The 53,940-nt window shown below is 60.4% G+C and carries 53 protein-coding genes and 1 pseudogene (1 of these 54 only partly in view); 24 read left to right on the top strand and 30 right to left on the bottom strand.

Annotation, left to right across the window (positions count from 1 at the left end; all coding sequences use genetic code 11):
- On the bottom strand, window positions 1-98 hold the 5' end (the start) of the coding sequence (locus tag AC07N8_RS19060; RefSeq protein ID WP_493145564.1) for a DNA topoisomerase III. 1,852 nt of this gene lie to the left of the window's left edge; 98 of the gene's 1,950 nt are visible here — the first part of the coding sequence; its start codon is at window positions 96-98; its stop codon lies beyond the left edge, outside the window.
- 279 nt (window positions 99-377) lie between these two features.
- Between AC07N8_RS19060 and AC07N8_RS19065 the strand changes: the two genes are divergently transcribed.
- Window positions 378-746, top strand: a complete 369-nt coding sequence (locus tag AC07N8_RS19065) for a DUF427 domain-containing protein (protein ID WP_483839796.1) — start codon at window positions 378-380, stop codon at window positions 744-746.
- A gap of 53 nt (window positions 747-799) precedes the next feature.
- Here the strand turns inward: AC07N8_RS19065 and AC07N8_RS19070 are convergent, their stop codons facing one another.
- Together AC07N8_RS19070 and AC07N8_RS19075 are read right to left on the bottom strand one after the other, a co-directional pair.
- Entirely contained in the window at window positions 800-2,422 is a 1,623-nt protein-coding gene (locus AC07N8_RS19070; protein WP_493145562.1) for an MFS transporter, read from the bottom strand.
- 128 nt (window positions 2,423-2,550) lie between these two features.
- On the bottom strand, window positions 2,551-4,200 hold the full coding sequence (locus AC07N8_RS19075; protein ID WP_493145560.1) for a GMC family oxidoreductase: 1,650 nt from the start codon (window positions 4,198-4,200) through the stop codon (window positions 2,551-2,553).
- A 121-nt stretch (window positions 4,201-4,321) separates the two neighbouring features.
- Here AC07N8_RS19075 and AC07N8_RS19080 point away from each other — a divergent pair, with 121 nt between their 5' ends.
- The 3 genes from AC07N8_RS19080 (at window position 4,322) to AC07N8_RS19090 (ending at window position 6,094) form a co-directional block, all read left to right on the top strand.
- Window positions 4,322-5,206 carry a LysR family transcriptional regulator gene (locus AC07N8_RS19080; protein ID WP_483839793.1) on the top strand — a complete coding sequence of 295 codons (885 nt, stop codon included), beginning with the start codon at window positions 4,322-4,324 and terminating at the stop codon, window positions 5,204-5,206.
- 76 nt (window positions 5,207-5,282) lie between these two features.
- Window positions 5,283-5,498: a DUF4287 domain-containing protein gene (locus tag AC07N8_RS19085; protein ID WP_483839792.1), complete on the top strand. Its 216-nt coding sequence runs from the start codon at window positions 5,283-5,285 to the stop codon at window positions 5,496-5,498.
- A 218-nt stretch (window positions 5,499-5,716) separates the two neighbouring features.
- Window positions 5,717-6,094, top strand: a complete 378-nt coding sequence (locus tag AC07N8_RS19090; RefSeq protein ID WP_483840305.1) for a c-type cytochrome — start codon at window positions 5,717-5,719, stop codon at window positions 6,092-6,094.
- A gap of 138 nt (window positions 6,095-6,232) precedes the next feature.
- On the opposite strand, the gene AC07N8_RS19095 is transcribed toward AC07N8_RS19090, so the two are convergent.
- From AC07N8_RS19095 to AC07N8_RS19125, 7 genes are read right to left on the bottom strand one after another with little or no spacing between them, the layout of a single operon-like run.
- The gene (locus tag AC07N8_RS19095; RefSeq protein WP_493145557.1) at window positions 6,233-7,651 is read right to left on the bottom strand and encodes a sensor histidine kinase; all 1,419 of its coding nucleotides are present in this window, start codon (window positions 7,649-7,651) and stop codon (window positions 6,233-6,235) included.
- A complete protein-coding gene (locus AC07N8_RS19100; RefSeq protein ID WP_493145555.1) occupies window positions 7,648-8,310 on the bottom strand; it encodes a response regulator in 663 nt (220 codons plus the stop codon). Before AC07N8_RS19100 ends, AC07N8_RS19095 begins: the two co-directional genes overlap by 4 nt.
- Before the next feature lie 11 nt (window positions 8,311-8,321).
- Window positions 8,322-8,966, bottom strand: coding sequence for a tetratricopeptide repeat protein (locus tag AC07N8_RS19105; protein WP_483839790.1), 645 nt, complete (start codon window positions 8,964-8,966; stop codon window positions 8,322-8,324).
- Complete coding sequence (locus AC07N8_RS19110; protein ID WP_493145553.1) at window positions 8,963-9,772, bottom strand: SDR family oxidoreductase; 810 nt, start codon at window positions 9,770-9,772, stop codon at window positions 8,963-8,965. Before AC07N8_RS19110 ends, AC07N8_RS19105 begins: the two co-directional genes overlap by 4 nt.
- Window positions 9,759-10,433, bottom strand: coding sequence for an iron-containing redox enzyme family protein (locus tag AC07N8_RS19115; protein ID WP_483839788.1), 675 nt, complete (start codon window positions 10,431-10,433; stop codon window positions 9,759-9,761). Before AC07N8_RS19115 ends, AC07N8_RS19110 begins: the two co-directional genes overlap by 14 nt.
- Window positions 10,430-11,911 (bottom strand): AMP-binding protein, encoded by a 1,482-nt coding sequence (locus AC07N8_RS19120; protein WP_493145551.1) that lies wholly within the window; start codon window positions 11,909-11,911, stop codon window positions 10,430-10,432. The genes AC07N8_RS19115 and AC07N8_RS19120 overlap by 4 nt, the downstream gene beginning before the upstream one ends.
- On the bottom strand, window positions 11,901-12,578 hold the full coding sequence (locus AC07N8_RS19125) for a thermostable hemolysin (RefSeq protein ID WP_483839786.1): 678 nt from the start codon (window positions 12,576-12,578) through the stop codon (window positions 11,901-11,903). Before AC07N8_RS19125 ends, AC07N8_RS19120 begins: the two co-directional genes overlap by 11 nt.
- A gap of 205 nt (window positions 12,579-12,783) precedes the next feature.
- On the opposite strand from AC07N8_RS19125, the gene AC07N8_RS19130 reads away from it, so the two are divergent.
- Window positions 12,784-13,356 (top strand): cytochrome b, encoded by a 573-nt coding sequence (locus AC07N8_RS19130; protein WP_483839785.1) that lies wholly within the window; start codon window positions 12,784-12,786, stop codon window positions 13,354-13,356.
- 359 nt (window positions 13,357-13,715) lie between these two features.
- Here the strand turns inward: AC07N8_RS19130 and AC07N8_RS19135 are convergent, their stop codons facing one another.
- The 3 genes from AC07N8_RS19135 to AC07N8_RS19145 form a co-directional block, all read right to left on the bottom strand.
- A complete protein-coding gene (locus AC07N8_RS19135) occupies window positions 13,716-14,312 on the bottom strand; it encodes an eCIS core domain-containing protein (protein ID WP_493145548.1) in 597 nt (198 codons plus the stop codon).
- A 325-nt stretch (window positions 14,313-14,637) separates the two neighbouring features.
- On the bottom strand, window positions 14,638-15,741 hold the full coding sequence (locus tag AC07N8_RS19140) for a DNA alkylation repair protein (RefSeq protein WP_493145546.1): 1,104 nt from the start codon (window positions 15,739-15,741) through the stop codon (window positions 14,638-14,640).
- A gap of 25 nt (window positions 15,742-15,766) precedes the next feature.
- Complete coding sequence (locus AC07N8_RS19145; RefSeq protein WP_483839782.1) at window positions 15,767-16,378, bottom strand: glutathione S-transferase; 612 nt, start codon at window positions 16,376-16,378, stop codon at window positions 15,767-15,769.
- Between the two features lie 366 nt (window positions 16,379-16,744).
- Here AC07N8_RS19145 and AC07N8_RS19150 point away from each other — a divergent pair, with 366 nt between their 5' ends.
- The 3 genes from AC07N8_RS19150 (at window position 16,745) to AC07N8_RS19160 (ending at window position 19,277) form a co-directional block, all read left to right on the top strand.
- A complete protein-coding gene (locus tag AC07N8_RS19150; RefSeq protein WP_007907888.1) occupies window positions 16,745-17,149 on the top strand; it encodes a TraR/DksA family transcriptional regulator in 405 nt (134 codons plus the stop codon).
- Between the two features lie 580 nt (window positions 17,150-17,729).
- Window positions 17,730-18,953: a methyl-accepting chemotaxis protein gene (locus AC07N8_RS19155; RefSeq protein ID WP_495065926.1), complete on the top strand. Its 1,224-nt coding sequence runs from the start codon at window positions 17,730-17,732 to the stop codon at window positions 18,951-18,953.
- A 120-nt stretch (window positions 18,954-19,073) separates the two neighbouring features.
- The gene (locus tag AC07N8_RS19160) at window positions 19,074-19,277 is read left to right on the top strand and encodes a hypothetical protein (protein ID WP_046027607.1); all 204 of its coding nucleotides are present in this window, start codon (window positions 19,074-19,076) and stop codon (window positions 19,275-19,277) included.
- A 9-nt stretch (window positions 19,278-19,286) separates the two neighbouring features.
- Here the strand turns inward: AC07N8_RS19160 and AC07N8_RS19165 are convergent, their stop codons facing one another.
- The 3 genes from AC07N8_RS19165 to AC07N8_RS19175 form a co-directional block, all read right to left on the bottom strand.
- Complete coding sequence (locus tag AC07N8_RS19165; RefSeq protein ID WP_493145541.1) at window positions 19,287-19,523, bottom strand: DUF2789 domain-containing protein; 237 nt, start codon at window positions 19,521-19,523, stop codon at window positions 19,287-19,289.
- A gap of 130 nt (window positions 19,524-19,653) precedes the next feature.
- The gene (locus AC07N8_RS19170; RefSeq protein ID WP_483839779.1) at window positions 19,654-19,884 is read right to left on the bottom strand and encodes a hypothetical protein; all 231 of its coding nucleotides are present in this window, start codon (window positions 19,882-19,884) and stop codon (window positions 19,654-19,656) included.
- A gap of 158 nt (window positions 19,885-20,042) precedes the next feature.
- On the bottom strand, window positions 20,043-20,291 hold the full coding sequence (locus tag AC07N8_RS19175; RefSeq protein WP_483839778.1) for a hypothetical protein: 249 nt from the start codon (window positions 20,289-20,291) through the stop codon (window positions 20,043-20,045).
- A gap of 420 nt (window positions 20,292-20,711) precedes the next feature.
- Between AC07N8_RS19175 and AC07N8_RS19180 the strand changes: the two genes are divergently transcribed.
- The 4 genes from AC07N8_RS19180 to AC07N8_RS19195 all read left to right on the top strand — a co-directional run bounded on the left by AC07N8_RS19180 (window position 20,712) and on the right by AC07N8_RS19195 (window position 23,010).
- The gene (locus tag AC07N8_RS19180) at window positions 20,712-21,161 is read left to right on the top strand and encodes a hypothetical protein (RefSeq protein ID WP_172825907.1); all 450 of its coding nucleotides are present in this window, start codon (window positions 20,712-20,714) and stop codon (window positions 21,159-21,161) included.
- Window positions 21,161-21,364: a hypothetical protein gene (locus tag AC07N8_RS19185; protein WP_483839777.1), complete on the top strand. Its 204-nt coding sequence runs from the start codon at window positions 21,161-21,163 to the stop codon at window positions 21,362-21,364. Before AC07N8_RS19180 ends, AC07N8_RS19185 begins: the two co-directional genes overlap by 1 nt.
- A gap of 117 nt (window positions 21,365-21,481) precedes the next feature.
- Window positions 21,482-22,498: an ABC transporter substrate-binding protein gene (locus tag AC07N8_RS19190; RefSeq protein ID WP_483839776.1), complete on the top strand. Its 1,017-nt coding sequence runs from the start codon at window positions 21,482-21,484 to the stop codon at window positions 22,496-22,498.
- 74 nt (window positions 22,499-22,572) lie between these two features.
- Window positions 22,573-23,010, top strand: coding sequence for a DUF3995 domain-containing protein (locus AC07N8_RS19195; protein ID WP_493145537.1), 438 nt, complete (start codon window positions 22,573-22,575; stop codon window positions 23,008-23,010).
- A 155-nt stretch (window positions 23,011-23,165) separates the two neighbouring features.
- Here AC07N8_RS19195 and AC07N8_RS19200 read toward each other — a convergent pair whose 3' ends face one another.
- The 7 genes from AC07N8_RS19200 to AC07N8_RS19230 all read right to left on the bottom strand — a co-directional run bounded on the left by AC07N8_RS19200 (window position 23,166) and on the right by AC07N8_RS19230 (window position 30,520).
- Window positions 23,166-23,528: a Na+/H+ antiporter subunit G gene (locus AC07N8_RS19200; protein WP_123435820.1), complete on the bottom strand. Its 363-nt coding sequence runs from the start codon at window positions 23,526-23,528 to the stop codon at window positions 23,166-23,168.
- On the bottom strand, window positions 23,525-23,803 hold the full coding sequence (locus tag AC07N8_RS19205; RefSeq protein ID WP_027924693.1) for a K+/H+ antiporter subunit F: 279 nt from the start codon (window positions 23,801-23,803) through the stop codon (window positions 23,525-23,527). The genes AC07N8_RS19200 and AC07N8_RS19205 overlap by 4 nt, the downstream gene beginning before the upstream one ends.
- On the bottom strand, window positions 23,800-24,288 hold the full coding sequence (locus AC07N8_RS19210) for a Na+/H+ antiporter subunit E (RefSeq protein WP_493145535.1): 489 nt from the start codon (window positions 24,286-24,288) through the stop codon (window positions 23,800-23,802). The genes AC07N8_RS19205 and AC07N8_RS19210 overlap by 4 nt, the downstream gene beginning before the upstream one ends.
- Window positions 24,285-25,970, bottom strand: a complete 1,686-nt coding sequence (locus AC07N8_RS19215) for a monovalent cation/H+ antiporter subunit D (protein WP_493145533.1) — start codon at window positions 25,968-25,970, stop codon at window positions 24,285-24,287. The genes AC07N8_RS19210 and AC07N8_RS19215 overlap by 4 nt, the downstream gene beginning before the upstream one ends.
- On the bottom strand, window positions 25,967-26,311 hold the full coding sequence (locus tag AC07N8_RS19220; protein ID WP_007944721.1) for a Na+/H+ antiporter subunit C: 345 nt from the start codon (window positions 26,309-26,311) through the stop codon (window positions 25,967-25,969). Before AC07N8_RS19220 ends, AC07N8_RS19215 begins: the two co-directional genes overlap by 4 nt.
- Complete coding sequence (locus AC07N8_RS19225) at window positions 26,311-29,229, bottom strand: monovalent cation/H+ antiporter subunit A (protein WP_493145531.1); 2,919 nt, start codon at window positions 29,227-29,229, stop codon at window positions 26,311-26,313. Before AC07N8_RS19225 ends, AC07N8_RS19220 begins: the two co-directional genes overlap by 1 nt.
- A 265-nt stretch (window positions 29,230-29,494) precedes the next feature.
- A complete protein-coding gene (locus AC07N8_RS19230) occupies window positions 29,495-30,520 on the bottom strand; it encodes a DMT family transporter (RefSeq protein WP_493145529.1) in 1,026 nt (341 codons plus the stop codon).
- Here AC07N8_RS19230 and AC07N8_RS19235 point away from each other — a divergent pair.
- From AC07N8_RS19235 to AC07N8_RS19245, 3 genes are all read left to right on the top strand, one after another.
- Window positions 30,515-31,078: a helix-turn-helix domain-containing protein gene (locus AC07N8_RS19235; protein WP_483839771.1), complete on the top strand. Its 564-nt coding sequence runs from the start codon at window positions 30,515-30,517 to the stop codon at window positions 31,076-31,078. The genes AC07N8_RS19230 and AC07N8_RS19235 overlap by 6 nt on opposite strands.
- A 157-nt stretch (window positions 31,079-31,235) precedes the next feature.
- Window positions 31,236-32,666 (top strand): LLM class flavin-dependent oxidoreductase, encoded by a 1,431-nt coding sequence (locus tag AC07N8_RS19240; protein WP_493145527.1) that lies wholly within the window; start codon window positions 31,236-31,238, stop codon window positions 32,664-32,666.
- 106 nt (window positions 32,667-32,772) lie between these two features.
- Window positions 32,773-34,212 (top strand): FAD/NAD(P)-binding protein, encoded by a 1,440-nt coding sequence (locus AC07N8_RS19245; protein WP_493145525.1) that lies wholly within the window; start codon window positions 32,773-32,775, stop codon window positions 34,210-34,212.
- Between the two features lie 108 nt (window positions 34,213-34,320).
- Here the strand turns inward: AC07N8_RS19245 and AC07N8_RS19250 are convergent, their stop codons facing one another.
- The 4 genes from AC07N8_RS19250 to AC07N8_RS19265 all read right to left on the bottom strand — a co-directional run bounded on the left by AC07N8_RS19250 (window position 34,321) and on the right by AC07N8_RS19265 (window position 39,484).
- Entirely contained in the window at window positions 34,321-34,545 is a 225-nt protein-coding gene (locus tag AC07N8_RS19250; RefSeq protein ID WP_483839768.1) for a hypothetical protein, read from the bottom strand.
- Window positions 34,546-34,893: 348 nt separating this feature from the next.
- Window positions 34,894-37,149 (bottom strand): catalase/peroxidase HPI, encoded by a 2,256-nt coding sequence (gene katG / locus AC07N8_RS19255; RefSeq protein ID WP_493145523.1) that lies wholly within the window; start codon window positions 37,147-37,149, stop codon window positions 34,894-34,896.
- 427 nt (window positions 37,150-37,576) lie between these two features.
- Complete coding sequence (locus AC07N8_RS19260) at window positions 37,577-38,239, bottom strand: hypothetical protein (RefSeq protein WP_493145521.1); 663 nt, start codon at window positions 38,237-38,239, stop codon at window positions 37,577-37,579.
- Between the two features lie 384 nt (window positions 38,240-38,623).
- Window positions 38,624-39,484 (bottom strand): CAP domain-containing protein, encoded by an 861-nt coding sequence (locus AC07N8_RS19265; protein ID WP_493145519.1) that lies wholly within the window; start codon window positions 39,482-39,484, stop codon window positions 38,624-38,626.
- Window positions 39,485-39,703: 219 nt separating this feature from the next.
- Between AC07N8_RS19265 and AC07N8_RS19270 the strand changes: the two are divergent.
- Both AC07N8_RS19270 and AC07N8_RS19275 read left to right on the top strand, forming a co-directional pair.
- A pseudogene (locus AC07N8_RS19270) lies at window positions 39,704-40,459 on the top strand (MCP four helix bundle domain-containing protein); the annotation flags it as partial.
- Window positions 40,460-40,591: 132 nt separating this feature from the next.
- Entirely contained in the window at window positions 40,592-41,317 is a 726-nt protein-coding gene (locus AC07N8_RS19275) for a methyl-accepting chemotaxis protein (protein ID WP_410922736.1), read from the top strand.
- 141 nt (window positions 41,318-41,458) lie between these two features.
- On the opposite strand, the gene ilvD is transcribed toward AC07N8_RS19275, so the two are convergent.
- Window positions 41,459-43,141: a dihydroxy-acid dehydratase gene (ilvD, locus tag AC07N8_RS19280; protein WP_493145517.1), complete on the bottom strand. Its 1,683-nt coding sequence runs from the start codon at window positions 43,139-43,141 to the stop codon at window positions 41,459-41,461.
- A gap of 225 nt (window positions 43,142-43,366) precedes the next feature.
- Between ilvD and AC07N8_RS19285 the strand changes: the two genes are divergently transcribed.
- The 3 genes from AC07N8_RS19285 (at window position 43,367) to AC07N8_RS19295 (ending at window position 47,362) form a co-directional block, all read left to right on the top strand.
- Window positions 43,367-44,704 carry an MFS transporter gene (locus AC07N8_RS19285; RefSeq protein WP_483839763.1) on the top strand — a complete coding sequence of 446 codons (1,338 nt, stop codon included), beginning with the start codon at window positions 43,367-43,369 and terminating at the stop codon, window positions 44,702-44,704.
- A gap of 25 nt (window positions 44,705-44,729) precedes the next feature.
- Window positions 44,730-45,992, top strand: a complete 1,263-nt coding sequence (locus AC07N8_RS19290) for a gallate dioxygenase (protein ID WP_493145515.1) — start codon at window positions 44,730-44,732, stop codon at window positions 45,990-45,992.
- Between the two features lie 122 nt (window positions 45,993-46,114).
- Complete coding sequence (locus AC07N8_RS19295; RefSeq protein WP_493145513.1) at window positions 46,115-47,362, top strand: OprD family porin; 1,248 nt, start codon at window positions 46,115-46,117, stop codon at window positions 47,360-47,362.
- Window positions 47,363-47,502: 140 nt separating this feature from the next.
- Here the strand turns inward: AC07N8_RS19295 and AC07N8_RS19300 are convergent, their stop codons facing one another.
- Entirely contained in the window at window positions 47,503-48,735 is a 1,233-nt protein-coding gene (locus AC07N8_RS19300) for a LysR family transcriptional regulator (RefSeq protein ID WP_493145511.1), read from the bottom strand.
- 155 nt (window positions 48,736-48,890) lie between these two features.
- Here AC07N8_RS19300 and galB point away from each other — a divergent pair, with 155 nt between their 5' ends.
- From galB to AC07N8_RS19315, 3 genes are read left to right on the top strand one after another with little or no spacing between them, the layout of a single operon-like run.
- Window positions 48,891-49,625, top strand: coding sequence for a 4-oxalmesaconate hydratase (galB, locus tag AC07N8_RS19305; RefSeq protein WP_483839759.1), 735 nt, complete (start codon window positions 48,891-48,893; stop codon window positions 49,623-49,625).
- Complete coding sequence (locus AC07N8_RS19310) at window positions 49,622-50,338, top strand: 4-carboxy-4-hydroxy-2-oxoadipate aldolase/oxaloacetate decarboxylase (RefSeq protein ID WP_493145509.1); 717 nt, start codon at window positions 49,622-49,624, stop codon at window positions 50,336-50,338. The genes galB and AC07N8_RS19310 overlap by 4 nt, the downstream gene beginning before the upstream one ends.
- Before the next feature lie 2 nt (window positions 50,339-50,340).
- Complete coding sequence (locus tag AC07N8_RS19315) at window positions 50,341-51,417, top strand: 4-oxalomesaconate tautomerase (RefSeq protein ID WP_493145507.1); 1,077 nt, start codon at window positions 50,341-50,343, stop codon at window positions 51,415-51,417.
- A gap of 3 nt (window positions 51,418-51,420) precedes the next feature.
- Here AC07N8_RS19315 and AC07N8_RS19320 read toward each other — a convergent pair whose 3' ends face one another.
- On the bottom strand, window positions 51,421-52,317 hold the full coding sequence (locus AC07N8_RS19320) for a LysR family transcriptional regulator (RefSeq protein ID WP_493145505.1): 897 nt from the start codon (window positions 52,315-52,317) through the stop codon (window positions 51,421-51,423).
- Between the two features lie 128 nt (window positions 52,318-52,445).
- Between AC07N8_RS19320 and AC07N8_RS19325 the strand changes: the two genes are divergently transcribed.
- The gene (locus tag AC07N8_RS19325) at window positions 52,446-53,777 is read left to right on the top strand and encodes an MFS transporter (protein ID WP_493145503.1); all 1,332 of its coding nucleotides are present in this window, start codon (window positions 52,446-52,448) and stop codon (window positions 53,775-53,777) included.
- Window positions 53,778-53,940 lie beyond the last annotated feature (163 nt).

The raw sequence follows: 53,940 nt of genomic DNA on the forward strand, positions 1-53,940 counted from the left end.
TCTGTTCCCAGCCAGCAGCCATCGCCCCGACGCTTGGCGCCGAGCACTGCTGCAATGTCTTTGGCCTGGGAAGGTTTTTCACAGAGGTACAGCCGCATAACCACCATCATTCATCAAGTGTGCAAGAGGCGCACAGAATGGCCGGTGATGAGCGCCGGATCAATCTTTATCTGTATGGATGTACAGCAAAGCTGTTGCGTTTGGTTGCGGCCGTCAAACGGTCCGTTCGGCTGCGGGGTCGTGGCGATGTCGAATTTTGGGTTATACCTGACAGTTGTGGTCTCAGGTTTCGGGGCAACTGCACGCGCGATCACGGGCATGTCGGATCGCCGCACCGCACGCTCCCAGGTTCATCACCGTCATGAGGAACGTATTCCATGAAAAGCTCTGGTCCCAGTCCTGTCATCACCATCGCCGAGCAGCCGGGCTGCCTGCTGGTGAAGTTTCATGGCATTCAGGTAGCCGCTTCCGCGCGCGCCCTGGTGCTGTTGGAGGCCAATTACCCGCCGGTGTACTACGTGCCGCGAGAGGATATCGACGAAAAGTATTACGCCCGCACCGACCACACCAGCTATTGCCCTTACAAGGGCGATGCTACTTATTTCAGCTTGCAAGTCCCGGGGCATGAAGGCGCCAATGCGGTCTGGAGTTACGAGGACCCTAAAGTATCCGTCGATCAGATTCGCAATTACGTGGCGTTCTACCCGGATCAGGTGAAGTTCGAATTGCTCGATTCCGAGGTCTGAGGATCGTTTTTCCCAAGGTGTGTGGCGAGGGAGGCCCTCGCCACAAGACCTCGTCAGTTCTTATCGAGATCGACGTTCTTGGTCTCGCGCAAACAGATCATCCCCACCACCAGGCTCACCGCGGTAATCACTACCGGGTACCAGAGCCCGTAGAAGATGTCGCCGGTGTAGACCACCAATGCAAACGACACGGTCGGCAGGAAACCGCCAAACCAGCCATTGCCGATGTGATAGGGCAGCGACATCGAGGTGTAGCGGATGCGCGTCGGGAACAGTTCGACCATCAACGCCGCCAGCGGGCCGTAGCACATGGCCGAGATGATGATCAGCGCGACGATCAGCGCCACAATCATCGGCTTGTTGATTTGCTGCATGTCAGCCTGTGACGGATAGCCGGCCAGCGTCACCGCGCCACGCAGGGCCGCTTCGTCGTAACCGTCGATTTTCACGTCACCGACACTGACCTGCACGCCACTGCCGGCGGGTGCGGCGGCGCTGGCGTATGGCAGGCCTTGCTTGACCAGGAAGGTTTTGACCTTGTCGCACGGGCTGTCAAATTTCGCCTTGCCCACCGGGTCGAACTGGAACGTGCACGTCGCCGGGTCGGCCAATACGGTAATCGGCGCCTGACGGCTGGCCTGGTCAATGGCCGGGTTGGCGTAATGCGCCAGGGATTTGAAGATCGGGAAATACAGCGCGGTGGCCAGCAGCAGGCCGATCATCAGCACCGGTTTGCGCCCGACCTTGTCCGACAGCCAGCCAAAGAAAATGAAGAACGGCGCGCCGATGATCACGCTGACAATCAGCAAGCCATTGGCCACGGCCGGGTCCATCTTCAGGAACTGGGTGAGGAAAAACAGCACGTAAAACTGTGCGGCGTAAAACGTCACCGCTTGCCCGGCGTTGATGCTGAACAGGGCAATCAGCACGACCTTGAGGTTTTCCCACTTGCCGAAGGAATCACGCAGCGGCGACTTGCAGAGTTTGCCTTCCTCTTTCATTTTCACGAAGGCCGGCGACTCGTGCAGGCTCAGGCGAATCCAGGTCGAGATGCCCAGCAAAATGATCGAAAACAGAAACGGAATGCGCCAGCCCCAGACTTCAAACTGATCGCCGGTGAAGTACCGGCAACCGAGCACCACCAATAGCGAGAGCAACAAACCGAGGGTCGCCGTGGACTGAATCCAGCTGGTGTGGAAACCGCGTTTGCCGATCGGCGCATGCTCTGCGACATAGGTGGCCGCGCCGCCGTATTCACCGCCCAGGGCCAGGCCCTGAAGCATGCGCAGCACCACGAGGATGATTGGCGCGGCGATGCCGATGCTCGCGTAGGTCGGCAGCAAACCGACGCAGAAGGTCGCCAGGCCCATGAGCACGATGGTCGCGAGGAAGGTGTATTTACGCCCGATCATGTCCCCCAACCGACCGAACACCAACGCGCCGAAAGGCCGCACGATGAAACCTGCGGCGAAGGCCATCAGCGCAAAGATGAACGCCGTGGTGTCGTTGACCCCGGCGAAAAACTGCTTGCTGATCACCGCCGCGAGGGCGCCATAGAGGAAAAAGTCGTACCACTCGAACACCGTCCCCAGTGACGAGGCGAAGATGACTTTGCGGGTGTCGTGGGTTATCGCCGCGACGGGCGCGGCTTCCAGGGGCTGAACATGTTCTGACATATCGGTATCCCTCACAGTGATTGTTTTTGTTGTTCCACTGGTGTTGCGTGTTCCATGTAGCGCAATACCCACTGTAGGAGTGAGCCTGCTCGCGATAGCGGTGTATCAGTCACCATCGATGTTGAATATCAGTCAGTCATCGCGAGCAGGCTCGCTCCCACAGGGGTTGTGTTGGCAGTGGGCTCGAGTATTAGCTGGGCGGCTTTTTCGGCAATCATCAGCGTAGGCGAACAAGTATTACCCGAGGTAATACGCGGCATGATCGACGCATCAGCCACACGCAACCCGGGAATACCATGAACCCGCAACTCGGCATCCACCACCGCATCCGCATCGTTCCCCATCCGGCAAGTGCCCACCGGATGGAAAATGGTCGTGCCGATCTGCGCAGCGGCCTCGTGCAATTCCTCTTCAGTCTGCAAGCGCGCGCCGGGCAAATATTCAACCGGTTTGAACGCACGCAGCGCCGGCGCAGCAACGATGCGCCGGGTCAGGCGAATAGCGTCGGCGGCGACACGCAAATCCTCGGGATGGCTTAAATAGTTGGGTTGAATCACCGGCGCGTCCTGCGGATTGGCAGAACTGATGTCCACCCGGCCACGGCTTTGCGGCCGTAGATCGCAGACCGAAGCGGTAAAAGCCGGGAAGGGGTGCAACGGCTCGCCGAAGCGCTCCAGCGACAGTGGCTGCACGTGGTATTCAAGATTCGCCGAGGCCTGTTCCGGTCCCGAGCGAGCAAAGGCCCCCAGTTGACTCGGCGCCATCGAGAGCGGGCCGCTGCGGTCATACAGGTAGCGCAAACCCATGCCCATCTTGCCCCACACGCTGCCGGCGATCTGGTTCAGCGTCCGCGCATTTTCCAGTTTGTAGATCAACCGCAATTGCAGGTGATCCTGCAGATTGCCGCCCACCCCCGGCAGTTCATGAGCGACGCCAATTCCGAGTTTTTGCAGCAGCGGACGCGGACCGATCCCCGAGCGTTGAAGGATGCCCGGTGAACCGACAGAGCCGGCGCACAAGACGATTTCCTTGCGCGCCTTGAAGCTTTTCGCCTGACCTTGCCAGCGTGTAATCACCGCTGAGGCGCGACCGTTTTCCAGCAGCACGCGGTCCACCTCGACATCGGTCAGCACAGTGAGATTGGCGCGGTGGCGGACCGGTTTGAGAAACGCCTTGGCCGCGTTCCAGCGGATCCCGGCCTTCTGATTGACCTGAAAGTAGCCGCAGCCTTCGTTATCGCCCTGGTTGAAATCATCGATGCTGGCAATGCCGCTTTGCTCGGCGGCGTTGCGAAAGGCATCAAGAATCGGCCAAGACAGCCGCTGCCGCTCGACCCGCCAGTCGCCGCTGGCGCCGTGAAACTCGGAGTCGCCGGCATAATGGTTTTCGCTCTTTTTGAACAACGGCAACACGTCGTTCCAGCTCCAGCCCGGATTGCCATCGGCAGCCCAGCGGTCGTAGTCGCCGGCCTGGCCACGCATGTAGATCATGCCGTTGATGGAAGAACAGCCGCCGAGCACTTTGCCGCGCGGATAACTCAGGGTGCGACCTTGCAGGCCGGGTTGCGCCTGGGTCTTGAAGCACCAATCGGTACGCGGGTTGCCGATGCAGAACAGGTAACCCACGGGAATGTGAATCCAAGCGTAGTTGTCGCGGCCGCCGGCTTCGAGCAGCAGCACCCGGTGTTGCGGGTTGGCCGACAGTCGATTGGCCAGCAAACACCCGGCGGGCCCGGCGCCGACCACGATGTAGTCGAATTCATCCAGGAGAGTCTTCATCCCTGACCTCGTCTTGTTGTTCTTGTTGTCCGTCATCCTAGTTGTTCGCTTTCGTCAAAAGAATGTTAGTTTTTGCGCAGCCGCTGTGCGTTTTTAAACAGCCTTGCCTCAAGGACGGATCATGTTCGACTGGAATGACCTGCGGTTTTTTCTCGAGTTGCAGCGCAGCGGGCGTTTGCTCACCGCTGCCCGGCGTTTAAACACCACCCACGCCACGGTTGCCCGGCACATCGAGGCCATCGAAAAGAGCCTCGGCACCGCGCTGTTCGTGCAGCATGCCCAGGGTTATGAAATGACCCCGGCCGGCGAAGCACTGCTCAAACACGCCGAAGCCATGGAAAACGTCGCGTTGCTGGCCCAGGAAGAAATCACCCAGTCCACCGCACCGCTGGGCAAGATTCGCGTCGGCGTCACGGAAGGGCTGGGCATCATGTTCCTCGCCAGCCGCATGAACGGCCTGTTCGAACGCTATCCGGGGCTGGAAGTGGAACTGGTGGCGGTGCCGCGCTTCGTCAGCATCCTCAACCGCGAAGCCGAAATCAGCATCCACCTCGAACGCCCGGCCGCCGACATGCTGGTCACCCGCAAACTTACCGACTATCGACTGGGGCTTTACGCCAGCCAGGCGTATCTCGACCGTTCCGCGCCATTGCGCAGTCGCGAAGACCTCGGCCGCCATGCCTGGATCGGCTATGTCGACGACTTGCTGTTCAGCCAGGAACTGATGTTCCTGAATAGCTTCTGCCGCAATCCACGGGTGGTGTTTCACAGTACTAGTGTTATTGCCCAGCAACAGGCTGCGCGTTCCGGATTGGGGATTGCCGTGTTGCCTTGTTACATGGCGAGTGCCGATGCGGATCTGGTGGCGTTGTTGCCGGATGAGAATATTGAACGCAGCTACTGGATCAGTACCCGGCGCGAGTTGCACAAGTCGGTGCGGCTGCGGGTGGTCTGGGATTATGTGGTGGGGTTGTGTGAGGCGGAGCAGGGGTTGTTGCTGGGATAGCCAATCGCGGCCACTCTATTGACTGACGACAAGGAGCGTTATCCGACACTCCGTCGTGATAAAGGGAGCTAGCAGCATGACCGAAGAGACAAAAGTAAAAGGACCGGCGTCGTACTTCCCGTCCATTGAGAAAAAGTATGGACAACCGATTAGCCACTGGCTGGAGTTGCTCGGAACAGTGAGCGACAAGAAGCACATGGAAATCGTGGCCTGGCTGAAAGATGCACACGGCATGGGCCATGGCCATGCCAATGCGTTGGTCGCGCACTATCTGGCCGCCAACAAAAAGTGATCGGGCAGGGGGGTATGTTCATGTCCCCCAGTACCCGCCTGACACAACACAATCCTCCTGTGGGAGCGAGCCTGCTCGCGAAGAGGCCAACACATTCAACATGGATATTGGCTGACACACCGCTTTCGTCGGAACGCCGCCCGGAGCCGGCTCGCTCCCACAGGGAATTCCAAATCGCATCCAATCAAACGCTGATCCCGTCAAGGAAGATAAAAACAATGAAAATATTATTCATCGCTTCGCTAGGGGTTTTATCGCTAGTTCAAACATCACTAGCCTTCGCTGAAAATGTTAATGGAAAAAATCTCTATTTACAGCGATGCACCATGTGCCACGGAATAGATCTCAAGGCAACAGGGCCATTGGCTAATAAAAGTAATCCTCCTGCACCTGATCTAACAACCTCCACTTTCAAAAAACGATTGAATGATTATCCGGGCGTGATTGTGTCATCGATAATACTTCGTCCAAATGGAGACTTGATTCCAAAAACGTTGCGAGAGAATGGTGTAAAGCTATCGCCGCACTCATGGAGTATTAAAGATCTGCGCGATTTGAATCAATACATGGGGGGTATTATTTCAAAAAATCGATGATCCGCAGCTTGCGATAGTCCGCTGACAGTTGTTTGTTGCACTTCGAGACAGCCTGCAATCGGCAAAAAATCAGTTACTCAGGAGCTCCTGCTCGCTCCCATATCGACTCCGATCAGCTAGCGCGGCGAGAAGTTTTACTCAACCGCCCGGCGGCAACTCCCGTGCAATGTCCGGTAAAGAAGTACGCGGCGGACTATCCGGAATAGCCAGCGTCGCACGCAGCCCGCCTTCCGGTCGGTTGACCAGCCTGATGTATCCGCCCAACCGGGTCGCGATGGTGTTGACAATGGTCAGCCCCAGTCCCGCGCCCTGGACATTGCCACGACTGTAAAACCGTTCGAACAACCGCTCGCGATCTGCTTCGTCGATGCCAGGGCCCTGATCCTCGACACTCAGTAAATAGAACCCATCCGCCTGACCTAACTGCACGGTGATCACGCCTTTATCAGGGGAAAAGTTTGCCGCGTTGCTGATCAGGTTATTCAGCGCGATGTCGATCACGGGAGCGTCGGCCACCACTTTAAAGGGGCGGTCCTGGACATCGAAGGCCAGCTCAAGGTTTTTACTCAGTATCCACGGCGTAAGCTGAGCCAGGCTGCCGCGCACAATTTCGGCCAGGTCGATGCTGTGCTGCACCGGCGCCATGGCTTTGGGTTCCAGGCGGGCCATGGTCAGCAATTGATTGACCAGGCGGCTGGTGCGGTCGACGCCAGAGATCAGAAACTCCAGCGAGTCACGGCGTTCTTCTTCGGTGCCAGCCTCCAGCAGATTTTGCGCATGCACGCGCAGCACTGCCAAAGGCGTGCGCATTTCGTGAGCGGCATCGGCGATGAAGCGGTGTTCGCGGGCCAGCACTTCCTGAATTTGCGCCAGCATGCGATTGAGCGCTGCTTGCATCGGCTCCAGTTCACTGGGTAGCGGGGTCAGTTGCAACGGTTCCAGCGAGCCGCTGTGCCGTGCCCGTAAGGTTGCCGCCATATTTTCCAGAGGCTTGAGGCCCCAGCCGATAGCGATCCAGATCAGCAACGCCAGAATCAAGCTGCCCAGCACATTGGGCCATAAGGTATGACGCATGATCCGATCCACCAGGTCCGCGCGCACGTCGTCCCGTTCGCCGACCCAGATTTTCAGCTCATTTTGTTTGTCTTCCAGCAGGAACGCGCGCCAGTGGCGGTTGGACAGGTCGACCACATCACTGAAACCGGGTGTGGCTGGCGGGGTGCTGAAAGAGGGCGCGCTGGCGGTGTGTACCAGCACTTCGCCGTGACGGTTCCAGACCTGAAACGCCATTTTGGTTTCATAAGGATGGCCATCGCCCCTGGTATCTGCTTCACCCAAGGCTTTATTGAAGGCCTGATACAGGTCGGCGTGTTCCTTGTTGGCGATGGGCATGCTCATCACGCCTTGCAACAGCCGGGCGTTTTGAGCCAGTTGGGCGTCATAGACTTCGGCGATTTCGTGATTGCTGTCGTGCAGATTGAACAGGCTGATCACTGCGACGCCGACCAGCATCAGGCCGATGATGAGCGTGAGGCTGCGGCGTCGGATCGACGTCATCGACGCTCCTCCACCAGATAGCCGACACCGCGAATGGTGCGGATCAGGTCGGTGGAGAATTTTTTGCGCAAGTGGTGGATATGCACTTCCAGGGTGTTGCTTTCGGCTTCTTCGCTCCAGCCATACAACAACTGCATCAGGTGATCGCGGGTCATGACCCGGCCAGGCGGCGAGAGCAATTCGTGTAGCAGCTGATATTCCTTGGGCGTCAGCGCTACCGGCTCGCCGTGATAACTGACTTGCTGGGTGCCAGGGTTCAGGCTGATGCCGGCGTGCTCGATCAGCATTTGCGCCCGCCCGACACTGCGCCGCAGCAAGGCCCGCAGGCGCGCCTTGAGTTCGGCCAGGTCAAAGGGCTTGATCAGGTAATCGTCGGCCCCGGCATCCAGCCCGGCAATGCGGTCTTCGGTAGCGTCCCGCGCGGTGAGGATCAGCACCGGTACGCTGGAGCCGCTGTCACGCAAACGCCGCAATACTTCAAGCCCGCCCATGCGCGGCAGGCCGAGGTCGAGCACCGCCAGGTCAAACGTTTCGCTCAGCAGCGAGTGCAAGGCACTGGCGCCGTCCTGTAACCAGTCGACGGTGTATCCCTCGCGGCCCAGGGCCTGATGGATGCCCTCGCCGAGGGCAACGTCGTCCTCGATCAGTAATAAGCGCACACGAACTCCTGTCAGTCGAGTTTCTTGTTCACGTCCACCAGCAACGCTTCGATCTCTTTGCGTCGCCCCGCGTCGGCGGTTTCCCGACCGGGCCTTGGCGCCGCTTTCAACGCTTTCTGCAACGCGCTTTTGGCTTCGCTGTAGCGCTTTTGACGGTAGAGGTGATCACCCCAGAAGTACAGACTATCGATGCCGTCCGGGTTGAGTTGCAAGGCCTGTTTGAGCAACTGTTCAGCCTTGTCCGAGTCACCAAAGGCGATGGGCCAGCCCGGCACGCGGTCATACAGCGCGCCCAGACTGGTGTAGGCCGAGCCTTGCAAGGCTTTGGGGTCCAGGGCCAGGGCTTTTTCGAGATCGGCTTTTGCCGCCTTGACCTTGCTCAGCGCGCCGAGACCACCCTGGGCGCCGGCCCAACTGCTGGTGACGATGCCGGACCAGATCCAGGCTTCTGCCACTGACTGGCGTTGCTGGGTGAACGCCGACGCCTGGGCCGCCAATTGTTCAAACGCTGCGGTGCGCTGCGCTTCGGGAACTTCGTATTGAATGTGCGCCCATTCTTGTTGAATGCCCTTCAGGCGTTGCTGGTCGGATGGGTCCAGCGCCCAGGCGCTTTGGCTCAAGGCGCCCACCAGCAGGCAAGCGATGATTTTTTTCATGGTTTGAGATTCTCGTTATCGGGCTTTTCACTCAAGCGACGGATCAGCGGCAATTGCTTGCGCAAGCCTTTGTCCACCAGATGGGGCAACAGGCTGTTCAGGCGCACGAAAAAACGCTCCGGCCAGCCCAGGTACAAATCGCGGTGATCACCGGCGATGGCATGGATCACGGCAGCCGCGACCGTTTGCGGATCATCGACGTTGGCCTTGAGCGCATCGTTCAATGCCTGCGCCGCCGGGCTGTTCATGCGGGTGCGGGTGGCGCGCGGGGCGACGTACAGCACGCTCACGCGGGTGTCCGCCAGTTCCCGGCGCAAGGCTTCGGAAAACCCGCGCAGGGCAAACTTGGTGGCGCAATAGCTGGCGTAGCCGGGGTAGCCGATGGAACCGTAGGTTGAGCCGACGTTCACCACCATCGCGCTCTCGGCTTCCTTGAGCAGCGGCAACAGTAGTTTGGTCAGGCAGATCGGCGCGCTGATGTTGACCGCCATCATCGCGTGGATGTCGCTGTCCTCGAGTTGTTCGAGCATGGCGAAGTGATTGATTCCGGCGGCGTTGATCAGCAAGTTGATCCCGCCAATGGCTTGGGCGGCAGCCAGCACCTTGCGCCGATCGGTGAGGACGGTGAGGTCTGCGCCGATCCAGCACAGATGCTGCGGATAACTCGCGAGCAGCGGCGCCAACGGTGCCTCTTGCCGCGCCACCGCCAGCACCCGGGCACCACTGGCGCACAGCGCGGTTGCGATCGCCAGGCCGATGCCACCGCTGGCACCGGTGAGTACCACACGAGCTTCAGACAGGCGCATGTGATGTCTCCCCGTCGCGTGGCAAGCCACGGAACATGTCGGTGTAGAGCGTGTACACCACTTTGGAAGCGTGAATCACCGCGGCCTGGTCGGCCGGATCGTCGAGGGTGTTCATCAGTCGGCGATAGGTCTGCATGTGCTCGATATCCAGGGAGCCATGGGAGCTGAGGTAGCTGAAGGCAGTTTCCGGCAAGTCCAGGCGCTCGCGAATGCTGCCAGCGGCGTGGGTCGCGAGGGCGATGCTGGTGCCTTCCAGCACGTTGACCATCCCGAACAGGCCGACCGGGTTGTCCCGGACAATCAGGTCGTAGAGAAAACTGACCATCAGTTCGATCGGCAGGCTCGGACGACCGTCGCGTACCGCGACCTTGTCGCCACCGCAGGCTTCGATGTCATTGAGGACCCATTGTTCGTGGCCATATTCATCCTCGATGTATTCGCAAACGGCTTTACGCAGCCATTCCAGGCGCAATGGCAGCCGCGCGCCGCAGGCCATCATCAAGGGCACGGTATGGCGCACGTGGTAATAGGCTTGCGCCAGAAACGCGCGGTAACTTTCCAGGCTGACCTTGCCCTCCAGGGCGTCGACAATGATCGGCAGATTGAACAGCGCATGGCGTTCTTGTTGCGTGGCTTCTTGCAGCCGGTCGAAAAAACTCATGATGCGGATTCCTCGGAAAATGCAGGTTCAGACAGTTGCGCCCGGTAACGCTCGACGATGGCGTCGCGGCGCAGTCGGCCATTGGCAGTGAGCAAGCCATTGGCGGGAGTGAAGGGTTGATCCAGTCGGCTCCAGTGATGGACTTGGGCGTAGTCGGGCAAGGCTTCGTTAGCCTGGGCGACGGTGGCGGCGAGATCGTCGTCGGTGCAGTCCGGGCGCGAGGGCCAGAGCAGCGCATGGTTGTGCGGCAGGGCTTCGCCGTAGACGAAGGCCTGGGCGATGTGGCGACGCTGGGTCAATTCGGACTCGACCCACTCCGGGTTCACGTTGCGTCCGAAACTGGTGACGAATTGATGCTTCTTGCGCCCGTTGAGGTAGAGAAAACCTTCGGGGTCGAATACGCCGAGATCACCGGTCGGCCACCAATCATCGGTAGGCGGCGCTTCGCCCAGATAGCCCAGCAAGGTCGAACCCTTGACCAGCACCTCGCCGTCCTGGGCCAAGCGAATCTCTACATGGGACAGGGGCTGGCCCACGCTGCCGGGACGTCGTGCGCCGGGCCGATTGAGGCACACCACCGAGGCGCATTCCGACAGTCCGTAGCCTTCGTAAATCGGCAGGCCGACAAGTTGGGCGCGATGCAGCAATTCTTCGGCAACCCGGGCGCCACCCACCGCGGCAAAACGCAGCGTGCCGGGGTTGAAGGCTTTCTGCTCGGCGGCGCTGACCAGCATAAGTAACAGCTGCGGCACCAGGATCAGGCTTTCGGGGGCACGGACGGCCAGGCAGCCGAGCAACTGTGGCACGTCCACTCCGCTGGCCCCTTGGATGCCGAGGGTTTTCTGGCTGGGCAGGCTCAAGGTTGCACCGGCATACAACGCGGCATAGCAACCCAGGTTTTCCAACAGGATCGCCAAGGGTAACAGCGCCAGGTGATGCTGCGGGGCGGTGGGTTTGCTGGCCTGATCCAGTTCGCGAGCGACGGTCAAAATACTCTCAGCGCTCAGGCATACGCCTTTGGGCGTACCCGTGGTGCCGGAGGTGAACGTCAGTTTGGCGGTCCCTTCGGGCATACGGTTCGGCTCCATGAAGGTCCGGCACCAGACTCCGCCAGTTTTCTCGTAGCCGGCCTCCTGCAATTCTGCGTCCAGCTGCGGCTCGGCTATCACCCGTTCGGCGTGGCTCTGTTCCAGGCAGTGGCGGCGTTGGGCCGGACTGAAAAACGGAGGCAACGTCAGGCAAGTCAGGCCTTCGAACAGCGCGGCCAAGTCCCAGAGCATCGCTTCCACGCCATTGTCCAGCGCCAGCGCCAGCACCCTGATGTGTTCGTCGCGCAGACGCTGTTGGCGAGTCAGGACTTCTGCGTACAACGTGGCGTAGTCGACCTTCACCTGATCGCCCCACAACGCAATCGCGGTGGGCGTGCGTTCGGCATGGCTGTGCAGGGTCTGTTTGAAACGTTCGGTTTCAGGCGACATGGCTGGATTCCTCGTTGGACGTTGGCAACCCCAGGCGCCCGAACATCCCGCTGTTGTGCAAATGGATGAAGCCGGCGCGGATGTTGCCCACGTGCACCCAGGGTTTGTTTTCGTAATAGCTGCCCCAGTGGTGGCGTTCATCACCCAGCCGCTCGGGATCGGCGGCGCACAGCGTCACGGGTTTCAAGCCCAGGCGATGAAAGCTGTTGACCAGGCCGACATTGCCGGTGAACGCCACCCATTCCAGGCCACCCATGGCCAGAAGATAAGTGATGGCGATGATGCTTATTCGCGCGCTGCCGGTGTTGCTGGCGGCCAGGTTGCCAACTTCGACGATGCCGCTACGGTCCACGGGGTGATCGGCGGCCGCACTGATCAGCGGGTCGATCGATTCGTCCAGATAACGCTCCAGAAACAATTGCCCAAGACTCGCCAGGCGAATCCCGGCCACCGCACAGAGCTCACCCGACGCATTGCTCATGCCGAACAGTTCGGGCATGAAATGACGGATGTCGGCGCCGTGGGCCTTGCGGAAGCGTTGCTGGATAAAGTCTTCAAAGGGGGGCCGCCGGGGCTCGTCCGGCAGCGCTCTGTGCAAACACATCTGTTCGGTTGCGGATTGGCCGAAACGCAAGGGAAGCGCGATGTTCCACTCAAAATCGGGCATGGGAAGACGCCTCCACGGATCAATTGAGGAGGAGTATTGAAGGCAATACTTAAGAGAGTCTGAAGGTGGAAAAAAGGAGGAGGGCAGCGGTCTTCAGACTGCCTTAAGACTTGGCGGGCAGTGTGCGCTCAGTCGGTTCGGTGCCCCGCCGGACCCAGGCAGGCGAATGAATCGCCAGCCGGCAACGACTTTGATGAGGCCCCTTATGACCCGAGACTCAGCAACACCCCGCTATGGAAAACTGTCGATGACCTTGCACTGGCTGATGCTGGCGTTGTTTGTCGGCGTCTACACCAGCATCGAGCTCAGAAGCATGCTCCCCCGCGGGCATGCCTTGAAGGGTCTGTTTCTGGGGTTTCACGGGCTGTTCGGGTTGAGCATTTTCATATTGGTCTGGGTGCGATTGCTCGGGCGACTCACACCTCGTCCGCCCATCACCCCGGCATTGCCCCTGTGGCAGACCGGCGTTTCGCACCTGATGCATTTGGCGCTTTACGTATTGATGATCGCCGCGCCGATGCTGGCTTGGCTGATGCTCTCGGCAGGCGGTAAGCCAATGCCTTATTTCGGGTTCTTCCTGCCGTCACTGGTGGCGGTGGATCCCGACCTGGCCCGGCAGTTCAGGCATTGGCACGAACTGCTCGGCAGTGCCGGTTACTGGTTAATCGGTTTGCACGCGGCGGCGGGGCTGTTCCATCACTATTGGGTCCGCGACAACACCCTGACCCGCATGCTGCCGGGTCGATCCGGCAATGCGGTGAATCAGCGCCAGCGATGATCTTGAAATGGGTGCGGTAAGGCCAGAACGACGGTACACAAATTATTGAAGCCCCCTGAATACCCATCAGAAAAAACACAAATCCTGTGGGAGCGAGCTTGCTCGCGAAAGCGGTGTGTCAGTCAACATCGATGTTGAATGATCTGGCGCCTTCGCGAGCAGGCTCGCTCCCACATGGATTTCATTTGCCTGAGGCAATGCGTCAATTGCTTCTGTTCCGCTGGAGCTTAAACAACAGAAATCCAACCTGTTTAAACGAAGCCTCCTGTTACCACCCACAAGGCTAACAACGCATTGTATACAAAAGGGGGCGGATTTATTTCCAGTGCTCCCCACGATTAGGGTAGCTTCGCAACTCTTCAAAAATTCCCATCCCGCACCCAGCGCCTGACCTCACCCTGCACGGCATAAGCCGGTGCCTCCACCGCATTGAAATCCTGCGTATACCGTTGGGCAAACCCCTGAACCCCCCATTCCTGAAACTGCTGCACATGCTTCAATTCATGAGCCCAGAGTGCAACGTTCTGTTCTGCCGTTTGAGCATTCCGAAAAAGGATGATGTCGATCAACGTCACCGCACCGACATCAGGATTTTGCAGCATGGCAGTGGCGGCGCTGAATTGGCCGTTGTCGCTCACTTTGTAGCGCGCGGCATCAAGGACGCTGGGGTCGTACCAGCGCAGCAGTTGCTCTCGAATGCGCGGTGGAATGGGTTGGGTGTCGGCGGTGGCTGCTTCAGCGCGGGCCTGGGTCAACCACATCGCCAGGGCAGGTGCGGCTATCTGATAGATGCCTTCAGGTGGGAGGCCGAGTAATTGCCCCACGTCTGGCAGACAGATACAGCTGTCCAGGCACACTTGTTTCTCGCCAGCCGGGCAGGGGTTGGGCTGGGCTGATACTTCAAGGGGCAGGCAAAGAAAAAGCAGTGTCATCAAGCGCGTGGTGAAGGGTGGCATTGGGCGCTCCAAAGACGGACGCAACGTGAACAGTGGATCACACTAGATCGACGACCCGCATCGCTTCAGCGTAGACCCGAACCCAAAGCCCTCAAACCTGTTCGCAGGAAGCGACTGACCATTGACGTGGATGCGTTGGGGCCGCTTCGCAGCCCAGCGGGAGCAAGCTCCCTCGCCACATTGCGCGGAAGAAAGGGGTGGATTTAGACAGTTTTGAAGTCCTCGGCGTCCGGCAAACGCGGTATTCCTGACGGAACCTGTTGCCTGATCTTACGACTGCTTCGCAGCCGAACGCAGCCTCGCGCTGCTCGTCAGCTGCTACAGGTCAGGGAAGGATTTCGAATGAAGTGTTGGCCAGGCGCTCGCCGTTTACGAGGATGTGCACGGCATGCACGCCCACATAGTGTTTGCGGGTGGTGAGTTCCTTGATCTGCTGGCCACGGCTGACGAGTTCGGTGGCGTTGCCGGGGAGCGTCAAGGCCTTGAGCTTGAACACCTTCGCCGACGTGCTGCCATTGGCTTTGACGTAATCAATCGCATAGTCGATCACCAAGCGCTGACTCTCCGCCACCGTGGATTTCACACCAAACGACAGGGTGATTTTCTCCCCGAGCCGAATCACCGCCGGCTCAACCGTCAACCCGACAATCTCGACCTCAGCCTTGCCACTGGCGCCAATAATCGCCAGCGCCCGCTGATTGCCCTGTTTGATCAAGCTGCGCAACGCATGCTTGGCAATCCACGCCGTGTGCTTGTTATCCAGCGCCCAACCCTCGATCAGGTCCAGCACCCACTCAGGATGATCCTTGGTGATGTCATTGAGGTGGTTAGCCACGGACTTGCGCACATAAAGGCTTTCATCCGCCTTCAGGTTGTCGAGAATCGCCGCCGCCAGCGTTGGATCTGCCTGGACTTGCTCCAGCCGGAACGACCACGGCAACCGCGGTCGACTGCCTTCACTGGCCAGACGCCGGACATGCTCATTCTGATCCCGCGACCATTCCTGCATCAGCGCCAATGAGCGCTGCACATCACTGCGCAGGAAATACCGAACCGCAAACTCCGCCGAACCAAACGTGGTGAAGTACTTGAGCGCCTCCATCGACTGCTCGAAATCATGCCCGCCATACATCGCCACATAATGCGGCAGCGAAATACTGACAAAACCACTGTTCAGCCGAGGGGCGAGGGCGCGCAGCACTTCAAGCGATTCGTCATACCCCAGCGGCAACACTGCATGCAGGCATTCGCTGACCCGCGCCATGCGCTGCATGATCGACAGGTCGGCGAGGCCGTCGTTGGCCATCTTCAGGAAGGCCTTGGCGTTGAACCCGGGGTAAACCGCCGTCATTTCAGTTGCGATGTATTTGAGGCGCTCGGCGTTGAAGATTTCCTTCAGCGCCGGGGCGGATTGTTCGGCGGCGGTCATGGGTGAGTCCGGGCGGGTGGGCAGCTCAGGTTATCGGGGTTTTGATGAACGCCTCAAGCTTTTCTGCCTGCGCGGTGAAGGCGGCGATTCGCGGGAAGCGCTCGGCATCGACCTGGTCCGGAATCACCAGATTGGTGAAGCTCCAGGCGACCGCCACGGTAATCCCGTCTTGCGCAATCAAGGCCCCATTCGCTAACGGATGCTTTTCCAGTTCACGTTCCAGTGATGAATAAGCGGCGGCCAATTGGCCTTCAACGCGTTGCATCCATGGCTGGAATTGAATCTCGGCGGGACGCAGGTTGCGTTCGTAATATAGCTGCACTGATTTCTCGCACGCCGCCAACGCCAGGCCGATCACCCGCAAGGCGCGCAGCCGTTGCTTCAGGTCGCCGGGCATCAGGCTTTTGCCGGGGCCGGCGAGGGCTTCCAGGTAGTCGATGATCAGGCTCGAATCCATCAACACGTCGCCGTCGTCCAGCACCAGGGTGGGCGCCTTGACCACCGGGTTGATCTGTTGAAATTGCTCGAAGTGCCGAAACACTGAGACCGATTGATGCTCCAGGTCGATACCCAAGTGTTGGGCGCAAATGGCCACGCGCCGTACGTAGGGTGAATCCAGCATGCCGATCAGCTTCATTAATACACTCCTGCAGAGGGCCATTTCGGGACGGTCAACCTTAGCTGAGGATCCGCGTCCCGCAAGCAAAGGGAGGGCTTGTGCGGCCGTTTGTCTTCTATATACAGCCGCTCGATTGAATTTCTTGCTATAAACGCACTCCGATAACCGCCGCAACGGTCGCAGTAGAGCACTTTGCGTACCTTGTCGGACAAATTCGCTGACTTTTCAGTTGCTGGGGCCTCAAGTCGGCCTTAGACTGCCGCCCCTCGTAAATTGAGTGCCGGGTGGCGCTTGGAATAAACGGCGCCTTTCCGATGGCCTTCACCAGGTCCGCCGGAACGCTCCCTAATTCGCCTTAATGCACGTTTTTTTATAGAGATATCAATGACAAAGGACAAGTTGCTGGCCATGCCGGCGGATGACTACATGAATGCTGAGCAACATGCTTTTTTCAGCGAGCTGTTGCAGAACATGAAAGTCGAAACCCATGAGCGCATCGAGCAGAACCGCATCGCCATCGAAAGCCTGGACACCCCGGCCGATCCGGCAGACGCGGCTTCGGTCGAAGAAGAGCGCACCTGGCTGGTCAACGCGATCGATCGCGACCAGCGCATGCTGCCTCAGTTGGAGCAGGCTCTGGAACGCATCAAAGAAGACAGCTTCGGCTGGTGCGACGACAGCGGCGAGGCCATTGGCCTGAAACGCCTGCTGATCAGCCCGACCACCAAGTACTGCATCGAAGCGCAAGAGCGTCACGAACAGATCGACAAGCACCAGCGTCAGGCCTGATTTCGTAGCGCCCCGCATCGCGGGCGAGCCTCACTCCCAAAGGAGCAAGGCTGGCCCGCGATGCTTTTTTTCGTCTGCGAAAAAGCCCCTGCGTCGCTATTGATCTGCTGCAGTACACGCGACTAATGGACCATGGATAATGGCCTTGTAGTGGCGTTTAATGCGAAGACAACAATTAGAAGATCGTGGGGTGACGAAGATGACGAGAGACGGATCTCTGGCGACGGCCGCGCCTGCGCCAGTGCTTTTGCCGAAAAACCCCTGGGTGACGCCGACCCTGCAAAGCATCGCCCTGATGCTGTTGTTATGTGGCATGGCGTTGGGTGGATGGCCGCTTTACCTTGGCCTGCCGTTGGCGGTGCTGATTATCTGGTTGCCGCGTCTGCGCTCCCGCGCAACGCCTCAAGATTCGCCGGCGGACGACGCCAGCGCCATCACCGCGTTAACTCGCGATCTGTCCTACACCACTAGTCATAACGCACTGTCTGCGGCCGGCGTGGCCTTTTCGGTCAAGCAACTGGCGGACAAACTGCAATCGCAACTCAGCGCGGCGGCGCAAATTGTCCGCAATGCCGAGGCGATGATCGCGACCGAAGAAGTCACTTCCAAACTCAGCCGTGAAGCGCTCGACGCCGCCAGCGAGGCGCATCAAAGCGGCGCCGCCGGGCGCAAGGAGTTGATCGAGTCCATCGCCCGTATGCATCAACTCAGCGAGCGCGCCAGTAACAGTCGCGAGCTGATCGAGGCCCTGAGCCTGCGCAGTGACGATATCCAGCGGGTGACGCTGGTGATCCAGTCCATCGCCAGCCAGACCAATCTGCTGGCGTTGAACGCCGCTATTGAAGCGGCGCGGGCCGGGGAGCACGGGCGCGGTTTCGCGGTGGTGGCCGATGAAGTACGGGGCTTGGCCGCGCGAACCGCGACGGCGACCGGTGAAGTCGGCGAGATGGTTGCCGATATCCAGCAACGCACCGCTCAGGTCGTCGAGCAGATCCGCCAACTGTCCAGCGACCTCGATACCGGTGTCGGGCAAGTCGAGCACACCGGTCAGCACCTGGAGAACATTGCGCGCCTGGCCGCGGGTGTCGAGCATCAGGTCGGGGAAATCGCCCGGGGCGCCGACACCAATCGCGAACAACTCGACAGCCTGTTTCATGCGATCGAACAGATGCGCAGCGATCTGGCGATCAGCGACCAGCAGACCCAACGACTGGCCCAGGCCGCCGTGCAAATGGAAGGGCAGGCCGAATCCATCAGCGAGCGCCTGGCCGAAGTCGGGCTGGATGACTATCACCAACGGATCTATGACCTGGCTCGGGAGGGCGCGGGCCAGATTGCCGCACGTTTCGAAATGGATATCGATCAGGGGCGCGTCAGTCTCGATGACTTGTTTGATCGCAATTATCAGGCGATCCCCAATACCAGTCCGGCCAAGTTCCAGACCCGTTTCGACCGCTACACCGATCAGGTTCTGCCGACGATTCAGGAGCCGTTGTTGCCGCGTCATGAAGGGCTGGTGTTTGCCATCGCCTGCACACAGCAGGGGTATGTACCAACGCATAACACGATTTTCAGCCAGCCGCTGACGGGCGACGCGAAGGTCGATACCGTGCAAAACCGCACCAAGCGCAAATTTGCTGATCGCACCGGTATCCGCTGCGGCAGCCATCAGCAGCCGGTGTTGTTGCAGACTTACACCCGCGATACCGGCGAACTAATGCACGATCTCTCGGTGCCAATCCTCGTCAAGGGCCGACATTGGGGCGGTTTGCGCCTGGGATACAAGCCACAGGGGCCACGCTAGGCGCTGACCATTGTTACGATTCCGGCAACGAAGCTGTGCAGCCTCGTTGCTGTTTCCTCGCGGATGAACTCATTAACATGCCTACATAGTTAGGTTGCTAATGAAATTCGAGAGGCCAGCATGCAAAGCAAAGTGGATGTCGCGGTGATGATTGGCAGCGGGGTGCCCGCCTGTTTGCGCGCGATGGGGCAGAGCGTTTGTTGGGTGGTACTGCTAAACGGTGAGCGCCGGGGGACGGCGTTTTCTAGTCGTGATGAGGCTGAAGAGTGCAGGGCTGCCTGGCTGGCGCAGTTGAGCGCCGAATCTCCGGACAGCCTGCACTGAGTACGCGGGCTAGTGAACCTGGTGCAGACGCAGGTTCAGGTCGTCGACCACTCGCGCCCAATCGGCGTCTTCACGCAGTTGCTCCTTGAGGAAGCCGGCTTGTTGCGGGGTCCAGAACTCGGCGTCGATCATTTTCTTGTCGTCGGGCAATGAATGGCTGGCGATGAAATCGTCGATGGCCTTCTGACTGGAGTCCAGGCCAAGTTGGTCGAACAAACCTTTCAAGTCGTGTGTAGGTGAATCCATGTTCATCTCCTGGTGGGTCGCGTCGAATGCGAGAACTGAAGGGCGGCTTCATTGCATCTGAGGAGGCCGCGCTTCAGGAGTTCGATGGATGTTCCAAAGCAGGAGTGAGCATAGACGGCAAATTTGCTGATCAGGCTTTCAATGCCCCTGCATCGACGGCTGCCTTCAGTTCTTTGGCCGCTTCCTGAGCGGCGACGGCGGCGACATCTGCTGTTTTGAACCAGCGATCTTTCTCGACCTGGTGATAGGTCACCGTGGTCAATTTCGGTTTGGCGCGCAAAACTATCACTGCCTGGAATTCGCCGTCGATCTCTCTGGCTTCGCCCCGGATAATAAATTCGCCGATATCAAATTCCGTCACGTAGCAGTCTTCCCTTGGAAATGTTTTGTTGTTTTGAGCACCGTCCGACGTGGGAACGGGTTTCATGGGGCGGGCAGTATGGCAGTAGTTGCCCGCCGACGGCTGAGTTAACTCGACGGTATGACGAAACGTCTATTGGAATGAACTCAGGGGAGGCTTTATTCGCGGGACTCAAGTGAGCGGGCAAGCGCACAAGCCTGGTTGTGGTCACCGCGGAAACCTCTGACGCGTCCTGTGGAGGTTTCCTTGATATGGAAAAACGCGTTACCGGCCAGGACCACCTGAAACCTTGGCCGGGAAGGGCTGTCAGGGTGTAAGGGAGGTTGATCGAACAACGCCTGCGACAGCGCCAAGGTGTTGTGCGTGTAAGTCGGCTGGGTGGTTGCAAAGTGAGTCATTGTGCACATATGAAGTCCTTTTCATTGTTTTGCCGACGTATGTACGCCGTTTTGGCTGGTCTCTGTCAGCATCGCTGCTCTAGAATCGCCATCAAGGGTGTCCATCTAAAGCAATTTTTTGCGGGCGATATGTCGGAAAAGTGCTTTTCTTGTAGGGTTTTTTCCTTAAAGTTGGTAGTCCTGTTTCTTCTGGCAGCAAGAAGGGCATTTTCCTTCAACATCTGACGACGTTGAGGGAAGACGGCGCGAGTGTTATTCCAGTACGCTCACGGACCTCGCGATGCATGAGCCCTCTGCCCGGATCAGGATTTCAACCCGGTTTTTTTGCTAGACCTTCGGCATGGCCGCTTTTTTCTGCTGCGCGCTTTTCCTGCGTGCAGCATCCATTTCAGATGTGGGGATGTTTCCTTGGCAGTAAGTAATCTCGATATGCATGCTTTGTTCGTGCTGGGTGATTTGCGCGCAAAGTTGGTTAAACAGTTTCAATCTCGTTTTGTCTATGTCACCGAACAGAACGCCGAAGGCATTTACATTGCCGAGATCGACACCGAAGAAGCGCTGGTGGTTGATGACAAGCCAGGGCTCAAACTCAAGGTTGGTGATCATTTCAGCGCCTCGGTACTGCCCAGTCGCGAAGGCGGCAAGCTGGACATCAAGTTTCGCGAAATCAAACTGACGGTGTATGGATTGGGCGATTACGCGTTTGTCACCACCGCCGATGGTCAGGCGATTGTGTTCAAGGAAGGTCATAGCGTGGTGATGGTGTTTGCCGCTCATCAACAGCTGCAGGAAGGCCTGACCAAAACCCTGAAAGCCGTGACCGCCAAAGCCGCCAAGTGGCGCAAGGGCGAGTTGGTGACCTTCAAGGCCAGCGAGTAATGAGCCTGACCCGCGCCGATTTCCACGAACAGAACCAGGCCAGTGCCCACGCTGAAGCCCTTCGGTTGTTCGAGCAAAAGGCTGTTCTGCAGGGAGCCTGGCTGAATTGGGTGGCGTCACACATTTATGCGCTGCGCCCGGCGGCGTACGCCAGCATGGTCAGAAGAGAGCTATCCCTCTTGCAGGAATCTTCCGAAAATTAATTCCTGCCCCTCGAAATCAGGATCCTCTACTACAGTCAATTGACTGAATATTTTGAGGCTCGCGGTCTTTCATCAGGCCATCCTGCTATTGCTGTGAACAGCACGAGGTGCAAAAGCATGAAAGGATTTCGACGGTTACTGGCTGCGTCCGTGGCCAGTTTCGGGTTGTTGACGTCACCCGTTCCGGTATTCGCCGCCCAGGCACCCATCCACTTCGCCGACCTGAATTGGGAAAGCGGCAGCCTGATCACCGATATCTTGCGGATCATCGTCGAGAAGGGCTACGGGCTACCGACGGATACCTTGCCGGGCACTACCATTACCCTGGAGACCGCCCTGGCCAACAATGACATTCAGGTCATTGGTGAAGAGTGGGCAGGTCGCAGCCCGGTCTGGGTCAAGGCTGAGGCCGAAGGCAAGGTCGCCAGCCTGGGCGATACGGTCAAGGGCGCGACTGAAGGCTGGTGGGTTCCGGAGTACGTGATCAAGGGCGATCCGGCCAAAGGCATCAAGCCACTGGCGCCGGGGTTGCGCAGTGTCAGCGACCTGCTCAAGTACAAAGACGTGTTCAGTGACCCGGAAACCCCTGGCAAGGGCCGCTTCCTCAACAGCCCGATCGGCTGGACCTCGGAAGTGGTGAACAAGCAGAAGCTCACCGCCTATGGCTTGAACGACAGCTACGTGAATTTTCGCAGCGGTTCCGGAGCAGCGCTGGACGCGGAAATCACTTCGTCGATCCATCGCGGCAAGCCGGTGCTGTTCTATTACTGGTCACCGACGCCCTTGCTCGGCCGCTTCAAGCTGATCCAGCTGGAGGAACCACCCTTCGACGCCGAAGCCTGGAAAACCCTGACCGACGCTGACAATCCAAATCCCAAGCCGACCCGTTCACTGGCCTCGAAGCTGTCCATCGGCGTGTCTACGCCGTTTCAAAAGCAGTACCCTCAGATCACCGAGTTCTTCAGCAAGGTCGATTTGCCCATCGATCCATTGAACAAGGCCCTGGCCGAGATGAGCGAAAAACACACCCCGCCCCGCCAGGCCGCAGAAGCATTCATGAAGGCGCACCCGGACGTCTGGAAGGCATGGCTACCCAAGGAGGTGGCTGATAAGGTCTCCGCCGACCTGAAGTAAACAGGTGCTCCACACAAATGCATTCGCTATCGCCGCCCGGAGCACGTGTGCTCTCACTGGATGGATAACTGAATATGAACCTGTTGGTTGCACAATGGATGTCTTCAATCTTTCTGATGATCAGCCTGGTCCACGTGTATTGGGCGTCGGGCGGTAAAGTGGGCAGCGAGGCGGCGGTACCGCGATTGCCCGGGGAGGGCGGCGCGCAATCAAGGCCAGCCTTCAAGCCGTCGGGGATGGTGACGTTGCTGGTGGCGGTGGGGCCTCTGCTGATCGCCATGCTGGTGTGCCTACGGGTCGGGCTGTGTTTGCCGGCGGTGCAGGACGGCTGGCTGCAATGGGTGATCAGTGGCATTGCGATACTGATGTTCGCCCGGGCGATTGGCGATTCGAACCTGGTAGGGTTTTTCAAAGAGGTGAAGGATTCGAAGTTCGCCCGGCTCGATACCTGGGTGTATTCACCGTTGTGTGTGGTGTTGGGTGCGGGGTTGTTGGCAGTGGCCTGGATTTGAGCTGCTGCTGAAATTGCTTTCGTCGGAACGCCGCCCGGAGCAAGCTCGCTCCCACAGGATCTGGATGGTCCACAAATTTTGTGTCCTCTGAAGATCTACTGTGGGAGCGAGCCTGCTCGCGAAGAGGCCAGCCCAGTCAACAAAAGACTCCAGGCTTAACTCCCACTCTCACTCCGCCGACTACTCACCTCAGCCGGCACATCATCCCCAGCCATGCGCTTACGAAACAACGCCGCCCGAGCCAGCAGCAACGTTGTCACCGGCACCGTAATCGCCAACAGAATCGGGATCAGCCAGGCGTGCAGCACCGGCCCCGATTTAAGCGCGGAAAAGTAAATGATCGACGCCAATGCCACGCACCACGCGCCCAAGGTCGACGCCAGCGCCGGTGGGTGCATGCGCTGGAAGTAATCCTTCATCCGCACCAGGCCAATGGCGCCGATCAGCGCAAACAGACTGCTGAGCAGCAGCAGAATCGCTACCGGAATCTCAACCCACAGCGACAGTTCGCCAGTCATTCGATCACCTCGCCACGCAGCAGGAATTTCGCCAGGGCAAACGAGCCGACGAAGCCGAACAGGGCGATCAACAGCGCCGCCTCGAAATAGGTGTCACTGGCATAACGAATGCCGAGCGTCAGCATCATCAGCATCGCGATGATGTACAGGTAATCCAGCGCCAGTACCCGATCCTGCGCCGATGGGCCTTTGAACAGGCGCAGCAGCGTCAGGATCATCGCTACGGAAAACAGGAACAGGCTCGCCAGGATGGCGTTCGACAGCAATGCGCTCATTCGAAGATCTCCATCAAGGGGCGCTCATAGGTCGCCTTGAAGTGCTGGATAAACAGCGCTTCGTCATCCAGATCGAACACATGCAGCAACAGGATGCTGCGGTCCAGCGCCAGTTCCGACCAGACGGTGCCAGGCACCACGGTGCAGATCGCCGACAGTGCGGCGAGGCCATTGGCGTCGCGCAAGTCCAGCGGCACCTTGATGAAGCGTGAGCGGGGCGGACGGCGACCCGCGTTCAGCACGCTCCAGGCCACGGCGAGGTTGGACACCACCACGTCGCGACCGACCACCAGCAGCAAGCGCAGGATCACCCCCGGACGACGAATTCGAATGGGCAGCGGTCGCAACCGGCGCATCATCAACGGCGCGCAGAAGCCCAGCGTCACACCGAGTAACAGGTTGCCAGGGCTGATCGACTGGTTCAGTACCAGCCATAACAGCAAGAGGGCCAAGGACAGCCAGGGAGCAGGAAACAGTCGCTTCATGGTTGAACCTCCGCCATCGCCGCTTTGGCTTCCGGGCTGGGTACCGCACGGGTGCCGAGCACGGCCATTACGTATTGCTGCGGATTGTTCAAGGCGTCAGCGGCCGCTTGGGTGTAGCGCAACAGCGGTTCAGCCTTGAAGGTCAACGCAATGCTCAGCCCCAGCAGGACGATGATCGGCACACATTCAAAGCGGCGCAGCAGCGGTGATGGACGTTCTTGCGGGGTCCAGAAGCGCTGGATGCCCAGGCGCGAGAACGCGATCAACGAGGCGAGCCCCGACAGAATCAACAACGCCAGCAACCCCCACGCCGCATTCGACACCGGTTCGCCGACGCCATTGCCCAGGCCCAGCGGGTTGAGAAGGGCACTGAGCAGGCTGAGTTTGCCGATGAACCCGGAGAGCGGCGGCATGCCGATGATCAGCAGTGCGCAGGCAATGAAGCTCAGGCCAAGGAAGGCCATGGTCCAGGGAATTACCTGGCCGACCACGGCTTTCTGATCGTCATCGAGGTTGATGCCTTTGAGCGGTTGCGCGGCCGGCGCCGGTCGCGCAATCAGGTCGGCGTCGTCGAACAGCGGCAGTTCATTGACCGAACGCGAGCGCTCGATCAACTCGGCCAGCAGGAACAGCGCACTCAACGCCAGGGTCGAGCTGACCAGATAAAACAGCGCCGCTGCGATCAGGTTTGGCTGGGCGAAACCGATGGCTGACAGCAGGATCCCGGCCGACACCAGAATGCTCAGGCTGGCCATCCTTTCCAGGCGTTGCGCCGCGAGAATCGCCAGCGCCGCGCAGACGATCGTCGCCATGCCGCCGTAGATCAGCCAGTCGCCGCCGAAGTAGGCGGACGCCCCGGCCTGACCGGAGAACAGCAATGTCCACAAGCGCAGCAAGGTGTAGACGCCGACTTTGGTCATGATCGCGAACATCGCCGCCACCGGTGCGCTGGCCGAGGAGTAGGCCGGCACCAGCCAGAAGTTCAGCGGCCACATCCCGGCCTTGGCCAGAAACGCTACCGCGAGAATCCCCGCTCCGGCATGCAGTAAACCGCGATCAGCTTCCGGCACCAGCGGGATTTTCAGCGCCAGGTCGGCCATGTTCAGGGTGCCGGTGACGCCATAGATCAGCGCCGCGCCAATCAGGAACAGCGATGAGGCCAACAGGTTGATCGAAATGTAATGCAGGCCCGCCGACACCCGCGGCCGGCCCGAGCCGTGCAGCATCAAGCCGTAGGACGCCGCCAGCAGCACTTCGAAGAACACGAACAGGTTGAACAGGTCGGCGGTCAGGAACGCGCCGTACAACCCCATCAATTGAATCTGGAACAGCGCGTGGAAGCTTGAACCGGCGCCGTCCCAACGGGCCATGGCGAACAGCAAGGCGCTGACGCCGATGATCCCGGTCAGCACCAGCATCAAGGCCGACAGGCGGTCGACCACCAACACCAGGCCGAACGGCACTTGCCAGTTGCCCGGCAGGTACACGCCGATGGAACCCGGCACGCCAGTGGTTTGTGTCCATTGCAGCAGCAACACGGAAATCCCCAGGCCGAGCAGGCTGGAGAACAGGTTGATCTTGGCCTTCAGCGGACGGTGTTTCTCGCCGAGCATCAACATGATGGCGGCGGTCAGCAGCGGTAGCAGAATCGGTGCGGCGATCAGGTGCGTCATCGCATTCATTCTTTAGGCTCCCGGCCATCCACATGGTCGGTCCCGGTCAAGCCCCGGGAAGCCAGCAGCACGACCAGGAACAATGCGGTCATGGCGAAGCTGATCACGATGGCGGTCAGCACCAGCGCTTGCGGCAGGGGATCGGTGTAGTGCAACAAATCCTGCGGTACGCCGTCCTTGATGATCGGCTCGCGGCCGATGAACAGGCTGCCCATGCTGAAGATGAACAGGTTGACGCCATAGGACAGCAGGCACAGGCCCATCACCACCTGAAAGGTCCGTGGCCGCAGGATCAGCCAGACGCCGGAGGCCGCGAGCACGCCGATGGCGATTGCGATGACTTCTTCCATCAGACGGCTCCTTGCGTGGCGACGGGTTTGGGTTGGGCCGCAGTTTTGTGGCCGCGAACCGATTGGTGGGCGAGGGCGGTGAGGATCAACAGCGTCGAACCGACCACCACGGCGTACACGCCGATGTCGAAAAACAGCGCGCTGGCGATGTGAATGTCGCCCAGTACCGGCAGTGAAAAATGCCAGGTGTGGGTGGTCAGGAACGGATAACCGACAGCCATCGCGCCAAGTCCTGTGACCGTGGCGAACAGCAACCCGGTGCCCATCCAGCGCAGCGGTCGCAGGCTCATTTGTGCCTCGACCCACTGCGTGCCAGCGACCATGTATTGCAGGATGAACGCCACCGACATCACCAGCCCTGCGACAAAACCGCCGCCCGGTTGATTGTGTCCGCGCATGAACAGGTAGAACGACACCACCAGGGCAATCGGCAGCAGCAGGCGCACTAGCACCGCCGGGACCATCATGAAACCCAGTGCGGTGTCGCTGGCGTGGCGCGGGTTGACCAGGTCGGTGACCACGTCTGGAGCCAACAGGCGTTGCTGCGCCGGCAGCTGCAGGCTTTCTTTCGGCGGGCGGAAGCGTCGCAGCAGGGCGAACACGGTCAGGGCCACGGCCACCAGCACAGTGATTTCACCGAGGGTGTCGAAGCCACGGAAGTCCACCAGCATCACGTTGACCACGTTGCTCCCGCCGCCTTCGGGCAGGGCGCGACTGAGGTAGAACGAAGAAATGTCGTTGGGCGTCTGGCGCGTCAGCATCGCGTAGGCCAGCAAGGCCATGCCGCCACCGACCACGGTCGACAACAGCAAGTCGCGGATACGGCGGATGCGCGCCTTGCGCAGGCTGCTTGGCAGTGGCGAGACTTCTTCGATCCGCCGTGGCAGCCAGCGCAGGCCCAGCAGGATCAGCACCGTGGTCACCACTTCGACCGCCAGTTGCGTCAAGGCCAGGTCGGGTGCGGAGAACCAGACGAAGGTCACGCAGGTCATCAGGCCACAGACGCTGACCATGGTCAGGGCCGCGAGCCGGTGATACTTGGCCTGCCACGCCGCGCCGAGGGCGCAGACAATCGCCAGCAACCACAGGGTCACGAACACGATCGAGCCCGGAATTTTCGGCCGGTCACCCCAGCTCAAACTGCTGTGGAGCATCGGGATCAACCCGGCCAGCACGGCGGCGAGGACCACCAGGAACAATTGGGTTTGCAGACGGTTGGTGCTGATCCGGCGCACCAGACGACGGGCCGAGCGCATCATGATCACCAAGCCGCGCTCGAACAGGCGCTTGCCGTTGAATCGGCCAATCACCGGCGGGTATTTGAAGCGCCCGCGCTTGAGCTGATTGCGCAACAGCAGGTAGAGCACGATGCCGCCAGACATGGCGATCAGGCTCATGATCATCGGCGCGTTCAAGCCGTGCCAGATCGCCAGGCTGTATTCCGGCAGGGTTCCGCCCACCACCGGCAGGGCTGCGGCGGCCAGGATGGAACCGACCACTTGCGCCGGGAACATCCCCACGACCAGGCAGGTGAACACCAGCAATTCCACCGGTGCGCGCATCCAACGCGGCGGTTCGTGCGGGGTGTGCGGCAGGTCGGTGGCGGTCGGGCCGAAGAACACGTCGACGGTGAAGCGCAGCGAATAAGCGACGCTGAAGGTGCCGGCGATGGTCGCGACGATTGGCAGGCTCCACTCGACCCAGGCCGTGGCATTGATGAACACGGTTTCGGCGAAGAACATCTCTTTCGAGAGGAAGCCGTTGAGCAGCGGTACACCGGCCATCGATGCGCTGGCGACCATGGCCAGGGTGGCGGTGAACGGGATCAGCTTGATCAGGCCGCTGAGCTTGCGAATGTCGCGGGTGCCGCTTTCGTGGTCGATGATCCCGGCGGCCATGAACAGCGAGGCCTTGAACGTCGCGTGGTTGAGAATGTGGAACACCGCGGCCACGGCGGCCAGCGGACTGTTCAGGCCCAATAGAAGGGTGATCAGGCCGAGGTGGCTGATGGTCGAGTAGGCCAGCAACCCTTTGAGGTCGTTCTGGAACATCGCGCAATACGCGCCCAACAACAGGGTGCAGGCGCCGGCGCCGCTGACGATGTAGAACCATTCTTCGCTGCCGGACAGCGACGGCCACAGCCGTGCCAGTAGAAACACCCCGGCCTTGACCATGGTCGCCGAGTGCAGATAGGCCGAAACCGGTGTCGGGGCCGCCATCGCGTGGGGCAGCCAGAAGTGGAAGGGGAATTGTGCGCTTTTGCTCAAGGCGCCGATCAGGATCAGGGGGAGCAGAATAGGGTAGAGGGCATGTGCGCGAATCAGCTCGCCGGCGGCCAGGACCTTGTCCAGGTCATAGCTGCCGACCACATGGCCGAGGAGCATGACCCCCGCCAGCAGGCACAATCCGCCCGCGCCGGTAACCATCAGCGCCATGTAGGCGCCGCGTCGTGCATCGCTGCGGTGGTGCCAGTAACCGATCAGCAGGAATGAGAAGAGGCTGGTCAGCTCCCAGAAAAACACGATCTGGATCAGGTTGCCGGAAATCACCAGCCCGAGCATGGCGCCCATGAACGCCAGGAAAAACGCGAAAAACCGCGGCACCGGATCGTCCGGCGACATGTAGTAGCGCGCGTACAGCGAGACGAGGGTGCCGATGCCCAGCACCAGCATTGAGAACAACCAGGCGAAGCCGTCCAGGCGCAGGACGAAGTTCAGGCCAAGGCTCGGCAACCAGAAGAATTCTTCGCGGATCACGCCGCCATGGGCGATTTGCGGGTACAAGAGCGCGACCTGGACCGTGCCGATCAGTGCGATCAGGCCGGCCAGCAGGGGGGCGGTATTGCGTGCGTTGTGTGGCAGGACGGCTGCCAGACAGCTGCCGATAAAAGGCAGAAGCAGTAGAACTATCAGGGACATAGGCTTCTAATCTGCGGAAGTTTGTGAAGCATCATACGTGCCACTCCCAAGATCGCCAAACGCCAAGCTGTCGCAGAATCCTACACGGTAGACGGAAAAAGGCGGATTCACATTGTTTCCAGGACCCGTGTTCAGCAGGTCTGGCCCCTTCGCGAGCAGGCTCGCTCCCACATGAGAACTTTGGTGTACACATAATCCGAGTACACCGCGATCAACTGTGGGAGCGAGCCTGCTCGCGAAGGCGATCTATCCGGCAACCCAGCAATCAAGGTTCAACCGATGTTTCTGGCTCCGACTCTTCCTCCGCCGCCACACCCTTACCCTTGGTCTTCAACTCACTGACAATCACCGCCGCCACAATCAACCCCGCGCCCACCAGCGCAATCGCCGGCAACCGCTCGCCGGCGATCCGCCCGACAATCCCGGCCCACACCGGCTCGCCCGCATAAATCAAGGTCGCCCGGGTCGGCGAAACACTCTTCTGCGCCCAGTTCATCGCCACCTGAATAGCCGCACTCGCCGCGCCCAACCCCAACGCGCTGCACAGCAGCAGCCAGGAAAAGTCCGGAATGCGTTCCTGGGTCGGTACCACCATCAAAAACGCCAGCACCGAGGTGGTTGCCAATTGGACCACCGTCACCCGCCGTACATCGACCTGACCGGCATAGGTGCTGATCAGAATGATCTCTGCGGCAATCGCAATCGCGCTGATCAGCGTGGCGATTTCACCGGGGCTGAAATTGAACGAAGCGCCGGCGGGCCCCGACAGCAGCATCAACCCGGTAAACGCCAGCATGATCCCGATACTCGGCATCAACCCCGGGCGACGTCCCAGCACCAGCCATTGCAGCAACGGCACAAAGGGCACGTACAACGCCGTGATAAACGCCGACTGACTGCTGGGAATGCTCTGCAAACCCACGGTCTGCAAGCCGTAACCGAGCATGATCGCCACGCCGATAAACGCCCCGGCCTTGAGTTCGAACAGGGTCAACTCCCGCAGATGGCGCCAGGAGAACAGCGCAACAAGAATCGCGGCAGCAGCGAAGCGCAGGCCGACGAAAAACATCGGGCCGCTGACGGTCATGGCGTGCTGCACCAACAAAAAAGTACCGCCCCAGACCATGGTGATCAGCACCAGCACGCACTCGGCTTTGCTGAACCGCGAGAAACGGGGGGAAGAAGAGTTCACCGACGTCATGACCTTGCACGCTACCTGAGGGGGACGCACAATGCGCCGAATGTTGCGCAGTATACTGCCCAACCCCACCGAGTGAGCAATATAGTGCACAAAGATTCCACGCAACGGGCTTCGGTCCTCCAGCACGTCAGCCAAAACGTTCGACGCCTGCGCCACGCCGCCGACATGAGCCAGACCGCGCTGGCCGAAAAGTCCGGGGTCAGCCGCCGGATGCTGGTGGCCATCGAGGCGGGCGAGAAGAACGTCAGCCTGACCACCCTCGACCGCGTGGCCGAAGCGCTGGACGTCAGGTTCAGTGACCTGATTCAGGCCCCGGACGCTCGCGACCCGAGTCGCATCAACGAAGTGGCCTGGGCCGGTTTAATCCCTGGCAGCAAAGCCGTTCTACTGTCCAAGGCCACCGCGACTCGCGAAGTGGAACAATGGGAATGGTGCCTGCAACCCGGTGAGGTTTATCCGTCGCAACCGGACGCCGAAGGCTGGAGCGAACAGATCTACGTGTTCGAAGGCTGCCTGACCCTGATGTTGGGTGATACGCCACAGCGCATCGCTGCCGGCGAGTTTTTCATGTTCGCCAGTAACCAGCCCCATGCCTATCGCAACGATGGCCCGGTAGCGGCGCGGTTCGTGCGCAACGTGGTGATCTGACTGTTTGCCAGTCAACAGTGGATAGACACTTTGCTTTTCTACAGCTGCAGATTTTTCTCGAAAGATTCACCAACCTGTTGAAATAGCTGGAGATAGTATTCGGGCACGACTCCTGCAAAAGGTCCTGGAGCCTTTATCAGAATCCCGGAGTCGGCCCATGACAACCCCAGCCCAACCCCTACGTACTTCCCGCGAAATTCGCCTGAACGCCTTCGACATGAACTGCGTCGGCCACCAGTCGCCGGGCTTGTGGGCGCATCCACGCGATCGTTCGTGGCAATACAAGGACCTCGAATACTGGACCGACCTGGCGAAAATTCTCGAGCGCGGCAAGTTCGACGGCTTGTTCATTGCCGATGTGCTGGGCATTTATGACGTCTACAACGGCAACGGTGACGCGGCGATCCGTCAGGCTGCGCAGGTGCCGGTCAACGATCCGCTGCAACTGATTCCGCCCATGGCCCTGGTGACCGAGCATTTGGGCTTTGGCCTGACCGCCTCGTTGTCGTTTGAGCATCCGTATCCGTTCGCCCGACGCCTGTCGACCCTGGATCACCTGACCAAGGGCCGCGCCGGCTGGAACATCGTCACGTCGTATCTGGAAAGTGGCGCGAAGAACATCGGCCAGAAGAATCAGACCGAACACGACGCCCGTTACGACTTCGCCGAGGAGTACCTGGAGGTTTGCTACAAGCTCTGGGAAGGCAGTTGGGAAGAGGGCGCGATTTTGCGTGATCGCGAGCGGCGGATTTTCAGCGACCCGAGCAAGATTCACGAAGTCCGCCACGTCGGCAAACACTTCCAGGTGCCGGGCATTCACCTCTGCGAACCTTCGCCGCAGCGCACGCCAGTGCTGTATCAGGCCGGTGCTTCAAGTCGTGGCAAGCAGTTTGCGGCCGAACATGCCGAATGCGTGTTCGTCGCCGCACCGTCGAAAGTGTTGCTGAAGAAAACCGTGGCCGACATTCGTCGACGTGCAGCCGAGGCCGGGCGCGATCCGAGGAAAGTCCTGATCTTCAACCTGCAAACGGTGATCCTCGGTGAAACCGACGCGAAAGCCAAAGCCAAGTTCGAGGAATACAAAACCTGGGTCAGTTACGAAGGCGCCATGGCGTTGATTTCTGGCTGGACCGGTATCGACTTCAGTCAGTTCAAGCCCGATGAGCCGCTCAAGCATGTGCACACCAATGCGATTCAATCGGCGGTCGAAGCGTTTTCCACGGCGGACCCTAACAAGGTCTGGACCCCCAATGAACTGGCGGACTGGGTGGGGATTGGCGGGTTTGGGCCGTTGTTTGTCGGCAGCCCCGAGACGGTCGCCGATTTGTTGCAAGAGTGGGTGGAGGAGACCGACGTTGACGGGTTTAACCTGGCTTACGCGCTGACCCATGAAACCTTTATCGATGCTGTGGAGTTGCTGGTGCCGGAGTTGCAGAAACGCGGGGTCTACAAGACCGAGTATGCGCCGGGGACTTTGCGCGAGAAGTTGTTTGGGGGCGGGGCGCGGTTGCCGGAGAGTCATCCGGGGGCAGGGTATCGGGATTTGTCGGCGTTGCGGCAGCAGGAGAAGAAAGTGGTGTCTGCGTAGACGCTATCGCGAGCAGGCTCACTCCTACTAAGGACGGGTTTGTGCGCTGGAGAGCAACACATTAAGGTGGCACGCAGCAGCTTTCCATCTGACCAACGAGCATGGCATGAGCGAAATCCAAAGCGCACAAACGACCGACGACACCCGCCACGCCGACGTTCTGATCATCGGCGGCGGCCTCAGCGGCGCGATGCTGGCGGCGCAGTTGTTGCGCTTGCCGGGCCGCCGTTCGGTGCTGGTGATCGAGCCGCGTGCCGAGCTCGGTCGGGGCGAAGCCTACAGTGCCGTCGAATTGGGCCATACGCTGAACGGCAATGCGGCGCGCATGAGTGTCGACCCGGACAATGCCGATGACCTGACGCAGTGGCTGACCGAACACATCGCCGCCGGTGGCTGGCCGGAATCTGCCGAGCAACCGGTACCGATCAGCGAGTTGTTCCCGCCACGCGGGCTGTTCGGCGTGTACGTGCAGCAACGTCTGGCCGAAGCGCAAGCCGTCGGGGCGTTGAATGGCTCCACGGTCGAACATGTGCAGGCTGAAGTGATCGATCTGCAAACGGACGACGATTCGGTACGGCTGACCTTGAGTGACGGGCAACGCTTGCAGGGCTCTTATGCGGTGCTGGCAACAGGCATGTTCCCCGCCGCGCGCACGCCACAGACCGAGTCCAGTGGTTTGAACGCCGCAGCACTCGATCCGTGGGATGTCGCCGCAATGCGCCAACTCGATCCACAATCGACGGTGCTGATCATTGGTTCTGGCCTGACCATGGTCGATGCCGTGGTGTCGCTGGAACAGGCCGGGCATCGCGGCCCTATCGAAGTGTTTTCCCGCCACGGCTTTCTGCCGCATGTGCGTCGGCAACCGCCGGCCTGGGTAGATTTTCTGGCCGAGGATCACAGCCTTCGCACACCCCGGCAACTGGTGCGTGAACTGCGTCGGCATTGCCGTGAGGCGATCGCCCAAGGCGTTGACTGGCAAGCACCGCTCGATACCGTGCGGGCGCACATCGGACGGTTGTGGAATCAGGCGACGGACCTGCAACGTCGGCAGTTTGTGCGGCATGTGCGGCCATGGTGGGAAAGTCATCACCACCGCTCGCCGCCGTTGAGTGCGGCCCTGGTGGAACGGTTGCACGGGGAAAGGCGATTGCGCATTCAGGCCGCGTCGTTCAAGGGGCTTGAGCCTGTGTCGCAGGGCGGCGTCAGCATCCGCATTCGCCGCCGTGGCGAGGCCGACACCTGTGTGGTGCACGGCGCGGCGTTGATCAACTCCAGCGGTATCGAATATGACTGGCGCCGCGTCGCTCGGCCGTTGCCGCAACAATTGCTGGCGCGCGGGCTGATCCGGCCGGGACCGTTGGCATTAGGGATCGCGGCGGCGGTCGACGGTGCCGTACTGGACGACGATGGCCAGGTCGCTTATCGCCTGTTCGCCATGGGCCCGCCGTTGCGCGGCATGTGGTGGGAAAGCACCGCCGTCACCGACGTAGCGCTGCAGGCCAAAGCCCTTGCCGCACGACTTGTCGAAAACCTGTTGAGATAAACGTAACAGTGGGAGCCTTGTCTCCCTCAGGTTTCTGCTCTCAAAGAAAAACCCCGGGTAGATCGGATCTACCCGGGGTTTCTGGTTCAAGCGGCGCAAAGCTGTTGATCAATAACGCTGATACTTCGAACCGAATTCAGGACGGTTTTCAGCGACGTAGAGTGTGCTTGGCTGGCTGTCCTTGTGATCGAGACCGACGGTGTTTACGTTCAGTGTTGCTGGTTGGCTGACCTTGACGGCAGCGACAACCTGCGAGGTGGCATGCGGGGCGGCGATAGCGGACGTAGCGCCAAGGACCGACAGGGCGAAACCAAGACCGATGATGCTTTTCATGATGTTGCTCCAGAGTGTGGGAAGAAGATGTCGCCACTGTAGTGCTGGAGCCCTGTGATGAAAAAACACCCTTGGGCATAGTCGTTATCGAGAGCGTTGATCCTTGGTCGGTGAGGGGTCGAGGCTTTATAAACTGACACCACACAATCAAAACTGTGGGAGCGGGCTTGCTCGCGAAGGCGGTGTGTCATTCAACATCAATGCTGACTGATACACCGCCTTCGCGAGCAGGCTCGCTCCCACAGGGGATCTTCATTGTGGTGTCGATCGGCGCCGAGACAGGCCACCCCAGCCCTTGTCACCGGGTCGGGGAGGCCTATCCAAGGCCTCACAGGTTCAACAGGTGCCTCACTTCACATCAAACCGATCCAGGTTCATCACCTTGGTCCATGCCGCCACGAAGTCTTTGACAAACTTCTCCTTCGCGTCGCTGCTGGCATACACCTCAGCCAATGCCCTTAATTGCGCATTCGAACCAAAGACCAGATCCACCCGCGTCCCGGTCCACTTCACCTGACCGGTTTTGCGATCCCGGCCTTCAAACTCCTCAGCGGCTTCGGAGGTCGGTTTCCATTCCACGCCCATGTCGAGCAGGTTGGTGAAGAAGTCGTTGGTCAGCGCTTCCGGTTGCTGGGTGAACACGCCGTGGCGGGTTTGTCCGACGTTGGTGTTCAACACGCGCAGGCCGCCGATCAACGCGGTCATTTCTGGCGCGGTGAGCGTCAGCAATTGTGCCTTGTCGATCAACAATTGCTCGGCCGATACGCGGTAGCGGGTTTTCAGGTAGTTGCGGAAGCCATCGGCAATCGGTTCAAGGAAGCCGAAGGACTCCACATCGGTTTGCTCTTGTGAGGCGTCCATCCGTCCTGGCGTGAATGGCACGGTGACGGTGTGCCCGGCGTTTTTTGCCGCTTGCTCCACGCCGGCGTTACCGGCTAGCACAATCAGGTCCGCCAGCGAGACTTTCTTGCCGCCGCTGTTGAACTCGTTCTGGATGCTTTCGAGTTTCGTCAGCACGCTCGCCAGTTGTTCCGGCTGATTGGCTGCCCAGAATTTCTGCGGAGCCAGACGCAGGCGTCCGCCGTTGGCACCGCCGCGTTTGTCGGAGCCGCGGAAGGTCGAAGCCGCTGCCCAAGCGGTTGATACAAGCTGCGAAACCGACAGGCCGGCGGCGAGGATTTTGCTCTTGAGTGCGGCGACATCGCTGTCGTTGACCAAGGCATGATCGACCGCCGGGATCGGGTCTTGCCACAGCAGTTCTTCGTTCGGCATTTCCGGGCCGAGGTAGCGGGAGAGGGGGCCCATGTCGCGGTGGATCAGCTTGAACCAGGCGCGGGCGAAGGCATCGGCCAGTTGATCGGGATTGGCCAGGAAGCGCCGCGAAATCGGCTCGTAGATCGGGTCGAAGCGCAGGGCCAGGTCCGAGGTCAGCATGGTCGGATTGCGCCGTTTCGACGGGTCGTGTGCATCCGGAATAGTACCGGCACCGGCACCGTTTTTTGCCACCCACTGGTTCGCTCCGGCGGGGCTTTTGCTCAGTTCCCACTCGAAACCGAACAGGTTTTCCAGGTAGTTGTTGCTCCATTTTGTCGGTGTGGTGGTCCAGGTCACTTCCAGGCCGCTGGTGATGGTGTCCGCGCCTTTGCCGGTGCCAAAACTGTTTTTCCAGCCAAAGCCTTGCTGTTCGAGACCAGCGGCTTCGGGCTCGGCGCCGACATTGTCGGCGGGACCTGCGCCGTGGGTTTTACCGAAGGCGTGACCGCCCGCGATCAGCGCTACGGTTTCTTCATCGTTCATCGCCATGCGGCCAAAGGTTTCGCGAATGTCCAGTGCCGAAGCGACGGGATCGGGATTGCCCTCCGGACCTTCCGGGTTCACATAGATCAGACCCATCTGCACGGCGGCCAGTGGATTTTCCAGATTGCGCCCCTGATCGGTACGGCTGTCTTCATTTCTCCCAGGCTCGGCCACGAGTGGAACATCGCCGGGCGCTTGCACGGCTTTTTGCGCCTTGTCGTAGCGGGTGTCGCCCCCCAGCCATTTGTTTTCCGAACCCCAGTAAACGTCCTCATCCGGTTCCCAGACGTCGGCGCGACCACCGGAGAAGCCGAAAGTCTTGAAGCCCATGGACTCTAGCGCGACGTTGCCGGTGAGTACGATCAGGTCGGCCCAGGAAATGTTGCGGCCATATTTTTGCTTGATCGGCCAGAGAAGCCTGCGTGCCTTGTCGAGGCTGACGTTATCCGGCCAGCTGTTGAGTGGCGCAAAGCGTTGTTGGCCGGAGCCGGCCCCGCCACGGCCATCGCCGGTTCGATAGGTGCCCGCGGCGTGCCAGGCCATGCGAATGAACAGTGGCCCATAGTGACCGAAGTCGGCTGGCCACCAGTCTTGCGAATCGGTCATCAGTGCCGTGAGGTCTCGTTTGACCGCGGCAAAGTCCAGTTTTTTGTACGCTTCGGTGTAGTTGAAGCCCTCGTCCAGGGGATCGGACAGGGACGAGTGCTGGTGCAGGATTTTCAGATTCAGCTGGTTCGGCCACCAATCGCGGTTCGTCGTGCCACCGCCGGCGGCGTGGTTAAACGGGCATTTCGATTCATTTGCCATGTGCGAGCTACCTTTGGTCGTGTTCATCCGGGCTATCCGGCCCTTTGTGGGTTCTGGAATAGCGACGAGCGAAAGCAATGACACAGGCTGCTGGGCCAGCAGTTCGATTCACTGATTGTTTTGATCACACGGCTATCGGTACAGCAAAAAACGAGGTGCAATCACGGTGGCCCACGGCAGGCTTAGTCATGTTTCTGACTCATTCCTGTCTCCTTATCAGCTCAAAACCGGCCGGCTGACGCCAGCGCTGGGATAAGGTTAGACGCCTATCTGCAAGTCAGCTAATAGGTGGAGTATTCGGGGCTGATAGGCAAAAGCTTTTATTGTCGGGGGTGAGATTGACCGCATTTGGGCGGCAGCCCGGGAAATACGCTGGCGCTGGCGAACGTATTTCCCATGGCTTTTGGCAGGGCCTCAGCGGCTGTTATTACCTTGGCGCGTTGAACTGGTCGGTGTAGCTACCGGACATCAGATTCGACGCGACGCGATCAGAGCCAACGCCCACACGTGAGGAGTACGCGAGACGAGGGGCACCCACGCGATCCGAACCGTCGGAAGCCAGCTGACCAGCCCCTACATGATCCGAACCATCGGAAGCGACCTGACCGGCGCCGACATGATCCGAACCATCGGAAGCGACCTGACCGGCACCGACATGATCCGAACCATCGGAAGCGACCTGACCGGCGCCGACATGATCCGAACCATCGGAAGCGACCTGACCGGCGCCCACATGATCCGAACCATCGGAAGCGACCTGTCCAGCGCCAACATGATCGGAACCATCGGAAGCAACCTGACCAGCGCCGACATGATCTGAACCGTCGGAAGCAACCTGACCAGCGCCGACATGATCCGAACCGTCGGAAGCGACCTGTCCAGCGCCAACATGATCGGAACCGTCGGAAGCGACCTGACCAGCGCCCACATGATCCGACCCATCGGAGGCGACCTGACCAGCCCCTACATGATCCGCTCCATCCGAAGCCAATGCCCGCTGTTCCGCAGCCCAGGCACTGGACAGACCAACCGGGATGGCCATTGTTGTCGCGACCGCAAATACAACGCCGGTAAAAAGCTTGTAGTTCATGCTCTTCTCCACACCCGTTGGCCATACAGCAATCGGGGGACTGCTTGCCATTCGTTCCTTGGCAAAATCGGCTCGGGATCAAGTTGTTGGCAAATGGCACGGGGCGCCTGACAGGTGCGCGGGTGTCGACGTTCTACATGACACATGAGAAATCTGATCAATCAGTATAGTTCGCCAAACTTTGCCGACTTGCACACGTAAAGTGTCTGGAAGGCCGGGTTCCGGACTAAACGCGGTTTTTGATTGCATTCGGTTCTATGCAGCGAGGTTGTTGGGTCTAATGCTTCTGTTGGGGATTGCTTGTGGGGCTGATGGCCTCGTCGCGGGCAAGCCACGCTCCCACAGGATTTCAATGGGCCGGAAGGTTGCGTGGCTGGCCGAAGGTCATTGCGCCCCGAACAGCATCGTCCAATACACCCCCTCATCACTTCGCGCATCCGCCGCATACGCAGCGCCTACCTGAGTAAACATCGGGTTCATCAAATTCGCACAATGTCCTGGGCTGGCCAGCCATCCGGCCATCGCCTTGTTGGGTGAACTCTGCCCGGCGGCGATGTTTTCGCCGATCTGCCGGCCGCGGTAACCGGCGGCCCTCGCTCGATCCGCGGGCATGTCGCCGTCGGGGTCGCGGTGGGCGAAGTAGTTGCCGTAGGCCATGGCCTTGCTGTGCCCTTGTGCGGCGGCGCCCAACGCAGGGTTCCAGCTCAGCGGCCGCGCGGCGGAGAATCGCTGACCGCCACACATCCGCGGTTTGGCCCGCGCGGCGTTGACCTGCGCGAGCAAGGCTTTGCTGACGGCTCGTGTATCGCCGACCTTGTGGTCGAGCACCGGTTGTGCCAGCACCACTTGCCATTCACTTCGGGCGCGGCTGACACCAATGTCGGCGTACTGGCCGTCCAGCAGCGCCCCGCAGTAATCGTCCTGAAGCATGTCAAACGCTTCATCGGCATCCTGCGCGCCGACCACCCGAATGCTGCGTACGGTCACCGCGGAATAGCCGGAAGCCTTCAGCCGATCACGCAAACCGCCGCCATAGCCGATGGGCAACGCCAGGTTGGAGTTCAGCGCCAGCGGTGCCAGGCGTTGTGCCGGGCGCCTGTCACAGCGCTGGGGATGGGCGCGGTAGTCGTTGATTGCCGCCACCAGTTGGCGTTCGCCATTGGCATGAACGGGGGAGGCAAATAGAGCAAACACAGGCAAAAGACACAGCGAGGCGCGGCGCAAGGCGAGGACAGTCGGGTGCATGAGGCGGACAGCTCTGATCAGAGACGACGGTAAGTGGGCATTCAAGGCGCCTGTATGACTGGGGTTTTGAAACTAGGTTCAGGACCCAAGGGCGCCAAAACAGCGGCTTTGCCTACCGCATGTCGCAAAAGGCGAAAAGAACCGGCCCAGCCTTAAATATGTGGCGTTCGCAGTCGATAGCTTTTGAATAATGCCGACGTGCCAACAGAGGGCTGCACCATGTCGATAAAACTCCGTTTACTCTTGTTGATCGGCACCAGTGTGCTCACCGCGCTGATCGTCAGCCTGGTCAGTTACGTGGGCAACACGCAGATGGCTGACGCGGTGAGCGAGAGCGAGATCAGCATGACCGCGCTGCGCAACCACCTCGAAGCCGACATGATGCATGACGCCCTGCGCGCCGATGTGCTGTCGGCGATGCTGGTCGGCTTGGGCAAAAGCACCAGCAGCAAGGCTGAAGTACACAGTTCCATCGAGGAACATACGGCTCATTTTCGTGAAGTGCTGGGCGATAACCTCAAGCTGCCGGTCAACGACACCCTCAAGACCGCACTGAACAAGGTCAAACCGAGCCTCGACACCTACATCAGCGCAGCCGAGCGTATCGTCGGCCTGGCGCTGGAAAATCCTGAAGCGGCGCAAAAGGAACTGGGCACTTTCAATACCGCGTTCAGTCAGCTGGAAGACCAGATGGGTGCGCTCAGCGAGTTGATCGAAACCAACACGCAACAGACCAGCCAAGGCACGGCGCAAGCCATCCACAGTGCCAACTTCACCCTCGGCATCGTGCTGATCGCCAGCCTGGTGTTGCTGCTGATTCAGGGGCGCTGGGTGATTATGAGCATCATGGGGCCGTTGCAGACCGCCAGCCGAATCGCCCAAAGCATCGCCCACGGCAACTTGAGCGAACCGATTGTCGAGCCGACACAAAAGGATGAAGCCAGCGCGTTGATCCGCAGCCTGGCGACCATGCAACGCGACCTGCGCGGCATGATCGAGGTGGTGCGCAGCAATGCCCATGGCGTCAGCGGCATGAGTGATCAACTCAGCAGCGGCTGCCATCAAGTCGCCGACAGCAGCCAGCAGCAAAGCGCCGCGGCCAGCACCATGGCCGCCGCCGCCAGCGAAATGACCGCGAGCATCGAGGAAATCACCCGCCACGCCGAACGCGCGCTGGACATGGCCAACCAGGCCGAGTCACTGGCCAAGGATGGCGGTCGGGTGATCCATCAGGTCGTCGAAGACATGGACGGCATTGCCCGCTCCGCGCAGCAGTCGGCTCAGGTGATTCGCACGCTGGACAAGGAGTCGGAAGGGATTTTCAACATCATTCAGGTGATCAAGGGCATCGCGGACCAGACCAACCTGCTGGCGTTGAACGCTGCCATCGAGGCGGCCCGTGCCGGTGAGCAGGGCCGTGGCTTTGCCGTGGTTGCCGACGAGGTGCGCAACCTCGCCGGCCGCACCAGCGCCTCCACCCAGGAAATCGCCAGCATGGTCGCGCGCATCCAGCAAAGCACCCGCGAAGCGGTGACCAGCATGGAAGCGGGCGTGGCGCAGGTCGACAAAGGCATGGCGGTGACCGCCGACGTCGAGCGCGCGATTCGTGAAATCCTCGACGCGACGCTGAGCACCACGCAACTGGTCAACGACATTACCCGCACCATCGGCGAGCAAAGCCTGGCCAGCAACGAAATTGCGCATCAGGTGGATATGATTGCGGGGATGTCGGAAGGCAACAGCAAGGTGATCGGGCAGACGGCTTCGACGACTGATGAGTTGTCGAGTCTGGCGGGGAAACTGTCGCAGTCGGTGGATCGGTTCAGGCTTTGAATTGATGGTGTCTGGCAGGACGCCTTCGTCGGAACGCCGCCCGGAGCAGGCTCGCTCCCACATTAGATTTTGGTTGTTCACAAATCCAATGTGGGAGCGAGCCTGCTCGCGAAAGCGGTGGATCAGGCAGCACAAGAACCCCTAAAGATACTTATCCGTCACAGCCCCTTCCGAAGCACTCGACACTGTTTTGGCATATTTCGCCAACACCCCACGCTTGTACTTGGACTCCGGCCGCACCCAACGGGTCTTGCGCTCGGCCAATACCGCGTCGGTCACGTCCACCGTAATCAGCCGGGTTTCCGCGTCAATAGTGATCCTGTCTCCATCCTCAACCAACGCAATCGGCCCCCCCTCAAACGCCTCCGGCGTGATATGCCCCACGACAAACCCGTGCGAGCCACCGGAGAAACGCCCATCAGTGATCAGCGCGACTTCCTTGCCCAACCCTTTACCCATCACCGCCGAAGTGGGCGACAGCATCTCGCGCATACCCGGCCCACCCTTGGGCCCTTCATAGCGGATCACGATCACATCGCCAGCCTTGACCTCGCCATTGAGAATCCCGGCCAGCGCGCCTTCCTCACCGTGATAAACCCGCGCCGTGCCTTCAAAGCGCAAACCTTCCTTGCCGGTGATCTTGGCCACGGCGCCGGTAGGCGAGAGGTTGCCGCGCAGCACCACCAGGTGCGAGTCCTTCTTGATTGGCGTGTCGAAGGGCAGGATCACGTCCTGGCCTTCAGGATAGTCGGGGACGTCTTTGAGGTTTTCCGCGAGGGTTTTGCCGGTCACCGTCAGCACATCACCATGCAGCATGCCGGCGGCGAGCATGCGTTTCATCAGCGGCTGGATACCGCCAATGGCCACCAGTTCACTCATCATGTACTTGCCGCTGGGGCGCAGGTCCGCCACCACCGGCGACACCTTGCCCAGTTCGACGAAGTCATCCAGCGTCAGGTCGACATCCACGGCATTCGCCATGGCCAGCAGGTGCAACACCGCATTGGTCGAGCCGGCGAGGGCGATGACCACGCGGATCGCATTTTCAAAGGCCTGGCGGGTCATGATGTCGCGGGGTTTGAGGTCCAGCTTGAGCAGCTCCATGACCTGCTGGCCGGCGCGGAAACTGTCTGAGGCTTTGTCGCTGCCGACCGCGTCCTGAGAACTGGACCCCGGCAGGCTCATGCCCAACGCTTCAATGGCCGAGGCCATGGTGTTGGCCGTGTACATCCCGCCGCAGGAGCCGGGACCGGGAATCGCCACTTCTTCAATCTGCTTGACCTGGATCTCGCTGATATCCCCCCGCGCATGCTGCCCTACAGCCTCGAACACGGAAATGATGTCGGTGTGTCCCGCGCCGGGTCGAATTGTGCCGCCATAGACAAAAATCGACGGGCGATTGAGCCGCGCCATGCCGATCAGGCAGCCCGGCATGTTCTTGTCACAACCGCCCACGGTCACCAGGCCGTCAAAGCCTTCGCAACCGACCACCACCTCGATCGAATCGGCGATCACCTCGCGCGACACCAGCGAATACTTCATGCCTTCAGTGCCGTTGGCGATGCCGTCGGAAATGGTGATGGTGTTGAAAATGACGCCTTTGGCGCCCGCTGCGTTGGCACCTTTTTCGACTTCAAGGGCGAGCTTGTCGATGTGCATGTTGCACGGCGTAACCATCGCCCAAGTGGACGCGATGCCGATCTGCGGCTTCTTGAAGTCGGCATCGGTAAAACCCACGGCGCGCAGCATTGCGCGGGCAGGTGCGGCTTCGACGCCGTCGATGACCTGGGAGGAGTATTTGCGCAGATCGTCTGTGTCGCTCATGACAGTTCCTCACCTCAAATGACCTGACCGGTGCGGCCCAAGCCCGGGGTTTTTAAGTCTAGCCCCGGTTCGCCGATTCGGCCCGATAAGAAAAACCGATACCCCCTTAAGGATTTCCCAGAGGCGGTGCAGGCGGCTGCGGCTTTAGAGTCACGCCCAACAGGTTGACCGTCGCGCATCGACGCCACGCCTGCTGCAATTTCAAAAAAATAAGAAGGTGAATGCATGAGTACTGAAACCGTCGACATCAAGGCATGGATCGACAACCGTCCGGTTGCGCCTTATCAGTGGCTGATCATGGCCCTGTGTTTTTTCATTGTGCTGTTCGACGGTTTCGACGTCGCGGTCATGGGCTTTATCGCGCCTTCGCTGATTCAGGAGTGGGGGTTGTCCAAAGCAGCGTTCGGCCCGGTGATGAGCGCCGGCATGGTCGGTCTGGCCATCGGTGCGTTGACGGCCGGCCCATACGCCGATCGCCTGGGGCGCAAGAAGGTGCTGCTGTGCGCTGTCACCGGTTTCAGTGTGTTGAGCCTGGCCTGTGCGTTCGCCCGTAACCCCTACGAACTGGCGGCATTGCGGCTGTTCATGGGCGTGGCACTGGGCGCGGCCATGCCCAACACCACGACATTGCTGTCCGAGTACCTGCCGGAGCGCAACCGCTCGCTGTTCATCACCATCATGTTCACCGGCTTCAACATGGGTTCGGGTTTGGGCGGTTTTGTCGCGGCATGGCTGATTCCGGGGCACGGCTGGCAGGCGGTGCTGCTCTTTGGCGGGATCCTGCCGCTGTTGCTGGTGCCGTTCCTGTGGCTGTTGTTGCCCGAGTCGGCGCGTTTTCTGGCCGCTCACAATGCCCCCGCCAGCCAGATTGCCAAGGTCTTGAACAAGTTGGGCGGGACGTTCACCGGCGCTACCCAATTCATCATGACCGAGCCCCAGGCGCAGCAAAAAGCCCCGGTGCGGATGCTGTTCACCGAGCGTTTCCGCCTCGGCACGTTTGCGCTGTGGCTCACCTATTTCATGGGCCTGCTGGTGATCTACCTGACCATGGGCTGGATGCCGACGCTGTTGCGCGAAGGCGGTTTGTCGATCGAACGCGCAGCGACGATTACCGGGCTGTTTCAGATTGGCGGCACCGTCGGTGCGATCCTGGTCGGTTGGGCCATGGATCGACGCAATCCGAACGCGGTGATCGCGACTTCTTATGCGTTGGGCGGTGTGTTCATTCTGCTGCTGGGGGCCTTCAGTCTTGAGTCGAGCCTGCTGGCCATCGGCGTGGTCGCGGCGGGGTTCTGCATGAGCGGTGCGCAGACCGGGCTCAACGCCTTCGCGCCGGGTTATTACCCGACCGCTTTCCGCGCCACCGGGGTGAGCTGGATGCTGGGCATCGGGCGTTTCGGGGCTATCTTTGGTTCTCTCATCGGCGGTGCGGTGCTCAGCCTCGGCTTGGGTCTGCCGTTGCTGTTCGCCCTGTTGAGCGTGCCGGCCTTTATCGCCGCGCTGGCGATCCTGGCCAACGGTCATGCACGGCGCCGGGTGAACCGGGCCTTGCTGGCGCAATAATCTCTTTCAAACACAGGAATTTGTCATGGCACGCATCATCGGTGGCCTCGCGGTCTCACACACTCCCACCATCGGCTTCGCTGTCGATCACGACAAACAGAACGAGGCGGCCTGGGCGCCGATTTTCGAAGGCTTCGAACCGATCAAGGTCTGGCTCAAAGAGCGGCAACCCGACGTGCTGTTCTACATCTTCAACGACCATGTGACCTCGTTTTTCTTCGACCACTACGGCGCGTTCTCCCTTGGGGTCGATGAGCGTTACGAGGTCGCCGACGAGGGCGGCAATCCACGCTCGCTGCCTGCGGTTGGCGGGCATGCGGCCCTGTCGCGACACATCGGTCAGAGTCTGATGGCCGATGAGTTCGACATGAGTTTCTTCCGCGACAAGCCACTGGATCATGGCTTCTTCTCGCCGATGTCGGCGCTGCTGCCGTGCGAGCCGGATTGGCCGGTGCAGATCGTGCCGCTGCAAGTGGGCGTGTTGCAGTTCCCGATTCCCAGTGCGTTGCGCTGCTACAAGCTGGGCCAGGCCCTGCGCCGGGCCATCGAAAGCTACCCTGAAGACTTGAAGGTCGCGATCGTCGCCACCGGCGGCGTATCGCATCAGGTGCATGGCGAGCGTTGCGGGTTCAATAACCCGGAGTGGGACGCGCAGTTCATCGATCTGCTGGTGAACGACCCGGTGCGCCTGACCGAAATGACCCACGCCGAGTACGCCACCCTCGGCGGGATGGAAGGCTCCGAGGTGATCACCTGGCTGATCATGCGCGGCGCGTTGTCGGCCACGGTGAAAAACCAGCACCAGGATTATTACCTGCCGTCGATGACCGGCATCGCCACCTTGCTCCTGGAAAACCAGGATCAACCAGTGCCTGCCGACGTCAACGCGCGTCACGTGCAGCACATGCAACACCAATTGGCCGGGATCGAGAAACTGCAAGGGACGTACCCGTTCACCCTGGAACGCAGCGCCAAGGGTTATCGCCTGAACAAGTTTCTGCACCGCATGATCGAGCCCGAGTGGCGTCAGCGTTTTCTCGATGCGCCCGAGGCGCTGTTCGATGAAAGCGCCTTGAGCGACGAAGAGCGCGATCTGCTGCGTCGCCGTGATTGGCGCGGGCTGATCCACTACGGGGCGATCTTCTTTGTGCTGGAAAAACTCGCAGCGGTGCTGGGCATTCCCAACCTGCAGGTCTACGCAGCCATGCGTGGGCAAAGCCTGGAAGACTTCATGAAAACCCGCAATCAGCAAGTGCTCTATTCGGTGGCGGGTAAAGCACCGCGCTGATCGCGCCGACATTCTCGCGGCGCTTCCCGGGCCGCCCCTTGCACTTTTTTGTTTGATCTCACTGTGCCCGGCTTCGGCGGGCGCAGGGCCTTTCTTTACCCAAAAATCGGAAAACAATAACAATGAAAATCACGGTTAACCCTCGTATCGCCTGCACCTTCGCCATGGCCTCGGCATTTCCGTTGGCGGGTTCGGCGGCCGGATTCCTCGAAGACGCCAGCGCCAACCTGAACCTGCGTAACTTCTACATCAACCGCAACTTCACCAACCCCGCGTACCCGCAGGGCAAGGCCGAGGAGTGGACGCAGAACTTCATCCTCGACGCGCGTTCGGGGTTCACTCAGGGGGCGGTGGGTTTTGGCGTCGATGCGCTCGGCCTCCTGTCGGTCAAGCTGGATGGCGGCAAAGGCACGGGCGGTACGCAGTTGTTGCCGATTGGCAGCGACGGACGTCCCGCCGATGACTTCGGTCGGCTGGCGGTGGCCGGGAAGATGAAAGTGAGCAAGACCGAAGTGAAGGTCGGCGAGTGGATGCCGGTGCTGCCGATCCTGCGTTCCGATGATGGCCGTTCGTTGCCACAAACCTTTCAGGGCGGGCAGGTCACCTCGCAGGAACTGGCTGGCCTGAGCCTGTACGGCGGTCAGTTCCGGCAGAACAGCCCACGCAACGATGCGAGCATGGAAGACATGTTCATGCAGGGCAAAACTGCGTTCACCTCTGATCGTTTCAACTTTGTCGGTGGCGAATACAGCTTCAACGACAAACGCACGATGATCGGTGCGTGGAACGCGCAGCTCAAGGACATCTACCAGCAGCAATACCTGCAAATCGTCCACAGTCAGCCACTGGGGGACTGGACCCTCGGCGCGAACCTGGGCTATTTCTGGGGCAGTGAAGACGGCAGCGCCCGCGCGGGTGATCTGGATAACCGTACGGTCTCGGCGCTGCTGTCGGCGCGTTATGGCGGCAGTACCTTCTACGTCGGGCTGCAAAAACTCACGGGCGATGATGCGTGGATGCGGGTCAACGGCACCAGCGGCGGCACCCTGGCCAACGATAGCTACAACAGCAGTTACGACAGTGCCCGGGAGAAATCCTGGCAGCTGCGTCATGACTACAACTTTGTCGCACTGGGCGTGCCTGGCCTGACGCTGATGAACCGTTACATCAGTGGCGACAACATCCACACTGGCACCGTCACTGACGGCAAGGAGTGGGGGCGTGAGTCGGAGCTGGGATACACCGTACAAAGCGGCCCGTTGAAGAGCTTCAACGTCAAATGGCGCAACTCCAGTATTCGTCGCGACTACAGCACCAATGAGTTTGATGAAAACCGCTTGATCATCAGCTATCCGCTGAGCTTGCTCTGACGACAGGCTGATGGCCCATCGTTTGATGGGCTACCGCCTTCGCGAGCAGGCTCGCTCCCACAGTAGATCTTCAGTGAACACAAAATCTGTGTAAGACGAAGATCAAATGTGGGAGCGAGCCTGCTCGCGATGGCGATTACTCAGTCACCGACAAACCCCTGCCGGACCTCGGTCGCTTCCTCGCAAATCACCCGGCGGATCATCTCCATCAGCGCCTGAGCCACCGGTGAATGCAGGCTGGCGTTGCGGTAGGTCAGGCCGATGGCGCGGGTGGTCTGTGGCAGCCGCAGCGGCAGGATGCACAGCTCGCCGGAGGCAATTTCCTGTTCGAGTTGATGGGCGGACACCGCCGCGAGCATGTCCGAGCGCAGCAACAGCCCGCGAATGATCGCCATGTCGGCACTCTCCACCACGGGCCGTGGGGCGGCGATGCCGAACCCGGTGAAGCAGTCATCGAGCATCTTTCTGGCGGGCGAGCCGGCACGCGGCAGCACCCATTGCGTGGCACCGAGCGCCTGGTGAAAATCCGTTTGCGTGGCGAGCGGATGATCACGTCGCGCCAACACCACCATGTCTTCGGTGAACAGCGACTCGCCGACCAGGTCGCTGGCGTACGCTGCTGAGCGCAAGGCGCCAAAAATGAAATCCACATCGCCGGCGCGCAGTTCCGTCGCCAGCAAATCGAACGGGCTCTCGTTGGTGATCACCTGAATGCCGGGGTGTTCGGCCACCAGGCGCACAATCGCTTCGGGCAGGATGCGCGTGCGGCCCAAGGGCAGGGCGCCGACGTGCACCACGCCTTGCAATGCCCCACGAATGGCGGTGATGTCGGTGTCCAGATGACGCAGTTCATTCAACGCCCGGCGGATCGGAAAGAGGATTTCATGACTGGCCCGGGTCGGCTGCAACCCGCGAGGCGTGCGCTCGAACAGGGTTTGGCCGCAACCGCTTTCCAGCACCTTGAGCGTCGAACTGACCGCCGGCTGGCTTAGGCCCAACAGGCTGGCCACGGTTTGCATGTGGTGGGTTTCACAGAGTTTGACGAACACTTGCAGGCGTCGGGCCTGGAACAGATACAACGGCTCCACGGCGAGTTTGTCGCCGGCGCCCAGCAACTTCGGCACGCTGTCCAGTTCCGCCAGCACCCGCCGTGCGCGGGGTAACAGGCGTTCGCCAAAATCGGTCAAGCGCATGCCGTTGGCGTGCCGTTCGAACAGCGGCACATCAAGCCGCGCCTCCAGCTCGGAAATCGAGCGGGTGACCACCGACTGGGCGCGAAACAGCGCCACCGACGCCTTGGAAACACTGCCGTGATCAGCCACCCGGACGAAGGCGCGCACGTGCATCAGGCTGGGAAGTTCAGGGGTTTCCATGGGTTCATGCTCGACGGGTCCACGTTTCGCCGGACTATGCCTCTGTGCTTGAGGGGAGGCAATAAAAAAAACGCATACCTCGAACACTCGAACGCATTACTCCACCGATGGGCCCCGGTGCGATGCTCTTTCGACACGCAGGAGGAGCACCCGCAATGATCGAGTCATCCAAAAACGCGCTGGTCGTCAGCGCACACTCTGCCGATTTCGTCTGGCGTGCGGGCGGTGCCATCGCACTGCATGCGCAGCAGGGCTACAACGTGCACATCGTCTGCCTGTCGTTCGGCGAGCGCGGTGAGTCGGCCAAGCTCTGGCGCAAGGGCGACATGAGCGAATCGAAGGTCAAGGACGCACGCCGCGAAGAAGCACAGGCCGCCGCCGACATTCTTGGCGCCAGCGTCGAGTTCTTCGACATCGGTGACTACCCGATGCGCGCCGACAAGGACACGCTGTTCCGCCTGGCCGATGTGTTTCGCCGGGTCCAGCCGGAATTCGTCCTCAGCCATTCGCTGAAAGACCCTTACAACTACGATCACCCACTGGCCATGAACCTGACGCAAGAGGCACGCATCATCGCCCAGGCCGAGGGCTACAAACCGGGCGAGAAAATCGTCGGCGCGCCACCGGTCTACAGCTTCGAACCGCACCAGCCAGAGCAGTGCGAATGGCGCCCGGACGTGTTGCTGGACATCACCGATGTCTGGGACAAAAAGTACGCGGCGATCCAGTGCATGGCCGGTCAGGAACATTTGTGGGAGTACTACACCCGTGTCGCGCTGCAACGTGGCGTGCAAGCCAAACGTAACGTCGGGATCACCTCGACCCGCAACATCATTTATGGCGAGGGCTACCAGAGCATCTTCCCCCGTGTGACGGAGAACCTCGGATGAGCGAGCACATCGGAAAAACCGGCATTGTGCTGCGCAACATCACTCGGGCCGAGGCATCGCTGGTCGATGAACTCGGACGTTTTGGCGTCGCGACCATTCATGAGGCGCAGGGGCGCAAGGGCTTGCTGGCCTCGTCGATCACACCGATCCAACAGGGCACTGTCATCAGCGGTTCGGCGGTCACGGTGCTCGTCGCACCGGGCGATAACTGGATGTTCCATGTGGCGGTGGAGCAATGCCGGCCCGGCGACATCCTGGTGGTTGCCCCCAGTTCACCGTGCACCGATGGCTACTTTGGCGACCTGTTGGCCACGTCGCTGAAGGCCCATGGCGTGCGTGCCCTGGTGATCGACGCCGGTGTGCGCGACACCCATACGCTGCGTGAAATGGGCTTCCCGGTGTGGTCCCGCGCCATCAGTGCCCAAGGCACGATCAAAGAGACCCTGGGCTCGGTCAACCTGCCGCTGGTGTGTGGCGGTCAGTTGGTCAATCCGGGGGATGTGGTGGTGGCCGATGATGACGGCGTAGTCATTGTGCGTCGCGCCGAAGTGCCGCAGGTGGTTGACGCCAGCCGCGCCCGTGCCGACCTGGAAGAACAGAAAGCCTTGCGCCTGGCCAAGGGCGAGCTGGGTCTGGATATCTACAACATGCGGGGCCGGTTGGCAGAGAAGGGTTTGCGCTATGTCGACAGCCTCGACGAACTCGGAGACTGACCATGGGACAAACCCGCATTCCGTGCCTGCTGATGCGTGGCGGTACGTCCAAGGGCGCGTATTTTCTGGCGGGCGATTTGCCCGATCAGCCGGCGCTGCGTGACCAAGTGCTGCTGGCGGTCATGGGCTCGCCGGACAAACGTCAGATCGACGGCCTCGGCGGCGGTGATTCGCTGACCAGCAAAGTCGCGATCATCAAACCTTCTTCGCGCGCCGAGGCGGACGTCGATTATCTGTTCGCCCAGGTACTGGTCGAAGAGGCCCGCGTCGATTACGGGCAGAACTGCGGCAACATCCTGGCCGCGGTGGGCCCGTTCGCCATCGAACGTGGATTGGTGGCCGTGACCGGCGACGAAACCCCGGTGCGAATCTTCATGGAAAACACCGGACAGATCGCCGTCGCGCATGTCCCCACACCGGACGGTAGCGTGCGCTACTCAGGTGATGCGCGGATTGATGGCGTGCCGGGGCATGCCGCGCCGCTGATCGTCGAGTTTGAGGATGTCGCCGGCTCCAGTTGTGGTGCGTTGCTGCCGACCGGCAATGCCCTGGATATGTTCGACGGGGTTTACGTCACGTGCATCGACAATGGCATGCCGGTGGTGCTGATCCGCGCCCAGGCGCTGGGTTGCAGCGGCTATGAAAGCCCCGAACAACTGGACGCTGACGTCGAACTCAAGGCCCGTCTCGAAGCCATCCGCCTGCAAGCCGGACCGCTCATGAATCTTGGCGATGTACGCCAGCGTAACGTGCCAAAAATGTGCCTGGTGGCGCCGGCGCAAGCGGGTGGGGCGCTGAGTACCCGCAGCTTCATTCCGCATCGTTGCCACACCAGCATCGGCGTATTCGGTGCGGTCAGTGTCGCCGCGGCGTGTTTGATCGAGGATACGGTGGCGACGGGGCTGGCCAGCGTTGGCGAGGGCGACGTGCGACGGTTGTCGATTGAGCATCCCACCGGCGAGTTCACCGTGGAATTGCGCCTGAAGGAAGGGCAATTGGCCGGGTGCGGGTTGATGCGCACCGCACGGTTGTTGTTCGAGGGGGTGGTGTGTGTTCCGCAAGCGGTCTGGTCGAAGTGAGGGCTATTGAGCCTGCGCACACACCTCACGAACGCAGTCGCGCAACCACCGATGCGCCGAGTCCGCATCCATACGCGGGTGCCAGAGCATGGAGATCGTGATCGGCGGCGTCGGGATCGGCAGTAGGAAACTGTGCAAACCGGCACGCAGGTTTTGCGTGTGCCGTTCGGGCACGGTCGCGATCAGGTCCGAGGCGCGGGCCAGTGCCAGTGCAGCGGAAAAGCCGCCAACGATGGTGGCGATGTCTCGCGCCAGCCCCAGTGATTGCAACGCATCATCCATCGGCCCGCTGTCGCGCCCGCGTCGCGAGACCAGGATGTGCCGACCCGAGGCGTAACGGGCGGGCGTGATCTCGCCCTCGCTCAACGCATGCCCGGGGCGCACCACGCCGATAAAACGATCCTGGAACAACGCACGGGTGCGCACTTCGGGGCTGGTGGTGTCGCCGACCACGCCGGTGTCCAGATCGACGCTTGCGTCACGCAGCAGCGCGCTGTCCTTGTTGAGTTTCTGCAGGAAGTGCAAACGCACGCCGGGCGCTTGCTCGCCGAGACGGGCGATGAGTGCCGGGCCGAAGTTTTCGACGAAGCCGTCGCTGGTGCGCAGGGTGAAGGTGCGGGTCAGGTGCTTGAGGTCGAGTTGCTCGGCCGGGCGCAGCACCGCTTCGGCGTGCTGCACCAGTTGGCTGACCTGTTCGCGCAGTTCCAGCGCTCGCGGTGTTGGCACCAGCCCACGGCCGGCGCGCACCAGCAGCGGATCGCCGATGGTTTCGCGCAAACGCGCCAGCGCACGGCTCATCGCCGATGGGCTCAGGCGCAAGCGTTGAGCGGCGCGCGCGACGCTGCCTTCAGCGAGCAGGGCATCGAGGGTAATCAGCAGGTTCAGATCGGGCATGGTCATGGCTGAACGTTAGCACGCCTTGGCGGTGACATGGCGTTGCGTGCAGGTATCAAGTGCAAACGCTGCGTCTTCCGCCATGTCAGCGGCGCGCATACGCTGAAAGCCAATCTTTCAGAAGTGGCCAGCCCATGAAACCCCTCACGTCCTCCGCCCCGGTCCGCTGGGCACTCGCCAGCCTTTCGCTGTCGATGTTGATGCCTTCCCTCGACACCAGCATCGCCAATGCCGGATTGCCGACGTTGGCTCAGACCTTTGATGCAGCGTTTCAGGGCGTGCAGTGGATAGTCCTGGCGTACCTGCTGGCGATCACGACGTTGATTGTCAGCGTTGGACGACTCGGTGACTTGATCGGTCGCAAACGCTTGTTGTTGAGCGGGATCGTGGTTTTCACCCTGGCTTCGCTGGCCTGTGGGCTCGCGCCTTCGCTGGGCTGGCTGGTGGCGGCCCGTGCGGTGCAAGGTTTGGGTGCGGCGATCATGTTGGCGCTGACCGTGGCGTTTGTCGCCGATACGGTGCCGAAAGCGCAGACCGGCAGCGCCATGGGGTTGCTGGGGACGATGTCGGCGATGGGCACCACGCTGGGACCTTCGTTGGGCGGTGTGCTGATTTCAGGGTTCGGCTGGCAGACGATTTTTCTGGTCAACGTGCCGTTGGGTGTCTTGAATTTTGTACTGGCTTACCGCTGTTTGCCGGCGGATCGGCCTGTGGCTCGGCGCAGTGGTTTCGACTTTCCGGGGACGCTGTTGTTGGCGCTGACGCTCGGCGCGTATGCGCTGGCCATGACGTTGGGTGATTGGGGGTTGCTGCTGGTTGCGGGTGTCGGTGGTGGAGTTTTCCTGTGGGTCGAGGCTAGATCCACGTCGCCCTTGATCAAGCTGGCGCTGTTCCGTGAACGAGGGCTGAGTGCGAGCCTGGCCATGAGTGCATTGGTGTCGACGGTGATGATGTCGACGCTGGTGGTCGGGCCGTTTTATCTCTCGGGCACGCTGGGGCTGAACGCCGCGCTGGTCGGGTTGACCTTGTCGGTCGGTCCCCTGGTGGCGGCGCTGGGCGGGGTGCCGGCGGGGCGTCTGGTGGATCGATTCGGGGCGCAGCGCATGACGCTGTTCGGGCTGGCGACCCTGGCGTTGGGCGCCGGGGTATTGGCGATCATGCCGGCGGGTTTTGGTGTGCCGGGCTATGTCGTTCCCATCGCGGTGATCACTGGCAGTTATGCGCTGTTTCAGGCGGCCAATAACACCTTGGTCATGAGCGATGTCAGCGCCGATCAGCGCGGGGTGATTGCCGGGTTGCTCAGTCTGTCGCGCAATCTGGGGTTGATCACGGGGGCATCGGCGATGGGCGCGGTGTTTGCCGGTAATGGCATGCGGGTGACGTTTGCGGTGGCGGCGGGGTTGATCGTTCTGGCACTGGCAATCGCATTGCCTTCTCGCAAACGTCAACTTCTGCTGCCTGAATAGTACAGCCACCGCAGTTCCCTTGTGGGAGCGAGCCTGCTCGCGAAAGCGGAGTATCAGTCGACATTCACATCAACTGACACACCGCTTTCGCGAGCAGGCTCGCTTGTATGGTAGGACTTGAAGGGAGGAGGAGGGACTAGGCTCGATTCTGACTGTTGACGCA

The sequence above is a fragment of the Pseudomonas sp. GW821-FHT10C09 genome (assembly GCF_059415465.1).

Excerpts from the sequence above, each read along its gene's own strand:
- AC07N8_RS19065 (WP_483839796.1), top strand. The coding sequence starts at position 378 with ATGAAAAGCTCTGGTCCCAGTCCTGTCATCACCATCGCCGAGCAGCCG.
- AC07N8_RS19070 (WP_493145562.1), bottom strand. The coding sequence starts at position 2,422 with ATGTCAGAACATGTTCAGCCCCTGGAAGCCGCGCCCGTCGCGGCGATA.
- AC07N8_RS19075 (WP_493145560.1), bottom strand. The coding sequence starts at position 4,200 with ATGAAGACTCTCCTGGATGAATTCGACTACATCGTGGTCGGCGCCGGG.
- AC07N8_RS19080 (WP_483839793.1), top strand. The coding sequence starts at position 4,322 with ATGTTCGACTGGAATGACCTGCGGTTTTTTCTCGAGTTGCAGCGCAGC.
- AC07N8_RS19085 (WP_483839792.1), top strand. The coding sequence starts at position 5,283 with ATGACCGAAGAGACAAAAGTAAAAGGACCGGCGTCGTACTTCCCGTCC.
- AC07N8_RS19090 (WP_483840305.1), top strand. The coding sequence starts at position 5,717 with ATGAAAATATTATTCATCGCTTCGCTAGGGGTTTTATCGCTAGTTCAA.
- AC07N8_RS19095 (WP_493145557.1), bottom strand. The coding sequence starts at position 7,651 with ATGACGTCGATCCGACGCCGCAGCCTCACGCTCATCATCGGCCTGATG.
- AC07N8_RS19105 (WP_483839790.1), bottom strand. The coding sequence starts at position 8,966 with ATGAAAAAAATCATCGCTTGCCTGCTGGTGGGCGCCTTGAGCCAAAGC.
- AC07N8_RS19110 (WP_493145553.1), bottom strand. The coding sequence starts at position 9,772 with ATGCGCCTGTCTGAAGCTCGTGTGGTACTCACCGGTGCCAGCGGTGGC.
- AC07N8_RS19115 (WP_483839788.1), bottom strand. The coding sequence starts at position 10,433 with ATGAGTTTTTTCGACCGGCTGCAAGAAGCCACGCAACAAGAACGCCAT.
- AC07N8_RS19120 (WP_493145551.1), bottom strand. The coding sequence starts at position 11,911 with ATGTCGCCTGAAACCGAACGTTTCAAACAGACCCTGCACAGCCATGCC.
- AC07N8_RS19125 (WP_483839786.1), bottom strand. The coding sequence starts at position 12,578 with ATGCCCGATTTTGAGTGGAACATCGCGCTTCCCTTGCGTTTCGGCCAA.
- AC07N8_RS19130 (WP_483839785.1), top strand. The coding sequence starts at position 12,784 with ATGACCCGAGACTCAGCAACACCCCGCTATGGAAAACTGTCGATGACC.
- AC07N8_RS19135 (WP_493145548.1), bottom strand. The coding sequence starts at position 14,312 with ATGCCACCCTTCACCACGCGCTTGATGACACTGCTTTTTCTTTGCCTG.
- AC07N8_RS19140 (WP_493145546.1), bottom strand. The coding sequence starts at position 15,741 with ATGACCGCCGCCGAACAATCCGCCCCGGCGCTGAAGGAAATCTTCAAC.
- AC07N8_RS19145 (WP_483839782.1), bottom strand. The coding sequence starts at position 16,378 with ATGAAGCTGATCGGCATGCTGGATTCACCCTACGTACGGCGCGTGGCC.
- AC07N8_RS19150 (WP_007907888.1), top strand. The coding sequence starts at position 16,745 with ATGACAAAGGACAAGTTGCTGGCCATGCCGGCGGATGACTACATGAAT.
- AC07N8_RS19155 (WP_495065926.1), top strand. The coding sequence starts at position 17,730 with ATGATCGCGACCGAAGAAGTCACTTCCAAACTCAGCCGTGAAGCGCTC.
- AC07N8_RS19160 (WP_046027607.1), top strand. The coding sequence starts at position 19,074 with ATGCAAAGCAAAGTGGATGTCGCGGTGATGATTGGCAGCGGGGTGCCC.
- AC07N8_RS19165 (WP_493145541.1), bottom strand. The coding sequence starts at position 19,523 with ATGGATTCACCTACACACGACTTGAAAGGTTTGTTCGACCAACTTGGC.
- AC07N8_RS19175 (WP_483839778.1), bottom strand. The coding sequence starts at position 20,291 with ATGTGCACAATGACTCACTTTGCAACCACCCAGCCGACTTACACGCAC.
- AC07N8_RS19180 (WP_172825907.1), top strand. The coding sequence starts at position 20,712 with ATGCATGCTTTGTTCGTGCTGGGTGATTTGCGCGCAAAGTTGGTTAAA.
- AC07N8_RS19185 (WP_483839777.1), top strand. The coding sequence starts at position 21,161 with ATGAGCCTGACCCGCGCCGATTTCCACGAACAGAACCAGGCCAGTGCC.
- AC07N8_RS19190 (WP_483839776.1), top strand. The coding sequence starts at position 21,482 with ATGAAAGGATTTCGACGGTTACTGGCTGCGTCCGTGGCCAGTTTCGGG.
- AC07N8_RS19195 (WP_493145537.1), top strand. The coding sequence starts at position 22,573 with ATGAACCTGTTGGTTGCACAATGGATGTCTTCAATCTTTCTGATGATC.
- AC07N8_RS19200 (WP_123435820.1), bottom strand. The coding sequence starts at position 23,528 with ATGACTGGCGAACTGTCGCTGTGGGTTGAGATTCCGGTAGCGATTCTG.
- AC07N8_RS19205 (WP_027924693.1), bottom strand. The coding sequence starts at position 23,803 with ATGAGCGCATTGCTGTCGAACGCCATCCTGGCGAGCCTGTTCCTGTTT.
- AC07N8_RS19210 (WP_493145535.1), bottom strand. The coding sequence starts at position 24,288 with ATGAAGCGACTGTTTCCTGCTCCCTGGCTGTCCTTGGCCCTCTTGCTG.
- AC07N8_RS19215 (WP_493145533.1), bottom strand. The coding sequence starts at position 25,970 with ATGAATGCGATGACGCACCTGATCGCCGCACCGATTCTGCTACCGCTG.
- AC07N8_RS19220 (WP_007944721.1), bottom strand. The coding sequence starts at position 26,311 with ATGGAAGAAGTCATCGCAATCGCCATCGGCGTGCTCGCGGCCTCCGGC.
- AC07N8_RS19225 (WP_493145531.1), bottom strand. The coding sequence starts at position 29,229 with ATGTCCCTGATAGTTCTACTGCTTCTGCCTTTTATCGGCAGCTGTCTG.
- AC07N8_RS19240 (WP_493145527.1), top strand. The coding sequence starts at position 31,236 with ATGACAACCCCAGCCCAACCCCTACGTACTTCCCGCGAAATTCGCCTG.
- AC07N8_RS19245 (WP_493145525.1), top strand. The coding sequence starts at position 32,773 with ATGAGCGAAATCCAAAGCGCACAAACGACCGACGACACCCGCCACGCC.
- AC07N8_RS19250 (WP_483839768.1), bottom strand. The coding sequence starts at position 34,545 with ATGAAAAGCATCATCGGTCTTGGTTTCGCCCTGTCGGTCCTTGGCGCT.
- katG (WP_493145523.1), bottom strand. The coding sequence starts at position 37,149 with ATGGCAAATGAATCGAAATGCCCGTTTAACCACGCCGCCGGCGGTGGC.
- AC07N8_RS19260 (WP_493145521.1), bottom strand. The coding sequence starts at position 38,239 with ATGAACTACAAGCTTTTTACCGGCGTTGTATTTGCGGTCGCGACAACA.
- AC07N8_RS19265 (WP_493145519.1), bottom strand. The coding sequence starts at position 39,484 with ATGCACCCGACTGTCCTCGCCTTGCGCCGCGCCTCGCTGTGTCTTTTG.
- AC07N8_RS19275 (WP_410922736.1), top strand. The coding sequence starts at position 40,592 with ATGGCCGCCGCCGCCAGCGAAATGACCGCGAGCATCGAGGAAATCACC.
- ilvD (WP_493145517.1), bottom strand. The coding sequence starts at position 43,141 with ATGAGCGACACAGACGATCTGCGCAAATACTCCTCCCAGGTCATCGAC.
- AC07N8_RS19285 (WP_483839763.1), top strand. The coding sequence starts at position 43,367 with ATGAGTACTGAAACCGTCGACATCAAGGCATGGATCGACAACCGTCCG.
- AC07N8_RS19290 (WP_493145515.1), top strand. The coding sequence starts at position 44,730 with ATGGCACGCATCATCGGTGGCCTCGCGGTCTCACACACTCCCACCATC.
- AC07N8_RS19295 (WP_493145513.1), top strand. The coding sequence starts at position 46,115 with ATGAAAATCACGGTTAACCCTCGTATCGCCTGCACCTTCGCCATGGCC.
- AC07N8_RS19300 (WP_493145511.1), bottom strand. The coding sequence starts at position 48,735 with ATGGAAACCCCTGAACTTCCCAGCCTGATGCACGTGCGCGCCTTCGTC.
- galB (WP_483839759.1), top strand. The coding sequence starts at position 48,891 with ATGATCGAGTCATCCAAAAACGCGCTGGTCGTCAGCGCACACTCTGCC.
- AC07N8_RS19310 (WP_493145509.1), top strand. The coding sequence starts at position 49,622 with ATGAGCGAGCACATCGGAAAAACCGGCATTGTGCTGCGCAACATCACT.
- AC07N8_RS19315 (WP_493145507.1), top strand. The coding sequence starts at position 50,341 with ATGGGACAAACCCGCATTCCGTGCCTGCTGATGCGTGGCGGTACGTCC.
- AC07N8_RS19320 (WP_493145505.1), bottom strand. The coding sequence starts at position 52,317 with ATGACCATGCCCGATCTGAACCTGCTGATTACCCTCGATGCCCTGCTC.
- AC07N8_RS19325 (WP_493145503.1), top strand. The coding sequence starts at position 52,446 with ATGAAACCCCTCACGTCCTCCGCCCCGGTCCGCTGGGCACTCGCCAGC.